This window comes from Roseomonas sp. KE2513, assembly GCF_016107305.1.
In the GTDB taxonomy this organism is placed as follows: Bacteria; Pseudomonadota; Alphaproteobacteria; order Acetobacterales; family Acetobacteraceae; genus Roseomonas.
Genome location: NZ_RCVR01000009.1, coordinates 113915 through 170829 on the forward strand (window position 1 = coordinate 113915; position 56915 = coordinate 170829).

Sequence of the window (56915 nt, forward strand, 5' to 3'; positions counted from 1 at the left end):
GACATCCTCGGGCGGCTCGTCTCGGCGCCGCTGCAGCAGGCCTTCGGGCAGCCGGTGATGGTGGACAACCGCGCGGGCGCCAGCGGCAACATCGGCACCCAGTTCGTCGCCCGCGCCGCGCCGGACGGGCGCACGCTGATGATGCAGCCGAACACCTTCATCATGAACCCGAGCCTGTTCCGCCAGGTGCCCTACGATCCCATCAACAGCTTCGTGCCGATCATCCAGCTCAGCACCGGCGACCTCGTGATGGTGGTGAACCCGGACGTGCCGGCGCGCAACGCGAAGGATCTGGCGGAACTCGCGCGCGCGAAGCCGGGGGAGCTCGATTACGGCTCCCCGGGCGTGGGCACGCCGCAGCACCTGGCCATGGCGCTCTTCGGCCTGACCGCGGGCGTGACGATGAACCACGTGCCCTATCGCGGCGCCGCGCCCTCGCTGCAGGACCTCATCGGCAAGCGGCTGACGGCGATGGTGCTGCCGGTCCACACGGCGCTGCCGCTCGCCCAGTCCGGACAGATCCGGCTGCTGGCGATCTGCGGCGATCGGCGCAGCGACGTGGCGCCGGACGTGCCGACCCTGGCCGAGAGCGGCTTTCCCGGATCCCAGGCCGACCTCTGGTTCGGCCTCTTCGGCCCCACCGGCCTGCCCGCGGATTTCGTGCGGCGAGTGAACGCAGACCTCAACGCCTGGCTGGCCGAGCCCCGCACGCGGGAGGCGCTGCTCGCCCAGGGCATGAAGCCCGCCGGCGGCACGCCCGAAGCCCTGGGGGAGCTGGCGAAGCGCGACCTCGCGCGCTGGGCGGACGTGATCAGGCGCGGCGGCATCTCGGCGGATTAGGCGGGATGGGCGAGCCCGTCATCGACGACGCCTCCCTCACCCTGCCGGCCCGCGGCGGGCCGGGCAACTGGCGCCGGCACAATGTCGGCCGCCTGTTGAACGAGGCGGTGCACCGCTTCGAGAGCCTCGTGCTGGCCCTGCTGGCAGAGACGGACTTCCGTGAGGTCCGGCTCGCCCATATCGGCGTGACGCGGAACCTCGACATCGGCGGTACGCGCGCGACCGAGCTCGCCCATCGCGCGAGCATGACGAAGCAGGCGATGGGCGAGCTGATCGAGCAGTGCGTCGCCCTCGGCCTCGTGCAGCGGGAGCCGGATCCGGCGGACCGCCGCGCCAAGATCGTGCGCTTCACCGAGAACGGCCTGCGCTTCCTCGATGAGTTCCGCGGGGCCGTCGCGACTGCCCAGCGGGAAATGGGGGAACGGCTCGGCGAGGAGCGGCTGCAGGCGCTGCTCGACACGCTCTGGGACTACACCCACCCGGAGGTGTAACCGAGGGTTCACCGCCCGTGGGCCGCGGGTCATAACCTTGTTATGTGCCCCTCGGCCCCGGGCGGCGCATACACCCCGCGCATGCCCCGGCGCCGCCGGCGGCGTAAACCACCCGCACGATGGGATGGAAGCGTGAGCCCACGATCAATGGCGTCAGTCTCATCCGCATCGGAGGAGGGGCTTGCCATGGCGCCCCGCGCCGCCGGGAGGGGGTGGTTGCTGACGGCCTGCGCCGTCTCGGCGCTCATGCTGCCAGCCCTGCCCGCCGCGGCGCAGTCCGTGCAGGAGTTGCGGGCCCAGCTGAACGCGCTGCAGCGGCGGATAGACCAGCTCGAGGCGGCCCAGCGCCGGTCCGAGCAGCGCACGGTAGAGGCGCCGCGCCCCAGTGCCGCCCCGCCCGGCCGCGGCATCGCCACGGCGCAGCCCGGCCGTTCCGGTCCCGGCCCCGCGCAGGCGGCGGGGATCGACACCTCCCCCGGCAACAGCCTCTCCCGCGAGACGCAGACGGGCGGGCCGCCGCAGGTCACCTCGGCGATTCCGGTGCAGGCGCAGCGCGAGGACCCGCTGAGCGGGCTGCGCGGTTCCTTCCCCGGCTCCTTCCGCGTGCCGGGAACGGACACCTCCGTCCGCCTCTACGGCTTCGCCAAGCTGAACATGTCCGGCGACTTCGGGCCGCGGAACCGCTCCGACGTCGTCACGGGCGCTTCCATCCCGCTGGAGCGCGGCGTGGCCGGGGCGCGGACGGGCGGCGACTTCCAGGCCAGCGCCCGGCGCTCGCGCCTGGGCATCGAGACGCGCACGCCCTTCGACGGCTTCGGCGAGGTTCGCACGCAGGTGGAGTTCGACTTCGCCGGCCAGAACACGGACCTGACGACCCAGGCCACCAACAACGCCTACACGCCGCGCCTGCGCCAGGCCTTCGCCGAGATCGGGCAGTTCGGGGCGGACGGCTGGGGCACCGTGCTCGTCGGCCAGACGAACTCGCTCTTCGCCGACCAGCCACTGCTGCCGCTGCAATGGCTGAACGACTGGACGGCGCCCGGCGCCAGCAACGTCCGGCAGGCGCAGGTCCGCTACTCCCGGCGCCTCGAGGGCGGCGTGACGATCAAGGCGGCGCTGGAGAACAGCTACAGCGACATCACCTCCACCGCCGGCACCAGCTACCCGGACGCGAATGGCGGGGCGGGCTTCGGCGTGAACCAGGTACCGGACCTGACCGCGCAGGCGATCGTGGAAGGCGACTGGGGCTTCGCCGCCCTGCGCGGCATGCTGCGCCAGGTGCGGATCGACAACCGTGGCGCCGCGAGCCCGGCCGCGCGCTACACCGATTCCGCCCTCGGCTTCGGCATCGGCGCGACGGCGGCAGTGAACCTACTCGAAAAGCGCCTCATCCTGGCCGGCAGCGTCCAGTACGGTGAAGGGCTGGGGCGCTATCTCGACTCCAGCTCGGCCGGTGTCGGCGCGGTGTCGAATTTCGGCCTGTCGGCCGCAGCTGGCGGGGGGCGCGAGATCGACACCGTGGGCGTGGTCGCGGGCATCGTCGGCGCGCAGTACCACTTCACCTCGAACCTCCGCAGCAACCTCTCCCTGCACGGGGTGCGGCTCAACTTTCCCGACTATGTCCGCTCCTTCGCGGGCTGCCTCGGCGCCGGCTCGGGCACGGTCTGCGACGGGGTGAACCAGGAGATCTGGGCGGGCGCCATCAATCTCATCTGGAGCCCGGTGAAGCCGGTGGACCTCGGCATCGAGTACGTGCACGCGGAACGCACGCTGGAGAACCGCAACGTGAACGGTGTGCGCGGCGGGCGGTCGGACCGGGTGCAGGCCTCCGCTATCGTGCGGTTCTGAGAGGACGGCGCGGGTGACTCCGGGGAGAGGAAGAAGGAATTCTTCCTCTCCCCGGCCCCCTCCCCATCATCTTCTTCTTCAAGTTGGGATTACTCTGCGGTCGGTGCGCCTCGGGTCCACGACCCGAGGCGATGGCACGTTCAGGAAGGCACCGCGACAGCCAGACGGGAATCCAAGGGCCTCAGGTCCTTGGCGGGTGAGGTCCGGAGAGGGCAGCGCCCTTTCCGGACCCGCCCAGGACGGATCTGAACCTCCGCAGCACCGCCCTATCCCTTCGTCACGCCCCAGAACACCGGCACCGTCGTCGGCCGGATGCCCGTGAGATTGCCTCGCCACGCCGCATTGGCGCGGAACTGCCCGGCATTGATGTAGGGCAGCACCTCGTAGGCGCGGGCGTGCACGGCATCGAGCAGGGTGCGGCGCTTCGCCGGGTCGCCTTCCTGTGCCCAGGCGAGGCGCAGGCGTTCCAGCTCCTCGTCGCAGGGCCAGCCGGCGGGGGCCGCGTCGCAGCTGCTGGCGAGATAGAGGTTGGAGAGCGGGTTCTCCGCGTCCAGCACGTTGGCAATGGTGACGAAGAGGTTCCAGCCGCCCTGCGCCTGCGGCTCGCGCCGGTTGCGGCGGGCGGTCAGCGTGCCCCAGTCCATCGCCTGCACGTCCATGTTCAGCCCGGCGCGTTTGAAAGCTTCGGTCATGACGAGGGTCGAGGCGTTGTTGAGGCCGTTGTCGGTGGCGTTGAGGAAGACGACGGGGCGGCCGTCATAGCCGGCCTCGCGCAGCAGCGCGCGGGCGCGTTCGACGTCGGGCTCGCGCAATCCGCGCGCGCCGGCGGCGGTCTCCAGCGGCGTGCCGCACATGAAATAGGAGGGGCAGTAGGGCACCTGCTCGGCCGCGCGGATGCCCATGCCCTCCAGCACGTCCTTCTGGTTCACCAGGTAGAGCAGCGCCTGGCGCGCGCGCGGGTCGTTGAAGGGCGGCTGGGTGTGGTTCAGGCGCAGCCAGGCCATGCTGCCCACGGGGTTCACCGGCGCCACGCGCACGGCGCGGTTGCGCTCCAGCGTCGGGATGAGGTCGGGCGGCGGCTGCTCCAGGAAGTCGATCTCGCCGTTGGCGAGCGCATTCACGGCAACCGCGGGGTCGGGCATGGCGAGCCATTCCACGCGCTCCACGCCGACCACCTTGCCGCCGGCCAGCCCGTCCGGCGCCTCGTCGCGCGGGCGATAGGCAGGGTTGCGGGCGTAGACGGCACGGTCGCCCGCACGCCACTCGGCGCCGCGGAAGATGAAGGGGCCGGAGCCGGTGGTGTCGGTGATGGCGGTGGCGGCGGGGGTGTTCGCCACGCGCTCGGGCATCACGAACAGCGCACTGCCGGTCGGGCGGGCGAGCGCTTCCAGCACGAGGCCGAAGGACCTGGAGAGGCGGATCTCGAAAGTTTTGTCGTCCACCACCTCCATCGCGCCGGTGGCGGCGGCCAGCGCGCGGCCGACGACGTCGCGCTGCGCCCAACGGCGGATGGAGGCGACCGCATCCGCCGCGCGCACCGGCGCGCCGTCATGAAAGGCAAGGCCGTCGCGCAGCGTGAAGCGCCAGGTCATGCGGTCGTCGGAGACGGTGTGGCTGCCCACCATCTGCGGCCGCGCCACGCCCTTGCTATCGAGCGCGAAGAGCTGGTCGTAGATGAAGAAGCCATGGTTGCGCACCGTGGCCGCGGTGGACTGCACGGGATCGAGGGTGGAGACCGGCAGGGAGAGGGCGATGCGCAGCGTCGTCTGCGCGCCCGCCGGCGCCGCCGCCAGTCCTAGAAAGGCGGAGAGAAGAAGGGGAAGGCGGCGCGCCATCATGTCGGTGTTCCTGCATCGGGGACGCAACAGCCTTGCACGGACCGTGCCCGCGGAAGCGAACAAAAAAGCCCCGGCGGATCGCTCCGCCGGGGCCGGTCCTACGCCGATCGCGCTGCGATCAGCCGAGGCGCTCGCCGTGCAGCGCGACGTCCAGGCCCTCGCGCTCCTCCTCCTCGGTGACGCGGAGGCCGACGATGACATCCACGATCTTGAGCAGGATCCAGGTGGCAACCGCCGTGTACACGAACACCGCGGCCACCGCGTAGGCCTGGATGATGAGCTGGTCGATGCTGCCCGAAGTACCCTCCGGAAGGGCGGCCGTGGCCGAGAGCGGGCCGTAGGCGAAGATGCCGGTCAGCAGCGCGCCGACGATGCCGCAGAGGCCGTGCACGCCGAAGGCATCCAGGCTGTCGTCGTAGCCGCACCAGTGCTTGAGGGCTGTCGCACCCCAGAAGCCCGTGAGGCCCGCGACCACGCCAATGATCAGCGCCGGGACCGGCAGCACGAAGCCCGCGGCCGGCGTGATGGCAACAAGGCCCGCGACGGCGCCCGAGATCGCGCCAAGGACGGAGGGCTTGCCCTTGACCGCCCACTCCGCAAACACCCAGGCGAGCGCCGCGATGGCGGCAGCAAGCTGCGTCACCAGCATGGCCATGCCCGCGCGGCCACCGGCGGCACCCGCCGAGCCCGCGTTGAAGCCGAACCAGCCCACCCAGAGCAGCGAGGCGCCGATGACCGCGAGCGCGAGGCTGAAGGGCGCCATGTTGTCGTGGCCGTAGCCCACGCGCTTGCCGAGCACGATGGCGGCGACGAGGCCCGCGACGCCCGCGTTGATGTGCACGACCGTGCCGCCCGCGAAGTCGAGCGCGCCGAGGGCGAAAATCCAGCCATTCGGATGCCAGACCCAGTGCGCGATGGGCGAGTAGATCACCAGCAGCCAGAGGATGGTGAACAGCACCATCGCCGAGAACTTCATCCGGTCCGCATAGGCGCCGGTGATCAGGGCGGGAGTGATGATCGCGAAGGTCATCTGGAACATCAGGAAGACCGTCTCGGGGATGGTGAAGGCCACCGCCGCGTCGCCCGAGCCGAGGGTGAAGGGCTTGTCCCAGTTCTCAGCCACGCCGCGCAGCAGCAGCTTGGAGAGGTCACCGACATAGGCGCCGCCCTCGCCGAAGGCGAGGCTGTAGCCGGCCACCATCCACACCACCGTCGCGATGGCGGTGATGGCGAAGGACTGCATCATCGTCGCCAGCACGGTCTTCTTGCGGACCATACCCGCGTAGAAGAGAGCGAGGCCCGGGATGGTCATCATCAGCACGAGGGCGGTGGAGGTGAGCATCCAGGCGGTGTCGCCGCTGTTCACCGTCGCCTCGGCGGCAGCGGAGGCCGCCGGCGTGTCCTGCGCGAAGGCGCCTCCCGCGAGAAGCGCAGTCATGCCGAGGGCCGCGGCAGCCATCATCCGGCCGCGCGAATGGGGTCGCATCGTCGTATCCTTGTGCATCATGGTCTTGAGCATCGTGATCTGAGGCATCGTGATCACAGGGCCCCCACATCGGTCTCGCCGGTGCGGATGCGCAGCGCGCGCTCGAGGTCGAGCACGAAGACCTTGCCGTCGCCGATCTTGCCGGTGCGCGCGGTGTTGGCGATCGCCTCCACCACGGCATCGGCCAGCTCGTCCGGCACGGCCACCTCGATCTTGAGCTTCGGAAGGAAGGAAACCTGGTACTCCGCGCCGCGGTAGATCTCGGTCTGCCCCTTCTGGCGCCCGAAACCCTTCACCTCGGTCACGGTCAGCCCCTGCACGCCGAGCGGGGTGAGCGCCTCGCGCACCTCGTCCAGCTTGAATGGCTTGATAACCGCCATCACCAACTTCATCGTCGTGCGGCCCCCTTCCTCCGCTAGAACAGGGGCCTTGATGCGAGTTGCGTGCCACCGCCGTTACGTTAATCGGGGGTGGTGCCGGGGCTGCCCGTGCCCAAATACTAGGCACAACACCGGCCCGTGATGCAGGAATCCCCGATGACGATGCGTGAACCCGAGGCCCCCGCCGACCTCAACGTCGATGTGCTGGTGATCGGCGCGGGCCCCGTGGGCGGCACCCTGGCCACGGCGCTGGCCACCGCCGGCGTCAGCGTCATGGTGGTGGATGCCCAGGCCCTGGCGCCGATGGAACTGCCGGCCTTTGACGGCCGGGCCTATGCCGTGGCCGCGAGCAGCCGCAACCTGCTGGCCGCCGCCGGCCTCTGGGACCTGCTGCCGGGCGAGCCCTGCCCCATCACCGGCATTCGGGTGAGCGACGGCCGCCTCGGCGAGCGCGCCTCGCCCCTCCACCTGCATTTCGACGCCGCGAGCATGGGGGAGGAGGCCTTCGGCTGGATGGTGGAGGCCCGCTCCCTCCGCGTCGCCCTCAACGCCCGTCTCGCCGCCCTGCCCGGCCTGCACCTGGCCGCGCCCATGACCGCCGAGGTGGAACGGCGCGCCGGGGGGGCCACGGCGCGCCTCTCGGACGGTCGGACGGTCCGCGCGCGGCTGGTCGTCTCCGCCGAGGGGCGGCGGAGCGCGCTGCGGGCCGCCGCCGGTATCGGCGCCGCGCGGCTGGACTACCGGACGGACGGGATCGTCTGCGCCATCGCCCATGAGCGGCCGCACCGCGGCACGGCGCTCGAGGCCTTCCTGCCGAACGGCCCCTTCGCCCAGCTGCCGCTGGCCGACGCCTCCCCCGAGGGCGACAGCGAGCGCGCCCTCGCCGCGCGGGAGGGTTTTCCCCACGCCTCCGCCATCGTCTGGTCAGAGCGCAGCAGCCTCGCACCCCACTTCATGGCCATGGAGCCCCCGGCCTTCGAGCGCGAGGTGATGCGGCGGATGGGCGACCACCTCGGCCGCGTGCGCCTCGTCGGCGGGCGGTGGTCCTATCCTCTCTCGGCCCTGCAGGCGATGCGCTTCACCGACACGCGCCTGGCCCTGGTGGGGGACGCCGCCCACGGCATCCACCCCATCGCTGGCCAGGGCCTCAATGTCGGCCTGCGCGACGTGGCCGCCCTTGCCGAACTGATCATCGAGGCCAAGACCGCCGGCGAGGATGTCGGCGCGCCCGCGCTGCTCTCCGCCTACCAGGCGCAGCGCCGGCCGGACGCCATCCTCATGCTCGGCGCCACCCACGCGCTGGAACGCCTCTTCGGCAACGACATGGCGCCGGTGCGCATCGCCCGCCGCCTGGGCATAGCGGCCGTGGACCGGATCCCCGCCCTGAAAGGCTTCTTCGCCCGGCGGGCCATGGGCTTCGCGGGGGGGACCGCCTCGGGGCTTCTCGGGGGGCGGGGGATCATGCCGGCTGGGTAGGTGCGGCGCTGGTGTTCCCAGGGAGAGGAAGAGGGAATTCTTCCTCTCCCCAGCCCAATCACCGCATCCGCGACAGCCATGGGGGGATCCAAGGGCCTCGGCGCTTGGCCAGTCTGAAGCACTGCCTCGAACGTCCGGAGAGGGCGGAGCCCTCTCCCGTTCCGCAGGATCAGAAAGGCGCCACCTGTCTCAGGAGAGGGCGGCGCGGATCCCTGCCGGAGGTGCGACGGTGGGGGCGACCAGGGCCGGGCTGTTCATCGGGGCGGTTTCGTCCCGCCTCTCGACGGTGACGCCGGCCGTTTCCAAGCCGCGCAGGGTGCCGAGGGCGGAGCGAGCACGGGAGAGGAGGACGCGGGGCGGGAAGTAGTCCCGGCCGGGCAGTGGCACGCGCATGAAGTGTCTCCGAGGCAGTGGACGGCGGCCTGTGCCCACCAGGGGTTGTATCGATTGGTCATCGATGCGCAAGACACGCCGCGGTGATTGTTGCTGGTTCAGCGCATACCGCCCGCGCGACGAGCCGCGGAAGGTTGACCCAGGGGTTGTCTGAACGGGGTGGGTCAAGCCGCGTTTCATCGCCCGGCGTGAACGCTTCGTTCAGCGGCGGCCGGTGAAGCTCGGGCGATGCAGGAGAAGCTGTTCCCCATAATTCCAGTCGTCGCCAAGCCGAGGTCCTGCGGCTTCCCTCACCTCGGGGTCGCCTTCCTGCGGCCGGCATGGGGGCTGGTGGAGCGCCTCTACACGGGCAAGGCCGGGCAGTTGATCACCCAGCGGGGGTGGGCGCCTCATCCTCGGCGTTGCCCGCCACCACCCGGCCGTCTTCCATCGTCACGATCCGGTCCGCCACGTCGAGGATGCGCGGGTCGTGCGTCACCAGCAGGATCGCGGTGCCGCGGGACCGCGCGAGGTCGCGCAGCAACCGCACCACCTCGCCGCCGCTCGCCTTATCCAGCGCGGCCGTTGGCTCGTCCGCCAGGATGAGGCCGGGGGCGTTGACGAGGGCGCGCGCCACCGCCACCCGCTGCCGCTGCCCGCCCGAGAGCTGGGACGGCATCTTCCCGGTCTGATCGGCCAGGCCCACCGCGCGCAGCATCTCCCCCGCGCGCTCCAGCCGCTCCGCCTCCACGGTGTCGCCGTCCAGCTCCAGCGCCATGGCGACGTTCTGCCGCGCCGTGAGAAAGCCGAGGAGGTTGTGGCTCTGGAAGATGAAGCCGATGCGGCGCCGAAGCGCGACCCGCGCCGCCTCCTTCGCGCCCGCCAACTCCTGCCCGAGCACGCGCAGTGATCCCTGCTGAGCGGCCCGCAACGCGCCGACGAGGGTGAGGAGGGTCGTCTTGCCGCTGCCGGAGGGGCCGGTGAGGATGACGATCTCCCCGGGTGCCACGCGGAGCGAGACGTCGCGCAGCACCTCGCGCCGCAGCGCGCCATCCCCATAGGCGTAGGTGACGCCCTCCAGCTCGACGGGGTCGCCGATCATCAGAACATGTCCGCGGGGTTGGCGTCGCGCAGCTTGCGGGTGGCGAGCAGCCCGGCACCGGCGCACATGCCGAAGATCATCAGCAGCACCCAGGCCGCGCGCTCGGCCGTCATGTTCAGCGGCAGGAAGGTCGCGTCCGCCACCACGCCGTACAGGATGGATGAGACGATCGTGCCCGGCACGAAGCCGAGCAGCGCGAGGATGCCGGCCGCCCCCAGCACGACGCGCGAGAGATGGCCGTTGGAATAGCCCATGGCCTTGAGGGTCGCGTACTCCTTCAGGTGGCCGGCGATGTCGCTGAACAGCACCTGGTAGACGATCACCATCCCGACCACGAGGCCCATGAGGCTGCCGAAGGAGAAGATGAACCCGATCGGCGTCGCCTCCTCCCAGTAGCGGCGCTCATGCGCGCGCAGCTCCGCCTGGGTCAGCACGCCGACATCGGGCGGCAGGATGGCGCGCAGCGCGGCCTGGGTGACCAGCAGATCCGCGCCAGGCGCCAGGCGGATGGCGCCGAGATCCACCAGCGCCGCCTTCCGCCCGCTGACGACCCGGCGGAAGTTCACCTCCGACACCACCGCATTGCCGTCCGCCCCGAAGGAAGAGCCGAGCTCCACCGTGCCGACCACCCGCAGGTCACGGTTGCCGATCTGCACGGGGAAGGGCCCACGTTCCGCCAGCATGGCGGTCACCGGACCGAATTCGGGGCGCGAGCGGGCGTCGAAGGCGAAGGTATCGGGCTGCTTCAGCGCCTCGCGCACGGGGGCGAGGCCCGGCAGGTCCAGCACCCCCGCCTCCACGTCGAAGCCGATGAGCTGGATGGTGCGGCGGGTGCCCGTCGCCGGGTTCCGGAAGCTCGACTGCGCGAGATAGACGGGCGCCGCCGCTGCCACCCCCTCCACCCCCAGCGCCTGGGAGACCCGCGCGCGCGGGATCGGCTCCGGCCGGAAGGAGGCGAGGGTCATCGGGCTCATGAGGAAGAGGTCCGCCTTCATGGCGCCGATGAGGGTCGTCGCGCTCTCGAACAGCGCGGCACGGAAGCCGAGCTGCATGAAGACGAGGAGGCAGGCGAACATCACCCCCGCCGTGGCCGAGGCCAGTCGCGCCTTCTCGGAACGCAGCTGGCGCCAGGCAAGGCGCACCGCGAGGCGGGTGGAGGCGGCAAGGCCCGGCGGGCGGGGCGCCGCGCGCGTGGCCGGCGTGACAGCAGGCCGCAGTTCGGTGAGCGCGTTCATGGGCGGATCGCCACCTGCACCTGCATGCCGGAGCGGCGTGAAAGCGCGGCGCGCGCGGCCTCGTCCAGCGTCAGGCGGACCTCGACCGTGCGTGCGTCCACCGCGGCCACGGGGTCGGTCCCGGCCTGGGTCGTGCGGCGCACCACCCAGCCGATCTCCCGCAGCACGGCGTTCAGGCGCCTCGACTCGCCGGGTACCACCACCTCGGCCTCGGCGCCGGGGCGAAGCCGGGGCAGGTCGGTCTCGTAGACATCCGCCACGACATCGAGATGCGAGAGGTCACCCATCTCCAGCACGCCCTCGCTCCCCACGGCCTCGCCGGCACGGGTGATGATGCGGAGCACGGTGCCATCGGAGGGCGCGCGCAGCCGGGCGAGCGCGGCATCGGCCCGCGCCCGGTCCAGCGCGCCCTGGGCGGCGGAGAGGTCGGCCTCGGCGCGGGCGATGTCCTCGGCGCGGGGGCGGCGGAGCGTTTCCAGCTCCGCCTCGGCCGCCGCGCGCTCGGCGGTGCGCTGGGCGGCGAGGTAGCGGTTGCGCTCGGCATTGGCCGCGGCACCGGCGCCGGAGGCGACGAGGGACTGCGCCCGCCCGGCATCGCGCCGCGCCGTTTCCTCGGCGGCGCGGAGCGCCTCGGCCCGGGCCTCGGCCGCGGCGATCTCGCTCGGGCTGCCGCCGGCCTGGGTGCGGTCCAGCGTAGCCGCGGCCTGCGAGACGCGGGCCAGCGCTTCCGTCACCGAGGCGTCGCGCTGGGCGGCGTCGGCGAATTCGGCCAGCACCTGCCCGGCCTTCACCGTGTCGCCCTCCGCCACCATCAGCCGGTCCAGCCGCGCGCCGGTCGCGGGGGCCGCCAGGCGGCGGATGCGGCCCGCGGGCTCCACCCGGCCGAGCGCGCCCACGCCCACCGGCCCCTCGGCGGCGGCGGGCGCCACCACGGGCGGCGGCGCGAAGGGGCCGATCCGCGCCGTCCAGACAGCGGCCCCGGCGGCGAGCAGCAGGATCGCGAGAAGGGCGAGGCGCTTCATCCGCCGCGCTCCAGCAGGCCGTGCAGGGTCGCGCGCAGCGCCGAGAGCTCGGCAGGCCCCGCCTCGTAGAGGCCGAAGAGGCGGGCCATGAAAAGCCCGTCCCCCGCCATCATGATGGCGGCCGCGATGCCCGGCGGCGTGCCGTCCGCCACCGCTGCCGCCCGGACGCGGGCGAAAAAGGCGCGGATCGGGTTCAGCAGGGCAGGGTCGTGGTGGAAGGCAGCGAGCATCACCGCCGCGGCCCGCGCATGGGCCTCCAGAATATCCGGCTCGTCGAAAGTGAACGCGAGGCAGGCACGCAGCGCGCGGCCCTGCCCCTCTGGCTGCGCAGCAAGCACCGTCTCGTAATCCGCGGTGATCCGGTCCGCCAGGCGCTGCATCATGGCCACCAGCAGCGCCTCCTTCGAGGCGAAATGGTAGAGCAGCCCGCCCTTGGAGATGCCGGCTCCGCGCGCCGCGCCCTCCAGCGTCAGGGCCGGCACGCCGCGGGCGCGGATAATCGTCTCGGCGGCGTCCAGGACGCGGGTCTGCGCGCCAGGCGGGGCGACGGGGTCGAGTGGCATGGCGCGGCTTCTATACCGTCCGGACGGTAAAGAACAGGGCTTCTTGCACGCCGCTGCTCTTTCGGCCCAGGGAGGAGAGGGCCGCCGGAAACGAAAAAGCCCCGGCGGAGGAGGGCGCCAGCCAAGGCTGCGGCACCTTCCCCACCGGGGCCCTATTCAGCGCTGGCCCGGGGGAGCGGGTCCCCCAGCCCCCATCACGCTGCCTCGCTCTCCGAGCGGCGGGCGTGCTTCTTGCGCTCATGCGGGTCGAGGTAGCGCTTGCGCAGACGGATAGCGGTCGGCGTCACCTCCACCAGCTCGTCCTCCTCGATATAGGCGATAGCCTGCTCGAGCGACATGCGGCGCGGCGGCACCAGGAGAAGCGCCTCGTCCTTGCCGGCGGCACGGATATTGGTGAGCTTCTTCTCCTTGATCGGGTTCACGTCGAGATCGTTCTCGCGCGAGTGCTCGCCGAGGATCATGCCCACGTAAACCTTCACGCCCGGGTCCACGAAGAGCGCGCCGCGCTCCTGCAGGGCGAAGAGGGAGTACTGCACCGCCTCGCCGTCCGAGTTGGAGATGAGGCTGCCCTTCACGCGCCCCTCGATCGGCCCGGCCCAGGGCTGATAGCCAAGGAACAGCCGGTTCATCATGCCGGTGCCGCGCGTGTCCGTCATGAACTCGCCATGGTAGCCGATGAGGCCGCGGGACGGGATGTGGAAGGTGAGCCGCACCTTGCCGCCGCCCGAAGGCCGCATGTCCTGCATCATGCCCTTGCGGAGGGACATCTTCTCGACGACGACGCCCGAATACTGCTCGTCGACGTCGATCAGCGCCTCCTCGAAGGGCTCCTCCTTCTCGCCCGTCTCCGGGTTTACCTGCGTCAGCACGCGCGGGCGGCCGATGGTCAGCTCGAAGCCCTCGCGGCGCATCGTCTCGATGAGCACCCCAAGCTGAAGCTCGCCGCGGCCGGCCACCTCGAAGGCGTCCACCTCCTCGGAGACCTTCACCTTGATGGCGACGTTGCCCTCCGTCTCCTTGAAGAGGCGGTCGCGGATCTGGCGGGAGGTAACCTTCTTGCCCTCGCGGCCGCCGAGCGGGCCGTCATTGATGCGGAAGGTCATGGTCAGCGTCGGCGGATCGACCGGGATCGCCGGCAGCGGCTCCGTCACCTCGGGGGAGGCGATGGTGTCGGGGATCGTCGCATCGCTCAGGCCGGCGATGGCGCAGATGTCGCCCGCCTGCACCTCATCGACCGGCACGCGATCCAGGCCGGAGAAGGTCATCAGCTTCGTCAGGCGGCCGGTCTCGACGATCGAGCCGTCCTGGCGCAGCACGCGCACGGGCATGTTGGTCTTCGCGACGCCCTGCTCGATGCGGCCCGTGAGGATGCGGCCGAGGAAGGGGTCGGCCTCGAGGATGGAGGCGTTCATCGCGAAGGGCGCGGTGACGTCCACCGTCGGCTCCGGCACGTGGCTCAGGATGAGGTCGAACATCGGCGACAGGTCCTTGCGGGGACCATCCATCGTCAGGTCGGCCCAACCCTGGCGGCCGGAGGCGAACATGGTGTGGAAGTCGAGCTGCTCGTCGCTGGCGCCGAGGGCGGCGAAGAGGTCGAACACCTCGTTCAGCACCTCGTCGGCCCGCGCGTCCTGGCGGTCGACCTTGTTGATGACCACGATCGGCTTCAGGCCGCGGGCGAGCGCCTTGGTGAGCACGAACTTCGTCTGCGGCAGCGGGCCCTCGGCCGCGTCGCAGAGGACGATCGCGCCATCGACCATCGAGAGGATGCGCTCCACCTCGCCGCCGAAGTCGGCGTGGCCCGGCGTGTCCACGATGTTGATCTTCACGCCCTTCCACTCCACCGCGGTGGACTTGGCGAGGATCGTGATGCCGCGCTCGCGCTCGAGGTCGTTGCGGTCCATGGCGCGCTCGGCCACCTGTTGGTTGGCGCGGAAGGCGCCGGCCTGCTTCAGCAGGTTGTCCACCAGCGTGGTCTTGCCATGGTCGACGTGGGCGATGATCGCCACGTTGCGGATGCTTTGCGTCATCGCGCGTTGTCCTTCGTCCTGCCGGGGCGGGGCGTTCCAGCCCTCCCCCGGTGCGCGCGATGCCGTTTGGCCCGGTGGCCCGGGAAACCGATCGCGCCCGTTTCGCGCCCCTGAAAGGGGGCGCGGCCCTCGCTCGAAGTTCCATCCATATGGAAGGCCCCGCGCGCATCGGGCGGCGGGGCCTTTCTTCGGCGGTTCGGCTTGTTGCGGCGCACAGATAGCGTGCCAGGGGCCGGATTGCGAGAGATTCCGCGATGCTCGCCGCCCGCCCCGCGCATGCGCCCCGCTCATGCGGTGCCGACGGGCTGCGGGCCCCCCTCTCCCTGGGAGGGCCGTTTCCCACCACCACGCCCCTCCGGGCGGCCGGCGAGTGGCTCCCGCCGGGCCTAGCGCGGCCGCAGCACCCGGGCGAGGGCGAGCCCCAGCGAGACCATCCCCGCCGCCACGACCATGAGCGCCGGAACCGACCCCAGCCAGGCGATCAGCAGGCCGAAGAGCAGCGGCGCGAGCGACTGACCGACAAAGAAGAAGAAGGCGAAGAGCGCCACCGCGGAGCCCCGCGCCTGCGGGGCGATCTCTGTCACCCGCGTCTGGAGGGAGCTATGCATGGTGAAGTAGCCGAGCCCGACCGCGAACATCCCGGCCGCCACGGGCAGCACCCCCACCCCGCCGCCGGCCTTCAGCCCGGCCCAGGCGATGGCCGAGAAGCCGAGGGCGACCAGCGCCCCCGCCGCCCGCTGCATCCCCGACAGGCCGAGGCGCGACAGCATGGGCCCGGCGAGAAGCGTGTTGGCCACCCCCGCCGCCCCGAAGGCGCCGATGGCGATGCCCGCCTGAAGGGGACCGCCGACGCCCCAGTCCGCGAGCATGGCCGCGAGATAGGGGAAGAGGCCGAAAACAAGCAGCCCCTCCGCCGTCGCGGCCGCATAGACCCGGCGGGCCATGGGCAGGGCAAGGATGCCGGAATAGCGGCGCGCCGCCGCGGTGGCGTCCAGCCGGCCGGGCGACGGGTCGGGCTCGGCCCGGATATCGCGCAGGAGGACGAGGCCCATGCCGAGCACCGCCACCGCGCCCCCTCCGAGAATGCCCCGCCAGTCCACCACCTCGTGCACCAGGCCCGAGATCACCCCGCCCGCGATCTGCCCCGTGGTGGAGAAGGCGAGGAGACGGCTGAGCGCCACCTGGCGCTGGTCCATCGGCACGCGGTCACCGAAGGTGGCGATGACCAGCGGGTAGATCCCCCCCGCCGCCGCGCCCGCGAGCGCCCGGAAGACGAAAAGAAGGCCGAGGGAGGGCGCCAGCGCGCAGGCCACCAGCGAGAGGCCGGTGAGCAGGGTGGCCAGGGCGATGATCCGCCGCTTGCCCAAAGCGTCCCCAACAGGCCCCAGGAAGGGCTGGATGAGGGCGTAAGGCATGGCGAAGGCGGTGGCGATGAGGGCCACGCTGTCGGTCGCGACGGCCAGGTCGCGGGCGATCTCCGGCAGGATCGGGTCCAGGCTGCGGGCGGAGAGCGAGGTGCAGAAGGCGGTCAGGCCGTAAAGGGTGATCAGCCGGCGGGTTCGCGCGGACTCGTCGGCGGGCGGACGGGGCATCGCGCAGAGGTTGGAACGGACGCGCCCGGCGCGCCAGCCCGGCCACTGCCACGGGCGGCTCAGGCCCTCTGGCGACGCGGCTCCCCCGCCAGGCTCTCGCGAAGCCTCTCCTCCGGGATAGGCCGGCCAAGGAGGAAGCCCTGGACCTCGTCGCAGTCGAGCTCCCGAAGAAGGGCGAGTTGCTGCTCGGTCTCCACACCCTCGGCGGTCACGCGAAGGTTCAGGCTCCGCCCGAGGGCGATGATCGCATTCACGATCGGGCGCGCGCTGCCGTCCAGCTCGGTCGCCTGGATGAAGGATCGGGCGATCTTGAGCCGGTCGAAGGGGAAGCGGCGGAGATAGACAAGGCTCGAATAGCCGGTGCCGAAATCGTCGAGGGCGAGCCGGACGCCGAGCGCCTTCAGCGCGCGCATCGCCGCCAGCGCGCCCTCCGCATCCTCGATCAGCAGACCCTCGGTGATCTCCAGCTCCAGCCGGCCGGCGGGCAGGCCGGTCCGCGCCAGGATCCCGGCCACCTCGCTCGGCAGGTCGCCATGCTGGAACTGGACCGGGGAGAGGTTCACCGCGACGACATAGGGCTGCATCCAGGCGGCCGCGGCCTTGCAGGCCTGTTCCAGGACCCAGCGGCCGAGCACGAGCATCAGCCCGCATTCCTCCGCCACCGGGATGAAATCGGCCGGCGAGACCTGGCCTCGCACCGGGTGCTCCCAGCGCAGCAGGACCTCGTAGGAGACGACCTCGCGGGTGTGGCAGGCGTAGACGGGCTGGAAGCTGACGGCGAACTCGCCGTTGCCGAGAGCATGGCGCAGGTCGTGCTCCAGCAGGCCTCGCTCGCGCAGGCGCACCTCCATTTCCGCCTCGAAGAAGCGGGTGACGCCCCGGCCCGCCGCCTTGGCCCGGTAAAGGGCGGTGTCGGCGTTCTTCAGCAGCGCCTCCACGGTCCGGCCGTCGTCCGGGAAGATCGCGATACCGATGCTCGTATCGATGTTCACGGCATAGCCGCTCACGTCGAAAGGCCGGGCGATCCTGACGACGATCCGCTCCGCCAGCGCCGCCGCATCGGCCGCGCGGGAGACGGCGGTCTGCACGAAGACGAACTCGTCGCCCCCCACCCGCGCCACGATGTCCGAGGTACGGGAAAGGCCCCGCAGGCGCTCGGCCGTCTGCCGCAGCACCTCGTCCCCGGCGGCATGGCCGAGGGTGTCGTTCACCGGCTTGAAGCGGTTCAGGTCGAGGCAGAGCACGGCCAGGCGCCCGCCGCCGCGCTCGGCCAGGGCCATGGCCTGCATCAGGCGCTCCTTGAGCAGGATGCGGTTCGCCAGGTCCGTCAGGCCGTCGTGATGGGCGAGGTGCTGGATTCTCTCCTGCGCGCGCAGGCGGTCGGTGATGTCGGTATAGGTGCTGACCAGCCCGCCATCGGCGAGCATCCTCGTCCGGATCTCGATCACCGTGCCGTCCGGCCGCAGCAGCTCGCCGAAACGCAGGCCCGCCTCCCTCTCGGGCCCGGCCGGCCCGGCCTGGCCACACGGCTCCGCACCGAGCGGGCACAGCTCTCCCCGCGCCGCCTGCCACTCGGCCACCGGCGCGTGGTCCTCCCCGGTCTCGGCCATCCCCTGCGGCAGCCCCAGCAGCGTGACGTAGCGGGTGTTGCGGAGGGAGATGCGGCCGTGCCGGTCCACCATCAGCAGGCCCTGGTCGAGGTTCTCGATCGCGTGGCGCAGCACCTCGTGCGAGGCGAGGACGCGGTGCTTGTGCCGGATCAGGAGAAAGCCAACGACCAGCACCAGCAGGGTGATGCCCGAGCCGAGCGCGACGGTGAGGCTGAACAGGGCGTCGAAGTTCGCCATGAGGGGCGCCATGTCCATCCCGACCGCCACCGTGACCGGGTAGTTGCGCAGCCGCCGGAAGCTGACGGCCTGCCCCTGGCTCCCGTCGGTTGGGGTGATGCGGAGGCTGCCGTGGTCCGTCGCCGCGGCGGCCCGGCCGAGCGGGGTTTCAGACAGGTCGTGACCGAGCATCGTGCCGTCGGGCGCGGCCGCGCGCACGATGCCGTCCTGCCCAAGCAGGATCATGTTGCCGCTGAAGTCGAGCAGCTCGTGGAACTGCGTCATCCAGTAAGGATCGAACGAGCAGACCACCACGCCCGCGAAGCTGCCGTCCGGCGCGAAGACCTTGCGCGTGAACTGCACGGTCCAGCGGTTCGAGACCCGGCCCAGCACCGGCCGGCTGATGAAGAGCGTGTCGGCCGGCTCCTCGAGGTGGACGCGGAAATGCGCGCGGTCCGAGAGGTCGAGCGTGCCGTTCGTCGGGCCGAGATTTGTCTGGCGCAGCCGTCCTCTCGCGTCGATCAGCGCGAGCTGCGCCATCATGCCGTCGTTGTAGCCATTGTCAGTGGCGACGAAGTCGAGGGAGAAGCCCTGCGGGTCGCGCCGGTAGGCATCGCGCGCGAAGCGCAAGCGCTGGTCGATCGCCTCGATGGTGCGGGCGACGCCCTGCTCGGCCGCGCCCGCGATGTTGAGGGCCGCGGACCGGACATTCTCCTCGATCTCGCGCCGCTCCACGACCAGGTGCGCGCCGACCGCGCCCCAGACGACCACCAGGATCGTCAGGATGAGCGCGATCTCGAAGCGGAAGCTGGTCCAGCTACGGAAGAGCACCGACCGAGCGGCAGCGAGTGGCGTCGCCCGCGGCGAGACCACGGCTGGCGGGGGGTAGGACACGCGCGCTTCTCCGTCCGGCAAGGGTCCGGCTCGCCCCAGGGTAAGGACGAAGAAGTGAACGAAAGCCTAAGCGGGGGGGAACCTCGGGGCGTCAGTCCGCGGCGGCGAGCGCCGTCAGCGCGGCCGTGGTCGTCACCCAGCCGAAGAAGGTGCGCACGTTGAACACCGTCGCGTCGTGCACGAATCGCGGGCCGCCCTGCCAGCAGGCATCCTCCACCAGCACGGGCCAGAACTCGCGGTGGAAGGCCTCGCGCAGCGTGCTCTCGACGCAGACATTCGTCGCGACTCCGCAGAACAGGATGTCCCGGATGCCGCGGGCGCGCAGCATCATCTCAAGCGCCGTGCCGCTGAAGCCGCCGTAGCGGGGCTTTTGGACGAGGATGTCGCCGGGCGCGCGCTGCATCTCCGGCACCAGCGCGTAGTCCCAGGTGCCCTTGGCCAGCAGCGTGCCCTCAAGCTCCGGCCGCTCGCGCATGAGGCGCAGGGCGTTGGACTTCCAGTGGTTGGGAGAGCCGGGACCGCCGGCCTCGACCCCCTCGGCGTCCCAGCCGTTCTGGAACCAGACGATCTGGACGCCGAGCATCCGCGCCGCCGCCACCACCTGCACCACGTTGCCGATGACTGAGCGGGTGCCAGAGAGGTCGAAGCCTGCCTTGTCGAGATAGCCCTCCGCCGAGGCATAGGCGTTCTGCATGTCCACCACGATCAGCGCGGTGCGGGCGGGCAGGATCGGGAAGGCCTCGGGCTCGGCGGGCAGCAGGCGGTCGCCGGGGACGCGGGGGAGTTCCTGGGGGATGCGGTCGATCGACATGCGGCCATGCTGCGCCGCGGGATGACCGCCGTCCAGGCGGCCACTTCTCTGATCAGCGCGGGAGGGCCGCGTCCCCGAGGCGCGCGGAGAGGCTCGGGCGCGCGTTCAGCAGCACGGGGTCGAAGCCCGCCTTGCGCTTGTAGCCGAGCGCGATCTCCTCCAGCTCCGCCAGTGGCAGCACCGCCTCCCGCCCGCCGACGGCCGCGAAGCCCGCCGGCGCCCGGCTCTCCGCGAGATCCAGCACGAGGTCCGGCCCCTGGCCGCGCGCGGCCTGCACGAGGGCGGCCGTGGCCGGGCGGCGCTCTTCCTCATAGGCCCGGAGGCCCGCCACCGCATTGCCCGTGCTCGCGAGGTGGAAGGCCAGGGTGCGGGCGTCGAGGATTCCCTGAGAGGCGCCGTTGGAGCCGATCGGGTACATCGGGTGGGCGGCGTCGCCGAGCAGGGTCACGCGGCCGCGCGTCCATTCCGGCAAGGGGTCGCGGTCCACCATCGGGAACTCCCAGACATCCGGCGCGGCGCGGATCAGGGAGGGGACGGAGAGCCAGGGCCATTGCCAGTCCGCGAAATCGGGCAGGAAGTCCTCGATCCGGCCGGGGCGGTTCCAGTCCTCCCGCGCCCAGTGTGTGTTCGGGTCCATCCGCCTCTCGGCAATGAAGTTGACCAGCGCGGGGCGGTCCGCCGTCGCCTCGCGAATGGGGTAGCAGACGAACTTAAGATCGCTCGTCCCTGCCTGCACCATGGTCCGGCCGGTGAGATAGCCGGGATGCTCGGCCACCGCGCGCCACATCAGGCTGCCGTTCCAGCGGGGCGCGCCCTCATGCGGGTGCCAGGCGGCGCGGATGGCGCTGTGGATGCCGTCCGCGGCCACCACCACGTCGCCGCGCGCCGCGCCGCCGCCCTCCAGGTGCAGCACGGCGCTGTCAGCACCCGATTCGGCTGATATCCCGCGAGAGCCGAGATGGATGGCATCCCCCAGCCGCTCCCGCGCCGCCTCGAGCAGCAGCATGAAGAGGGTGCCGCGGTGGATGCTCACCTGCGGCCAGCGGTAGCCGGCGGTCAGGCCGCGGTCCTCGCGCCAGACCTCCTCGCCGCGCCTCGTGGCATAGAGCAGCTCCCGCGTCGGGACGCCGGCCGCGAGGACGCGCTCGCCGAGGCCGAGTTCCGTGAGTTCCCGCACGGCATGGGGCAGAAGGTTGATGCCGACGCCGAGCGGCTTGGGCATGGCGACGGCCTCGTGGACCTCTGCCTCAATCCCCGCCTGGTGCAGCGCCATGGCCAGGGTGAGGCCGCCGATCCCACCGCCCGAGATGATCACGCGCATGGCCGTCTCCTCCATTTTGCCGGATGTTGGCACCGCGCGAGGGAAGGTTCAACAGTTGAACGATGTGGGTGGGCCGGGCGGCCACGGGCTTCTGGCCGGCACGGTGTCATACGGGTTAAAGCGGGCCTATCGCCGAGTCATCCGCGACCTCGAAGAGGCACTGCGCCCGCACGGCTTTACCCCGCCGCTGCTGGCAGCCCTTTCGCTCGTCGGGGCCAATCCCGGGATCGCCCCGGCGCATCTGGCGGAGGCCATGGGCCACGGCCGTTCCCGCGCGGCGCCCCTGCTCGACCGGCTGGAGGAGCGGGGATTGCTGGAGCGGCGGACCGGCGCCGACCGCCGCAGCCTGGAACTTCATGCCACCCCGGCGGGGCTGGACGCGCTCGGCCGGCTCCGCCCGCTGCTCGACGCGCATGAGGGGCGGATCACCGGTGGGCTGAGCGCGGCCGAGACCCAGGCGCTCGCCCGCCTTCTCGATCGGCTCGCGCCCGGCCAGTAAGCCGGGCGCGGCTCGGGCGGGGTTACCCCACGCGGTTGCCGATGAGGTCCTGCACCACGGTGGGGTCGGCGAGGGTGGAGGTGTCGCCGAGACTGTCCGTCTCGTTCGCGGCGATCTTGCGCAGGATGCGGCGCATGATCTTGCCCGAACGGGTCTTGGGCAGGCCCGGCGCCCACTGGATGGCGTCCGGGCTGGCGATCGGCCCGATCTCGCGCCGCACCCAGGCGACGAGCTCCTTCCTCAGCGCCTCGGTCGGCTCCTCATCGGCGTTGAGGGTGACATAGGCGTAGATGCCCTGGCCCTTGATCTCGTGCGGCATGCCGACGACGGCGGCCTCGGCGACCTTCGGGTGGGCCACCAGCGCGCTCTCGATCTCCGCCGTGCCCATGCGGTGGCCGGAAACGTTGAGCACGTCGTCCACACGCCCTGTGATCCACCAGTAGCCGTCCTCGTCGCGCCGCGCGCCGTCGCCGGTGAAGTACTTGCCGGGGAAGGTGGAGAAATAGGTCTGGACGAAGCGCTCGTGGTCGCGGAACACGGTGCGCATCTGGCCCGGCCAGCTGTCGGTGATCACGAGGTTGCCCTCGGTCGCCCCCTCCAGCGGCGCCCCCTCGTTGTCCACCAGCGCCGGAAACACGCCGGGCAGCGGCAGGGTGGCCGAGCCCGGCTTCTGCGCGACGGCGCCCGGCAACGGCGAGATGAGGATGCCGCCCGTCTCGGTCTGCCACCAAGTATCGACGACCGGGCAGCGCTCGTCGCCGACCACGCGGTAGTACCAGAGCCAGGCCTCGGGATTGATCGGCTCGCCGACGCTGCCGAGGATGCGGAGCGACTGGCGGGAGGTCCCCTTCACCGGCCCCTCGCCCTCCCGCATCAGGGCACGGATGGCGGTGGGGGCGGTGTAGAAGATGTTCACCCCGTGCTTGTCGATCACCCGCCAGAAGCGGCTGCTGTCAGGCCAGTTCGGCACGCCCTCGAACATGAGCGTCGTCGCGCCGTTCGCGAGCGGGCCGTAAACGATGTAGGTGTGGCCGGTCACCCAGCCCACATCGGCCGTGCACCAGTAGACCTCACCCGGGCGATAGTCGAAGACCAGCTCATGCGTGAAGGAGGCCCAGACGGCGTAGCCGCCGGTCGTGTGCAGCACGCCCTTGGGCTTCCCGGTGGAGCCGGAGGTGTAGAGGATGAAGAGCGGGTCCTCCGCCCCCATCGGCTCGGGCGCGCACTCGGCGGATTGCGCGTTGCAGAGCGTCTCCCAGTCGTGGTCGCGCCCCTCCTGCATCTCCACCTTGCCCCCCGTGTTGCGGGCGACGATGACGGACTTCACCGTCGGGCAGGACTTCAGCGCCTCGTCGGCATTCGCCTTCAGCGGCACGGTGCGGCCGCCGCGCCGGCCCTCGTCGGCCGTGATCAGCAGCGTGCTCTCGCAGTCCTGGATGCGGCTGGCGAGGCTGTCTGGGGAGAAGCCGCCGAAGATGATCGAGTGGATGGCCCCCACCCGCGCGCAGGCGAGCATGGCGACGGCCGATTCGACGATCATCGGCAGGTAGATCGAGACGCGGTCGCCCCGGCGCACGCCGAGGGACTTCAGCGCATTGGCCAGCCGGCAGACACGGGCCAGCAGGTCACGATAGGTGACCTTCGTGTCCGAGTTCGGGTCGTCCCCTTCCCAGATGATCGCCACCTGGTCGCCGCGCCCGCCCTCCACGTGGCGGTCAAGGCAGGACTCGCTGATGTTCAGCACCCCGTCCTCGAACCACTTGATGGAGACGTCGCCCTCGAAGCTCGTGTTCTTGATGCGGCTGGGCGCCTTCATCCAGGCAATGCGGCCCATCTCGCGGCGCCAGAAGCCCTCCGGGTCGCGCGCGGCCTCGGCCACCATCGCCTCGCGCCGGGCGGCATCGACGTGGCTGCCAGCGGCAATCTCGGGCTTCACGGGGATCAGGGTCTGGTCGGTCATGGCGCTCCTCCGGGGCTTTGCCCTTCGAGTGCCATCGTCGCGCTCACGCGCGGGGCGTCAAGCGCCGGAAGCGGTGGGGCGGGGGGCCTTCCCTGCTCCGGCCGGCGGCTCACAACGGCACAGGGAGGGCCGCGCCCCTCCCTGGCCGGCCACCCTTAACGGTAGCGGTAGGCGTAGGGGCGCGGCGGACCGGCGAAGCGACGCGGCGGACCGTAGTAGCGGCGGGCCTCCGGCCGGCGATAGTAGCCGGGCGGCGGGCGGCGCCAGTGGCCCCGGCCGCGGTAATAGCCGCGCGGCGGTCCGTAATACTGCACGGGGATGGCCTGAACCGGTGCTGCCGGACCCAGGACGGCGACGGCGGGCGCGACCTGGGCCTGCGCCGCAGGGGCGGCCGCCAGGAGCGGCGCGCCGAACAGCGCGCCCAGCACCAGGAACCGGCGTCCCCAGGAACCGAGACGAGCGAGACTGCCCTGCATTGTGCATTCCTCTCTTCGGGCGGGCCGAAAGGGCCCTCCACCTGAGCATTCAACGCGGGGAAACGGGCAGGGTGGCGACGGGAATGCGGCGCCAAGGGGGCTTTTCGTTACGCCTCGCGCGGTAATGACCCCGGCTGGCGCACGGGAGGGCTCCCCCGCGCGCCACCCCTGGCCCCCGCGGCCCGGGAAAAATAGAAGGGAGCCCGCGGGGGCCACTTCCCGCCGCGCCTCGGTTTCAGGGATGGTCGCACGCATGAAGGTTCTTCTGGTCGGCGGCGGCGGCCGCGAGCACGCCCTGGCGTGGAAGATCGCCCGCAGCCCGACCCTCACGAAGCTCTGGTGCGCCCCGGGCAACCCCGGCATCGCCGCCCTGGCGGAGTGCGTGCCGATCGGGGCCGAGAGCATCGAGGCCCTCGTCGCCTTCGCGCGGGAGCGGGCGGTGGACCTCGTCGTCGTCGGCCCCGAGGCGCCGCTGACCCTGGGCCTGGCCGATACCCTCGCCGTCGCCGGCATCCCCTGCTTCGGCCCCAGCGCCGCCGCAGCCCGGCTGGAGGGGTCCAAGACCTTCACCAAGGAGGTGCTGGACGCCGCCCGCGCGCCCACCGCCGCCTGGGCCCGCTTCGAGGACCCCGCCGCCGCCCGCGACCATGTCCGCGCCCAGGGCGCCCCCGTCGTGGTGAAGGCCGACGGCCTGGCCGCGGGCAAGGGCGTGGTGGTGGCGGCCACGGTCGAGGAGGCGGAGGCCGCCATCGCCGACATCATGGAAAGCCGCGTCCACGGCGAGGCCGGGGCCAGCGTCGTGATCGAGGAGTGCATGATGGGGGAGGAGGCCTCCTTCTTCGCCCTCTGCGACGGCACCCGCGCCATCCCGCTCGCCGCCGCCCAGGACCACAAGCGCGTGGGCGAGGGCGACACCGGCCCGAACACGGGCGGCATGGGCGCCTACTCCCCCTCCCCCGCTTTCACGGATGCCATGCGCGACGAGGTGATGGCCCGCGTCGTGGAGCCCGTGCTGGCGGAGATGGCCCGGCGCGGCGCGCCCTTCCGCGGCGTGCTCTTCGTCGGCCTGATGCTGACCGCGACCGGCCCGCGCGTGATCGAGTTCAACGTCCGCTTCGGCGACCCGGAGTGCCAGGCGCTGATGCTGCGCCTCGAGAGCGACCTCCTCCCCGCCCTCGCCGCCTCGGCGGCGGGGGACCTTTCCGGCATCTCGCTGCGCTGGTCGGCGAACCCGTCGCTCGTCGTGGTGGTCGCGGCCCGCGGCTATCCGGGCCTCGTCGCCAAGGGCGAGCCGATCGGCGGGCTGGAGGCCGCGGCCAGCATCCCCGGCGTTCGCGTCTTCCACGCCGGCACCGCCCGCGGGCCGGACGGCTCGGTGGTAGCCTCGGGCGGGAGGGTGCTGGGCATCGGCGCCACCGCCCGCGACCTCCGCGCGGCGCGCGAGGCCGCCTATGCCGCCGTGGACGCGCTCGACTGGCCCGGCGGCTTCTGCCGGCGCGATATCGCGCACCGGGCCCTCGGCGCCGCATCCCTGGGGGCGGCCTTATGATCGCCGCGCCGACGGGGCGCGCGCCGTGACGGGCTCCACCGCCTCCATCCGCTGCGGGGACGACCTGCGGGGCCGGGTGCCCGGCACCTACTTCACCATCGCCGACCCGGTCTGCCAAGGCCCGGTGCACGGCGAGTTCCTGGAGGGCTACGTTTCCCGCCGCGCGGGCTTCGTCGCCGGCCACTACGCCCATGGCGCGGCCGCCGTCCGCGCGCGGCTGGGGGCGGAATACGCGGCGCTGCGCGAGCTGCCCCAGTACGACCGCGTGCTGCTCTGGTTCGAGCACGACCTCTGGGATCAGGCCGTGCTGATCCGCGTGCTCTCGGTGCTCGCGGGCTGGCCCGCACTGGCGGGGCGCCTCTGGCTGGTGCCCTCCGACGGCGAGCGCCCTTTCGCCGAGATGCCGCAGGACGAGCTGGAGTCCCTGGCCCCGCAGCCCCTCCCCTGGTCCACCGTCGAGGCCGGCGCCGAGGCCTGGGATGCCTTCGCGGCGGAGGATCCCAGCGCGCTCGACCGCCTCTCCCGCCGCGCCCTGCCCCTGCCGCACCTCGCCCGCGCCATGCGGCGCCACCTGCAGGACCTGCCCTGGGTGACTGACGGGTTGGGCATGACCGAGCGCCTCGTGATGCGCGCCGCGGCCGAAGGCGTCACCGGCGAGGGGCCGCTGATGCGCCACCTGCGCGCTGCCGATCCGGTGTTCCACCTGACCGACCTCATCCTCCGCGACGTGGTGACGCGCCTCTCCACCGGCACGCGCCGGCTCCTCACGCGGGAGGCGCCGCACCTGCCCACAGCGCACGGCGCCGCCATCCTCGCGGGCGCAGCCCGCTATTCCCCGGGGCCGCGACACCAGGCGGGGGTGGTGGTCGGGCCGCGCGGCCGCTGGTGGTGGAACCCCCGCTCAGCCGGGGTGACGGACCGGCTTCCCGGACGTCCGGGCCTCTTCGGGTAAGCGGCCCCTTCAGCAGCCGTGGAAGCCGCCGCCCGGCAGCGGCGCCAGTTCCAGGATGCCCAGCACGCGCGCGGGGCTGCCGGGCGAGACCACCGCCAGCGCCCCTTCCGGCAGCGCCTGGCCGCCGACCACCTCGCCGAGCGCCATGATCAGCGGCGTGCGATGCCCGACCAGCACCCGGTTCGCCCCCGCCGCCACGGGGGAGGAGAGCAGGCGGCGGTGCCCCTCGATCACCTCCGCCAGCCGCCCGCCGGCATAGTCGTCGGCCAGCAACTCGTCGGTGACGCGCACCTGGGCGGCGCCGAAAGCGGCCTCGGCCGTGTCGCGGGCGCGGAAGACCGGGCCCGCCAGCACCGGGGTTTCGACGGGGATCCCGAGTTCCTCCAGCCGCTGGCCGATCGACGCCGCCTGCCCGCGCCCTGCGCGGGAGATGTTGCGCTGGCCCTCGCGATCATCCACCCGGAAGGAGCGGTCGCAGGGCTCGCCGCGCGTGTCGGCGTGGCGGAGGAAGAGCACCAGCCCGCCCGCGCGCAGCCGGGCCACCAGCGCGTCACCCTCCCGCATGCCCGGCCGCAGAGGGGTGAGCTCGGCCGCCACGGCGGGCAGCGGGGCGAGGAGGAGGAGCAGCGCGCGCCGGATCATCCGCGCATCCTGCCACGCCGCGCCGGCGAACGGGGCACCCATGCGCCCTTCCGCCATTCCGGCCGCCCCGGCTTTCCGCTAAGCCCCCGCCCATGCGCTACGTCTCCACCCGCGGCGAGGCCGCCCCCCGCTCCTTCGAGGCCGTGCTCCTCGCCGGCCTGGCCGAGGATGGCGGCCTCTTCCTGCCGGAAACCTGGCCCACCCTTACCCCCGCCGAGTGGGAGGGACTGCGAGGCCTGCCCTATCCGGAGCTGGCCGCAGACATCATCTCCCGCTTCACCGGCAATACCTTCGAAGAGGGCGTCCTGCTGGCCATGTGCCGCGACGCCTATGCCGGCTTCAACACCCCGGCCGTGGCTCCTCTGGTGCAGCTCGACGAGCGCCGCTTCGCCCTCGAGCTGTTCCACGGCCCCACCCTCGCCTTCAAGGACTTCGCCCTCCAGCTCCTCGGCCGCATGTTCGACCACGTGCTGGCCCGGCGCGGGGAGCGCATCACGATCGTCGGCGCCACCTCTGGCGACACGGGCTCCGCGGCGATCGAGGCGTGCCGCGACCGCCGGAACCTCGACATCGTCATCCTCCACCCCGAGGGCCGGACGAGCGCGGTGCAGCGCCGGCAGATGACCACGGTGCTCTCGCCCAACGTGAAGAACCTCGCGGTTCACGGCGACTTCGACACCTGCCAGGACCTGGTGAAGGCCATGTTCAACGACGCGCCCTTCCGCGCGGAGATGAACCTCTCGGCCGTCAACTCCATCAACTGGGCGCGCATCGCGGCGCAGATCCCCTACTACGTTGCCAGCGCCCTCGCGCTCGGCGCGCCGGGCCGCGAAGTTGCCTTCAGCGTGCCCACCGGCAATTTCGGCAACGTCTTCGCCGCCTGGGCCGCGCGCGCCATGGGCCTGCCGATCTCCACCCTGATCATCGGCGCCAACCGCAACGACATCCTCGCCCGCTTCATCGGCGCGAACGACATGACGGCCCGGCCCGTGGCGCCCAGCCTCTCGCCGAGCATGGATATCCAGGTCTCCTCCAACTTCGAGCGCCTGCTCTTCGAGCTTCTCCACCGCGACGGCGCGCGCACGGCCGCCACCATGCGCGCTTTCCGCGAGACCGGCGCCATGCCGGTGCCCGACGCCGCCTGGCGCGAGGCGACCGCCCTCTTCCGCGCCCACGCGGTCTCGGACGAGGAAACGGTCGAGGAGATGCGCCGCCTGCACGCCCAGGGCTACGCCGCCGACCCCCATACGGCCGCCGGCACCGCGGCCAGCCACGCCAACCCGCCCGACAACCGCGCCACGCCGATCATCGTCGCCGCCACCGCCCACCCCGCGAAGTTCCCGGACGCGGTGGAAAAGGCGACGGGCACCCGCCCGGCCCTGCCGCCCCATATGGCGGACCTCTACGAGCGCGAGGAACGCTTCACGGTGCTGCCGAACGACCTTGCCTCGATCGAGGCCGCGGTCCGGGCCCATGCGCGGCGGAACGCGGCCTGAGCAGCGGGGGCGCCGGTGACGCCTCTCAGGCCACCGGCAGGCGCACCACGAAGCGTGCCCCGGCCACGCTCCCGTCCGGGTTGCGCCGGTTCTCCGCCATGATCCGCCCGCCGAGCGCTTCGACGATCTGACGGGAGATCGACAGGCCGAGGCCGGAGTGCTGCCCGAAGCGCTCGCCCTGCGGCCGCTCGGAGTAGAAGCGGTCGAAGATCCCTTCGAGCTTTGCCTCGGGGATGCCGGGCCCCTCGTCCTCGATGGCGATCTCGGCCACCGCGCCGGTCGCCCTCGCCCGCACCCGCACCTTACCGCCGGGCGGCGAGAAGGAGAGCGCGTTGCCGAGGAGGTTCCGCAGCACCTGCACCAGCCGCCCCTCCACGCCCCTGACCACGAGGGTGGCGGGCGCGTCCAGTTCCACGGAGGGATCGTTCTCCCCCCGCGTCGCCACCTGCAGTTCCGCGAGCGTCGAGAGGATGGGTGCGATGTCCACCGGCTCCGATACCGTGCGCGATAGCTCGGCATCGACCCGGGAGCTGTCGGCGATGTCGCCGATCAGCCGGTCCATCCGCACCGCGTCCTCCGCGATGATCGCCAGCAGGCGCTTCTGCTGCTCGGGATCCCCGACGCGCCGCAGCGTCTCGATCGCCGAGCGCACGGAGGTCAGCGGGTTGCGCAGCTCGTGCGCGACATCCGCCGCGAAGCGCTCGTTCGCGTCCACGCGCGCCCAGAGGGCGTTCGTGCCGCTCTGCAGGGCCCGCGCCAGGATGCCGATCTCGTCCTGCCGCGCCATGAGCGGCGCCGGCACCGACCCGCCCCGCCCCTTGCCCTGCCGCATCGAGGCCGCGGAGCCCGCCAGCTCCAACATCGGCGAGGCGAGGGTGCGCGTGAGATAGAGCGAGAGCGCGACGGTGATCGCCAGCGCCATGGCGAAGAGCGCGAGGACCGAGCCCCGGATCTCCATTACCCGCTGGTCCACTTCCCGCGCCTCGCGGGTCAGCAGCACGATGCCGACGGGCTGGTTCGCGCGCCGCGCCGGCTCGGCGACCGAGACGAGCAGCCGCCCGTCCGCCGTGCGCCGCACATAGGGATTCACGCCGCCTTCCAGCGCCAGGCGCAGCTCCTCCCGCCGGTCGGGGCCGAGATCGGGCTGCCAGTCGAAGGAGGGGGCGTCGGGCGTCTCGTCCACCACCACGGCGGGGCCGCGCACCCGCGGGCGCGGCAGCCAGTCGAGAAGCCGCTCGTAGACGCGCCCGATGGTTCCCGCGACCGGGCCGGGCTGGCTCGGCGGCGGCAGCGGCTCGGTCACGATGGCGCCGCCCGGTCCTTCCCGCACGCGGCTGTCGGCCACCAGCAGGCCGTTGTTGTCGAAGAGCTTCGCCTGGGTGCCCGTGCTCGGCTCCGTCAGCCGCCGCAGCAGGGGGCGGGCAGTCTCGGGCACGAGGGTCGCGCGGTCGTCCTGGATTCGAACCCCGGCCTCCGCGATGCCGTTCGCGTAGATGCGCGCCTGGGTGCGCAGCCCCTGCACCTCCGCGGCCAGCAGCCCGTCCTGGTACTGGTCGAGGTAGAGGAGCGTCGCCACCAGCAGGAAGGGCGGCAGCATGTTGACGAGGAGGATGCGCCGCAGCAGCGGCGAGAAGCGCCGCCCCTCGGCCCGCCGCTCCATAGGAACGGGCGGGGGCAGGTCTGTCGTGACGGGTCCGCTGGCATCCGGCATGGGCCCAGCATAGAGCGGAATCGGTGGCGGGGTGAGGCCAGGATGAGGGCAGGCTCGTGGCGCGCCCCGCCGCCGCTCAGGGCACCGGCGGCAGGGAGCGGAGATAGGCGACGAGGTCGCGCAGGTCCGCCTCGCTCGCGCCCGCGTAGTAGGCATAGCCCATCGGCGGGAAGAGCTGGCGCCCATCGGCCGAGACGCCCTTTGTCACGGCCCGGATGATCTCGGCGTCGCTCCAGCGGCCGATGCCCGCCTCCGGGTGCGGCGTGATGTTGCGCGCGACCGACACGCCCCAGGGCCCTTCGAAGGTCTGCCCGCCGCCACCCACCTTCGACCAGTCCCGGCGGCCGCCCTCGCCCATCGGCGTGTGGCACTCCACGCAGTGCCCGAGGGGACCGGCGATGTAGCGCCCGCGCGCCACGGGGTCGTCCGCCGGCGCGGCCACGCTCCCGACGGGCGGTCCATAGGCGGGCGGCAGCGGGATGCGGTACTCGCTCCGCGCCACCGCGTTCCGAACGGGCGGCACGGTGCGGAGATAGGCGACCATCGCCGCAACATCCGCGTCCGACAGTCCTCGATAGAGCTCGAACGGCATGGGCGGGCCGATCGTCGTCCCATCCGGCCGCTTGCCCTCGCGGATGGCGCGGATGAGCTGCGCGTCCGTCCAGCGACCGATGCCCGTCTCCGGATCCGGCGTGATGTTGGGCGAGACGGCTCGGAACGGCGGCTCGTCGAAGACGAAGCCGCCCGCGAGTGTCATGCCCGGCAGGTTGCCCCCCGGCCCCTGCGGTGTGTGGCAGTTGCCGCAGGCGGCGACGGTTTCGACGAGGTAGCGGCCGCGCGCCACCGGATCCGGCAAGGGTTGCGCGACCGCCGTGCCGCCGACGGCCAGAAGGGCCGCGATGAACCAGCGAATGCGCGAGCAGGCGGACATGCTGCTTTCTCCCGTGCTGCCAGAGAGCCGTTGCGTTTCCCGGACACGAGCGTGCCACGGCAATCGCCGGGAGCAAAAAATTGCATAACCGCTCAAAAAATATTTTGAAGGGTGTTGCGCAGCAACATCAGCCGGCGTCTCGCGCCGGGGTGGAGCCCGCCGCTTTCAGGCCTCCTTGTAGCGGTATCCAATCCCGTAGAGCGTCTCGATCTGCCCGAAGCTGTCGTCCACCGCCCGGAACTTCTTCCGCACGCGCTTGACGTGGCTGTCGATCGTGCGGTCGTCCACGTAGATATTCTCGCCATAGGCGGCGTCGATCAGCTGGTCGCGGTTCTTCACCATGCCCGGCCGCGTTGCCAGCGCCTTCACGAGCAGGAACTCGGTCACCGTCAGCTGCACCTGCTGGCCCTTCCAGGTGCAGGTATGCTTCGTCTCGTCCAGCACGAGGTCGCCCCGCGCGATCACGCCGCCCTGGGGGGTGCCCGATCCCTCCGCCCGGCTCGCCTCGTTCCGCCGCAGCAGCGTGCGGATCCGCTCCAGCAGCAGGCGCTGGGAGAAGGGCTTGGTGATGTAGTCGTCCGCGCCCAGGCGCAGCCCCATCAGCTCGTCCAACTCGTCGTCCTTGGAGGTGAGGAAAATCACGGGCATGCCGCTGCGCTGGCGCAGGCGCTGCAGCAGCTCCATCCCGTCCATCCGCGGCATCTTGATGTCGAGCACCGCGAGGTCCACCGGCCGCGCCAGCAGGCCCTGCAGTGCGCTCTCCCCGTCGGTATAGGTGCGGACCGTGAACCCCTCCTGCTCCAGCGTCATGGAGACCGAGGTGAGGATGTTGCGGTCGTCATCCACCAGGGCGATGGTGTGCGGCATCGGTCGTCCTTACAGGCCTGTCGGGGACGGCGGCCCCATCGGGGCCGCCCATATGAAGCTCGAATGTGGCGGGAGGATGCCATGGCAAGCCGTGAATCGGGAGACAGCATGCCGGAGGAGCCGCCGTCCTCCGCCGCACCGGCCGAGGAGCGCGGCCCCGCTGCCCGCGCCCTGATGCGCGGCGCGTCCTCCGCCACCCTCGCGACCGTGGCCGAGGGCGGGCAGCCCTACGCCTCCCTCGTCACCCCCGCCGTCGCGGAGGACGGCGCGGTGCTGCTCTGGCTCTCCACCCTCTCGGAGCACACGCGCCAGCTCATGCACGATCCCCGCTGCTCCCTTCTTTTCCTCGGGGAACCCGAGGGGCCCAACCCACAGACCACTCCCCGCGTCACCGTCACCGGCCTTGCGGAGCGGATCGAGGACCCTGGCCTGAAGGCGGTCTGGCTCGCCCGCCATCCCTATGCCGAGCTCTACGCCGACTTCGCCGATTTCGGCCTCTGGCGGATCATGCCCATGGGCGGGCAGATGGTGCTCGGCTTCGCCCGGGCGCATCGCCTCCGCGCGGCCGACCTCCGCTCCGCGCCGGGCGAGGGAGCGCCCGCCGCAACAGGGCCGGAACCGGACCCGGAGGGCGTGCCGTGACCGGCCGCCCCGAGGATTTCGTCGGGCAGGTCGACTGCACCGTCGCCGCCCCCATCGTCATCGGCGCCGTGCCCGGCGGCGAGCGCCGGGTCGTCCCTATCCTCGGCGGCCGCGTCACTGGGCCGCGGCTCGAGGGCGAGCTGCTTCCGGGCGGCACCGACACCCAGCTCATCCGCCCCGACGGCGTCACCGAGATCGAGGCCCGCTACACGGTCCGCCTCGCGGACGGCGCCCTCGTGCATGTCGTCAACCGCGGCCTCCGCCGCGCCGCGCCCGAGGACATGGCCCGCCTTCTCCGCGGGGAGGCGGTGCCGCCCGAGCGCGTCTACTTCCGCACCGCGCCAGTCTTCGAAACCCCCTCCCCCGCCTATGCCTGGCTGCACGGCAGCCTCTTCCTCGGCTTCGGGGAGCGGCAGCCGGAGAGCGTGCGGATCCGGATCTTCGCCGTCTGAGGGTGCCGGCGGGCCGCCCCGCCCTCACTCGATCGCGCGGAACCCCGTGGCCTTCACCACCCCGGCCCAGCGCGCGGTCTCCTCCCGCATGAGCGTCCCGAAGGCCTCCTGGCCCTTCGCCGCCACGCGGAACCCGGCTTCCTGCATCCGCGCCCGGAGCGCCGGCTCGGCCAGGGCGCGCAGCACGGCCGCCTCCAGCTCGCCGCGGAGGGGCACAGGGGTCGCTGCGGGCGCGACCAGCCCGAACCAGGCGTCGAAGGCCAGGTCCGGCTGGCCCAGCTCCAGCACGCTCGGCACGTCGGGCAGCAGCACGGAACGCTCGGGCCCCGTTACCGCCAGCGCCTTCAGCCGCCCGTCCCGCACCTGCGGCGCGACCAGCGCCACCGTGCCGAACATCCCCTGGACCGACCCGCCCAGCACCGCCGTCATGGCATCGCCGGTGGAGCGGAAATGTACGGCCTCCGCCTTCAGCCCGGCGCCAGCGGCCAGGATGGCGGCCCCGAAATGCCCGGGCGTCCCCGCCCCGAAGGTTCCCATGAAGACCGAGGGCTGCGCCTTCGCCCAGGCAAGATAGGCCGCGAAGTTGCCCGCGGGCACGCTGGCGGGCACGACGAAGGCAAAGTCGACCGCCGCGACCTCGGCCACCGGCGCGAAGTCCCGCGCGGGGTCATAGCTCAGCCGGGCATAGGTGCTGGGCGCCATGGCGAGCTGCCCAACCTCGCCCAGCAGCAGCGTCGTGCCGTCAGGCGTCGCTGTCCGTGCCACCTCCTGCGCCGCGATCGCGCCGGCCGCCCCAGGCCTGTTGTCCACCACCACCCCGGCCGGGAGGGCCCCCTTCAGCCCATCGGCCAGAAGCCGCGCCACCACGTCCGGCCCGCTGCCCGGCGGAAAGCCGAGCACGATTCGCAGCGGCCGGTCGGGCAGCGCCGCGCGGGCCGCGAAGGGCAGCAGGGAGGCGCCGGCAAGGACGGCACGGCGGGGGAGCACGGGCATGGAACGATCCTCCTGTCTTGTTGTCGGTGTTGTTACCACATCGTGCGACAACACGGCTCCCGCAGCGCCCCCCGATTACGTCCCCGAAAGCGTCGGCGCCCCACGCGGAGACGGGGCGGCCGGGCCTCGAAGCAGCAGGCGCCGGAACGCAGTGCCGCCCGTCAGCCACAACAAGGAACCAGACGGGAAAGGGGTTCAGAACCTGGTCCGACGCACCGGATGGGAGCGCCGCCAGACTTATCCGCCATCCGGAACAAGATGCCGCAGTGCACAAAATTAACATTGGCTTATCGCTCGAAGTAACTGTGCGGTTATTTTGCTCCAGTGGCGAATCCGCCGTATTTTGGCCCATGGTTTCGGGGACACCCCGGCCAGACCCGATCTCGTCCGTGACCCCCAGCGGACCTGCCAGCCGGAGGCAAACGCCTACTATGACCGATCCCCGCAACGCCCGAGCCCTGTCCGGCACCGGCGTGTCCGCGCCCGCCACCCTCCACGCCAACCTCACCGCCCCCGGCCTGACCACTCACGCCCTGCGCCGGAACGAGGGCCGCCTCTCCGCTGACGGCGCCTTCATGGCGATCACCGGCCAGCACACCGGCCGCTCCGTCCAGGACAAGTTCGTCGCCGACGACCCCGAGGTCACGAAGGAGATCTGGTGGGGCAAGGTGAACCAGAAGCTCGACCCCGCGAAGTTCGAGGCCTTCACCACCGATGTCCGCGGCTACCTCGCCGCCCAGCCCGAGCTCTTCACCCAGGACCTCTATGCCGGCGCCGACCCGGAGCACCGCATCAAGGTCCGCCTCGTTACGCCGAACGCCTGGCACGCCCTGTTCGCGCGCAACATGTTCATCCGCCCGCCGGTGGAGGAGCTGGAGGGCTTCGAGCCCGACTACGTCATCCTCCACGCGCCCGAGATGGAGGCCAAGCCCGAGCACGGCGGCCGCCCCAACTCCACCACGCTGATCGCCCTCTCCTTCGCCAAGAAGATCATCGCGGTCGCCGGCAGCTCCTATGCCGGTGAGATCAAGAAGAGCATCTTCACGGTGATGAACTGGATCCTGCCGGCCAAGGGCGTGCTGCCGATGCACTGCTCGGCCAATGTCGGCAAGGACGGCGACACCGCCCTGTTCTTCGGCCTGTCGGGCACCGGCAAGACCACCCTCTCCTCCGACCCCGAGCGCGCCCTCATCGGCGACGACGAGCACGGCTGGACGAAGACGGGCGTCTTCAACTTCGAGGGCGGCTGCTACGCCAAGGTCATCAAGCTCTCGCGCGAGGCCGAGCCGCAGATCTGGGACGCCTCCCACCGCTTCGGCGCGGTGCTCGAGAACGTCGTCGGCGACGAGCGCGGCAACCTCGACCTCGAGAACGGCTCGCTCACCGAGAACACCCGCTCCTGCTACCCGATCGAGTTCATCCCGAACACGGTCCAGGGCGGCATGGCCGGCCTGCCGAAGAACGTGGTGATGCTGACCGCCGACGCCTTCGGCGTGCTGCCGCCCATCTCCAAGCTCACCCCCGCCCAGGCGATGTACCACTTCATGTCCGGCTACACCGCGAAGGTGGCGGGCACGGAGAAGGGCCTCGGCAAGGAGCCGCAGGCCACCTTCTCCACCTGCTTCGGCGCCCCCTTCCTGCCGCGCCACCCCGAGGTCTACGGCAAGATGCTCGCCGAGCTGATCGAGCGCGACGGCGCCCAGGTCTGGCTGGTGAACACCGGCTGGACCGGCGGCGCCTACGGCACCGGAAGCCGCATGTCCATCAAGCACACCCGCGCCCTTCTCCGCGCGGCGCTCGACGGCAGCCTCGCCAAGGTGGAGTTCGTGCAGGAGCCCTTCTTCGGCCTGTCGATCCCCAAGGCCCTGCCGGGCGTTCCCGCCGAGGTGCTGAACCCGCGCGAGAGCTGGTCCGACAAGGCCGCCTACGACAAGACGGCGAAGGACCTGCAGTCCCGCTTCGAGGCGAATTTCGAGACCTTCGCCGGCGCCGTCAGTGAGGACGTGAAGAAGGCCGCGATCAAGGCCGCGGCCTGAGCCACTGCACTGGGGAAGGCTGCGCCTTCCCCAGTGTCCTCCCATGACCTGCTTCCGCGGCAGCCGGATGAAGGTCCAGGCCCACACCCCGGACGGAGTTCACGGCACCGTCTCGGATGGTCGCGACGGCCGCATCGCACGGATGCCGCACGCCCCCGCCACGACCCAATTGCGTCCGGAAGTCGAGCAACTGGTGCTATGCCACTTCCGTGAGGGTGACACTGTAGTCTAGAAGATCGCCCAGAGCTTCACGGCAGAAATGACATTCGGTTGGGCTTCCATCGTCCATGGCTGACATTCCCAACCGGCGGGAGGGGTCAGTCGACCAAGCCCCGGTCGCGGCGTCATCGTGGGAGCCTGGGCCGCAGGCCATGCACCCCGCCAGTGTGGAATCCTAACTCGGGGCCGAAGTCTCGCCAACCTGGCCACTCTGCCCCCCTGCTGTGCCGTGCCAGATCAAGGATGCCGATTTATGCCGTCCGTTGACATCGTCATTCCCGTCCTGAACGAAGAGAAGACCCTGTCACAAAACGTCGGCATGACGCAGGAATTCCTTCGCACGCTACCCGCTCCTTGGAACGAGGCCCGCCTGGTCATTGCGGACAACGGCTCCACGGACCGGACACAGGAGATCGCCCGCCAGCTCGTCGCGACCTCACCGGGCATCGGATACATCCGCCTGGAGGAGCGCGGCGTGGGCCGCGCACTGAAGAGGGCGTGGACGGAATCCACGGCCGACTTCGTTGGCTACATCGACCTCGACTTGGCCACGGACCTGAAGCACCTTCCGGAAGCGTTCACAGAACTGTCGAATGGTGCCGACATCGTCTATGGCAGCCGACTCGCACGCGGCGCCAAGGTTGTAGGCCGGACGTTGAAGCGCGAGGTCATCTCCCGGGTCTTCAACGCCATTCTCAAAATCTACGTCGGTGCTCGGTTCTCGGACGGCATGTGCGGCTTCAAGTTCCTTCGACGCGCTCATCTTCCGGCGCTGCTGGCCAACGGGGCCGAGAGCGACGGCTGGTTCTTTGCGACGGAGCTTCTGCTGGTGGGCCAGCGCCTGGGCCTGAAGCTGCACGAACTTCCGGTCCACTGGACCGATGACCCGGACTCGCGCGTCCGTGTCGGCAAGCTGACCGCCGAGTATCTCAAGGCAATGAAGAAGCTGCGAGGCCGGCATATCGAACCGATTGCCAGATGATGCATGGAATGACGCCCGTTCTCGGCACGGCGATGTGGGGATGGACGGTTGGGCGGGACCAAGCCTTCGCCTTGGCCGACACGTTCCACGCGATAGGCGGCCGCTGGTTCGACACGGCGTCCAATTACCCGATCGACGGGAATCCCGACCATTTCGGCTTGGCAGAGCACTGGCTCGCGGATTGGTTCACGAGCCGTGGTGCCGACGGCCAGGTCATCGTCAAGGTTGGGGCACTTCTGAACGACGGGTCCAATGCCTGTGATCTCAGTCCAGCAGGATTGAGGGCGCGGCTGGATGCAGCGCGCGATCGTTTCGGCACGTCCCTCGGGGTGTTCTCTATCCATTGGGATGAACGAGATAATCTCGCGGAAATCGAGGGCAGCGTGGAGGTGCTGCGGCAGGCAGCAGCTGCGGGATATGGAATCGGTCTTTCGGGCATCCGGCACCCCCATCTTTACGCCGAGGCGCTTGGCGAACTTGGCTGGGGATGCTGGGTGCAGGTCAAGCACAACGTCCTGTCGAGCCATGCGCTGGCGCATTACGAAGCCCTCCATGACCGAGGGCGCTTTCTCGCCTATGGGCTGAACGCCGGGGGCCTCAAGCTCGGTACGGTGTATCAGGAGAACAACTCGGCCTATGTCCGCGACACCGCAGCCGGAAGCGACCTCTCGCGGTTTGAGGCCATGCTGCAATCCTGGAAAGGCATCCAACTCCTTCCCACAACCTTCAATGAGCTCGCCCTTGCCTATGCAGGCCTGAACCCACGGATCTCCGGCGTCCTGCTCGGCCCGAGCCGGACGGAACAGCTAACCGAGAGCATGAACTTCCTGGGACGGCTCGACCGGATCAGGGAAGATGCGTCCGTCAGGGAGCGCCTTGAGCGAGCCTTTGCCGCGTAATTTCGGCAGCCACCCGGGCGGCGCAGGCTGCTGAACATCGCCGGCACCTAAGAATGCCGGTGCCCAAAGGATCCGGGCCCTCCATGGCAGATCACCCAAACACCGCTCCTTCCCGGATTCCGGCTGCCAAGGCAGTCCTGCCGTCTTCGGACAAGACGCCGAGCCGCATGCGGCAAGCGATGTATCCGCTGGCGGCAATGCTCCTGCCCCTGCTCGCCTCCTTCTATTTCCTGCAGCTCTGGCGGCTCGATCTCTCCGTGCCGCTCGTTTACTGGATGGCGGACGAAATCTGGCAGTACGTGCTGACCAAGGCACTGAAGGACAACGGCTGGATTCTACAGAACGTCTTTCTCGGTGCGCCGGGAACGGCGAACTGGTCCTACCACATGGCCGCGCAGACCAGCGCCCTGCACTCCGTTCTTATGCTCGGGCTCATGCGGTTCATCGACGATGCCGTTCGTGTGCAGCAGGTCTACTACCTCATTAACTTCAGTCTTATCGGATTGTCCGGCTATCTTGCCAGCCGGGCCTTCGGCGTCGCGCGCATACTGGCCGTCCTCGTCGGACTGCTGTTCGCCTTCGTGAACATCCGCATCAATCTCCTGTTCTATGCCTTCCTGGCGAACTACTTCATGATTCCGCTCTCGGTCATCCCGGTGATGTGGCTGATGCTCGGCCGCTTCGATCGCGCGCCGGCCGCCCAGGGCACCAAGCGGATATGGCCGGCACTGCTCTCCCGCCGGTTCCTGACTGCCGTGCTGATTATTGCGCTAACGGCCGTTTCCGATGGTTATTACGCCTTCTTCACACTGCTGCTGCTCGGCTACGCCATCGCCGTTAACATGATCGGCGGGACTGGATCCCGCCTCGTCACCATCGTCACCGGCGTCGTTCTGTGCGCCACCATCCTGGTGGCGGCCACGACATTGATGGCCCCGCTACAGCGTTATCAGGATGCCAACCACGAGGAGTTCTACCCCAACGGGGTGATCGATCCCTCCCTGGTCAAGCGGCCTTTCGAGGCGGAGGTCTACAGCCCCAGCCTCAAACTGCTCGTCGCGCCCAATCCCAACCATCGCATTCCGGCCCTGGGGCGGCTTGGTAAAACCCTGATCGACAGCAGCGATGACGCGCGGAAATACCGCATCGGCACCCCCGCCGTGTCGCTGGGCCTGTTGGCCTCGCTCCTGCTGTTCGGCAGCCTGCTCTGGCTGCTGGTGCCACGGCGGCGCATGCCGGTATCCATGGCACCGGAAACCGTGCTTGTTATCGGCGCCTTCGCCTCGGCCGCCGCTTTTGTTCTCCTGACCTGCACGTCAGGCGGACTCGGCACCCTTGTAGCGATGCTTTACCCCGCCATTCGCGCCTACGACCGTTTCCCGCTCTACCTGATCATCATCCTCCTGATCGGAGGTGCCTATGCCGCTACCCGCCTGCGCCGCCATCTGTCGCCGCGGTGGCGGGCCGTGTTCACCGCCGCCATCGTCGTGATCGCCCTTCTCGGCCTCTTCGATGAAGTACCTGGCGATTCCCTGAAATACAGCCCTGAAACGCGGGCCAGATTCCTGGCCGAGCGCGAGGTCGTCGGGCAGATCGAGCAGCAGGCCGGCCCCGGCGCCATGATCTACCAGTACCCGTTCTCTCAATACCTGACGGACAATCGTTATTATGGCTGGGGCTCCTTCGCTCAGCTTCGCCTCTACCTCCACTCGCACGCGCTTCGCTGGAGCAACGGCGCGTCGAAGAACAGCGCGGTGGATCTCTGGCACATGCGGCTTGCCGAGAGGCCTCTCTCCGCAATCGTTGAGGAGGCCCGGCGCGTCGGCTTCGCCGGGTTCGTCGTGGACCGTCTGGTCATCAAGGACCCCGAATACGCGATACTTCGCCATGACCTGGTCGCCATGCTCGGCGAGCCGGAAATCGAGAACGACACCGCGCGCTTGGCCTATTGGCGGCTGCCGTCGCCCGGATACCGGATCATCATGGACGAGCGCTTCCGCCGCGCCGACGCACTGGTGGTGCTGGACAAGAACCTGTCCAACTGGGTCGCGCCACCAGCCTCCATCGATATGCCGGCGCTGGCTGCAACCCTTCAGGGCCATACGGCAGCGTTGCCCCTGACGCTGACGCGCAGCGCTCATCCCGCGGTTTTCACCGATGAGGCTGTCCTGACCCGCGGTAACGGATGGGCAAATGTAACCCCTTCGGCCGATCTGAAGGGAAGCGTCAGCTGTGCGGTCGCACCTGTTGCCATGGCCGACATCCCCGCTACTTCGGTGACGCTCACGGTCACCAACGCCTCCTCCTTCATCTGGTTCATAGGCGCGGGCCCTGCCCCGATCACCGTCGGCGCTCACCTTCTGGACGGCTCGGGAAATATCGTACCGACCGGCCAATCCTTCCGCCTTGGCGTGAGTGCCGAGTTGCGCCCAGGTTCAAGCGCACAGTTCACCGTCCCGCTTGCAGCGCTCGACCTCGCTGCCGTGCAATCGCGCGGCGAGGAGATGACCGTCGCCTTCAGACTCCTGCAGGAAGGCAACGTCTGGTTCGGCGATGATGCCGCCGGGACATGCCGCCTAGCGGTGCGCCCGTGAACACAGCCGGACCGGCGCGCCGCCGGAGGAGATCCTCGGCGCGCCATCGCGCCGGGCCGAAGAACGCGCCCAACCGGGGCTGACGCGCCGTTCTTCGTCCACCGGGTCTGCCGCTAAACCTCCATTCCAGCCGTCTGCAGCAGCGTCGCGAAGGCAAGCTGCATGTCGTGCAGCGTCTGCGCCGGCTCCACGTCCACCCACTCATCCAGCGTATGCGCCCCGGCGCCCGCGCCCGCGCTCACGGCGATCCCAGGGATGCCGAGCGAGATCGGGATGCTCGCATCCGTGGAACTCGCGACCACCTTCGGCGAGAAGCCCAGCGCCTTCGCCGCCGCCGTCGCATTCGCCACCAGCTCGCTGCTCCGGTCGATGGCCCCCGCCGGCCGGTCGCCGATCTTCTTCAGCTCCACCGTCACGGCGCCCTTGGCGGTGCTCCGCGCGGCGTTCTCCGCCTCTACCGAGCGCTGCACCACCTCCTTGAAGGCCCGGTCGATCCGCGTCAGCTCCTCCGCGGAATCCGAGCGCAGGTCCACCTCCACCCACACCTCATTGGGAATGGAGTTCACGGAGGTCCCGCCCCCGATCACGCTCGCGCTGAAGGTCGTCCGCGGCTCCGCCGGCACCTCGATGCGCGACAGCCCCGCCATCGTTTCCGCAAGCGCGAAGGAGGGGCTGACGACACCGAAATCCATGAAGCTGTGCCCACCAGGGCCGCGGAAGGTCACGCGATACCTCAGCGAGCCCGTCGCGCCCGAGACGATCGTTCCCATCCCCATCGGCCCCTCGACCGAGATGAAGGCTGCGATCCGCCCCGCATAACGCCCCTTGGTGAACAGGAACCGCACGCCGCGCAGGTCGCCCAGCCCCTCCTCGCCAACATTTCCGACGAACAGGATGTCATGCTTCGTCCGCACCCCCGCCGCATCCATCGCGCGCAGGAAGGCGAGGTTCATCGCGAGGCTGCGCGTGTCGTCACCCACGCCCGGCGCGTAGAGCCGCGTGCCCTCCCGCCGCACCCTAAGATCCGTGCCGGCGGGAAATACCGTGTCCAGATGCGCGGCCACGACGATGAGCGACCCGTTTCCGAGCCCCCGCCGCAAGCCCATCACATTTCCCTCGGCGTCCATCTCGCAGTCCTCGAGACTCGCCTCGCGCAGCATCTCGAGATAGGCCCGCCCGCGCTCCTCCTCGCCGAAGAAAGGGGCCGGAATCTCTGTCAGCCGGATGATCTCCTCAACGAACCGCTCGTGCCCGGCCGAGAGATGCCGCAGCGCCTCCCGATACACGGCACTTCCCATCACCTGCTCGACCATCAGACCCTCCGGCATATCATCCCCGCCCATGCGACGCGCGATCCGGGTTGTCCAGCCTGGGGGCGGCGCTGGTGACGCTGGGGAGAGGAAGAAGGAATTCTTCCTCTCCCCGGCCCCCTCACCATCATCTTTTTCTTCAGGTTTGAAATGCCCTGCGGCCGGTGCGCCTCGGGTCATGGGTCCGAGGCGACTGCACACACAGGAAGGGCACAGGGAAAGAACCAACCCCCGATCACCGCATCCGCGAAGCCAGATGGGGATCCAAGGGCCTCAGGCCCTTGGCGGGAGAGGTCCGGAGAGGGCAGCGCCCTCTCCGGGGCCACCAGCACCGTCGCGATCATGCGCGAGGCGCCCGGCGACGTAGGTCGCCCGCACAGCCCGTTCGTCACCGAGAGCGGTGAGGGCGAAGAGCGTATCCGCCAGGTCCGGGGAGCGCCCGGTGCGCAGCGCGAGTTCCGGCGTCGCGCGCGGGTCGAGCACAACCAAGTCCGCTTCCAGGCCGGGGGCCAGGTTGCCGATCCGGTCCTCCAGCCGAAGGGCCGCGGCACCGCCCTGGGTGGCCAACCAAAAGGCTTGTGCGGGGTGCAGTCGGGCGCCACGAAGCCGCGCGACCTTGTAGGCGTCGCCGAGGGTGCGGAGGGTGGACAGGCCCGTGCCCGCGCCGACATCGCTGCCCAACCCAACGCGCACCCCGGCCGCCGCCGCGTCGTGCAGCCGGAACAGCCCGCTGCCGAGGAAGAGGTTGGAGCTGGGGCAATGGGCAACGCCGCAGCCGGTGCCGCGCAGGGCGGAGAGGTCGCCCTCGGTGACGTGCACGGCGTGGCCCATCACGGCGCGGGGCCCGGCAAGGCCGGCGCGGGCGTAGACGTCGAGATAGGACGAGGCGGCAGGGAAGAGTTCCCGCACCCAGGCGATCTCGTCCTCGGTTTCGCAGAGATGGGTCTGCACGTAGGTGCCGGGATTCTCGTGCCAGAGCCTGCCCGCCGCCTCCAGCGCGGCATCGGTGCAGGCCGGAGCGAAGCGGGGCGTGATGGCATAGAGCAGCCGCCCACGGCCGTGCCAGCGCCCGATCAGGCGGCGCGTGGCGGGAATGCCGTGGTCCTCGCCGTCACGGAGCTCGGGCGGCGCGTTGCGGTCCATTAGCACCTTGCCCGCGACGAGGCGCAGGCCCAGGCGGTCGGCCGCGGCGAAGAGGGCGTCGGCCGAGTGCTCGTGCACCGTGCAGTAGACGGCGGCGGTGGTGGTGCCGGCGCGCAGCAGCGCTTGTAGGAAAAGGGCGGCGATGCGCGCGCAATGGGCGGGATCGGCGAAGCCGGCCTCGGTCGGGTAGGTGTAACGGGCGAGCCAGTCGAGCAGCGTCTCCCCATAGGCGCCGGTCATCTCGAGCTGGGGGTAGTGGACATGCGTGTCCACGAAGCCGGGGCCGATGATGCCGTCGGGGTAGTGATGCACGGGCATGTCGCCGGGGTGGCGCGGGCGCTCGGCGGCGTGGTCGCCGATGGCGGCGATCCGGCCGTCCCGCATCACCACCAGCGCGTCCGGCCAGTGGATCAGGGCGCCGTCCGGGTCGCCCTCGAAGGGGTTGTGGCGAAAGGCGAAGGCGGGGCCGCGAAGAGCGAGGGCGGGGCCGTTCATGCGGCGCGCCGGCGGATGGCGCGGCTCGGTTGCACGATCGGGTGAGAGACGGTTGCGGCGGCACCGCGCCCGTGGCCCTTTGAGGGCAGACCAGGACGGAAACCGCCATGCAACGCCGCCATATCCTGCCACTCCTCGCCGCGCCCGCGCTGATCGGCCGGGCCGCCGCCCAGGGGAGGACCATCACCCTCGTCGTGCCCTATGCGGCGGGCGGCGGCACGGACATCGTGGCGCGCGAGCTGCTGCCGATGCTCATCGAGCAGACGGGGCAGAACGTGGTCATCGACAACCGCGGCGGCGCGGCCGGGCATGTCGGCGCCGTTTCCGTCACGCGCGCGAGGCCGGACGGGCTGACGCTTCTCTTCGCGGTCTCGACCAACATCGTGGTGAACCCGCACCTGCAGCGCAACGACCGGACGGACCTCTCCACCGCCCTCGTGCCGGTGGCGAAGGTGAGTTCCTACCAGTACCTGCTGGTGATCGACCCGCGCGTGCCCGCGAACAACCTGCAGGAGCTGATCGCGGCGGGGAAGAAGCCCAACGCGGGCTTCACCTATTCCTCGGCCGGGGTGGGATCGAACAACCATCTCGCCGGGCTGCTCTTCTCCGAGGCGGCGGGGGTGCCGATGGAGCACATCTCCTATCGCGGCACGGCGCCGGCGCTGCAGGACGTGGTGGCGGGGCGGGTGACGATGAACTTCTCCTCCCCCTCCCCCGCCATTCCGCTGGCGCGGGACGGGCGGCTGCGGCCGATCGCGGTGACGGGCGAGCGGCGGCTGCCCTCCATGCCGGAGATCCCGACCCTGGCCGAGGCAGGCCTGCCCGGCATCGTCATCCTCGGCTGGCACGGCATCTTCGCGCCCGCCGGCACCCCGGACGCCGAGTTGGACCGGCTGGAGGCGGCGGTGGACCGCGCCATCCGCGATCCCCGCTTCGCCCGCAGCCTGGAGCGCGACGGGCTGGAGCTCTCGCCCCAGCCGCGCAAGGAGTTCGCCCAGGCCGTAAAGGAGGAATACGCCTTCTGGGGCCGCAAGGCGCGGGAGCTGGACCTGAAGGCGGAGTAGGCGCCTCCGCACTACTTCCCCGTCCAGACGGGCTTGCGGCGCTCGAGGAAGGCGGCGACGCCTTCCTTGAAGTCGGCGCTGGTGAAGGTCAGCGCCACCATGTCGTCCGCGTTGGCGCCGCGCACCGCGTTCTCGCGCAGGCGCTTGAGCGTCGTCTTGGCGGCTTGGAGCGTGAGCGGGGCGTGGCCGGCGATGGTGCGGGCGAGCGCCTCCGCACGCTCGAGCAGCGCGGCCTGGTCCGGCAGGACCTCGGTGACAAGGCCGAGCGTCCTCGCCTCCTCCGCCTCCACCAGCCGGGCGGTGAAGATGAGTTCCAGCAGCCGTCCCGGGCCGAGGAGCGCCGAGAAGCGCGCGTAGTTGCCGAGCGAGAGCGTGTTGCCCAGCGTGCGCGCGATCGGCACCCCGAAGCGCATGTTGGCGGAGGCGATACGGAGGTCGCAGACCCCCGCCACCCCCGCGCCGCCGCCCGTGCAGGCGCCGTTGATGGCGGCGATGGTGGGCTTGGGGCAGTCCTCGATGGCCGAGAGGACGCCGCCGATCCGCTCCTCGTAGTCCAGCGCGTGCTGGGCCGTGGTGAAGCTGGTGAACTGGGAGATGTCGGTGCCGGCGGCAAAGGCCTTCGGGCCCGCGCCGGTGATGATCCAGGCCTTGACCACCGGGTCATGGCCGATCTCGGCAGCCTTGGCGGCCAAGCCCTCGTACATCTCGAAGGTGAAGGCATTCATCGCCTGGGGGCGGTTGAGGGTGGTGACGAGGATGCCGCCCTCGCGCAGTTCGTGAATGAGTTCGTTCTCGGCCATGGGGTCCTCCGCGCGTGTCGCAGAGGAGGGTGCCCGCAGGAGGCCGGCGGGGAAAGGGTGGGGGCGCGTTGTCGCGCCATCCCGGCACGGGTGTCGTTGCCGCCCGCGCCCGCGCCCGGCAATCTCCGGCCCATGCAGGACGGCGCTGATCATCCCCCACCGGACAGCCGGCTGATCGAGGCGGTCTCGGCCCGCTATGCCGGGGCCTCCCGCTTCACCCGGGGCTATGTGGGTTCGAAGCTCCGGCGCGATCCCTCGACCGCGGCGATCCTTGCCTTGGCGCGGCGCGCGGGTGGGCTCGGGCATGTAGCGGATCTCGGCTGCGGGCGGGGGCAGCTCGCGCTGGCCCTGCTTCTTTCCGGCGCCGCCTCCCGCGTGACAGGCCTCGATTACGAGGAAGCAAAGGTGGCGGAGGCGCGGGCCGCCTCGGCCCGGCTCGCGGCGGCCTTCGAACGGGCGGACCTAACCGTGGCGGCGGTGCCGGATTGCGACACGGCGCTGATGGTGGACGTGCTCTACCAGCTGCCGGAGGCCGCCCAGGGACCGCTGCTGGACCGGATGGCGGCCGCGCGACGGCGTGTCGTGCTGCGCCTCTTCGATCCCGACCGCGGCTGGCGCAGCGCGCTGGGAATGGCGATGGAGCGTGCCGGGCGGGCCATCCGGCAGGACGGCGCGGCCGTGCGGCCGATGCCGGTGGCCGAGGTCGCCGCACGGCTGGAAGGGGCGGGATTCCGCAGCACGGTTTCGCCCTGCTGGGCCGGCACGCCGCTGCCCAACGTGCTGCTGGTGGCGGAGCGCTTTGATTGAGGGGACGGGGCTGGTGACCCCGGGGAGAGGAAGAAGGAATTCTTCCTCTCCCCGGACCCCTTACCATCGTCTTTTTCTTCCAGTTGGGAATGCCTTGCGGCCGGTGCGCCTCGGGTCGCTGTCCCGAGGCGACTGCACGCGCAGGAAGGGCACCAAGAGGGAACCGGCTCTCGATCACCGCATCCGCGAAGCCAGAGGGGATCCAAGGGCCTCAGGCCCTTGGCGGGTGAGGTGCCGGAGAGGGCAGAGCCCTCTCTGGCGTCACCAGAGCCAGACAAATCGGACAGCCCGATAATCAATCGGCGCGGCCAGACCCATCAGCACCCTGTCTGGCGCGGCACCCGCTCCACTTCCATCCCGAAGAGCGGCCGCAGCCCCGTCCCGAGCACGTTGCCCACGAAGGCTGCCGCCATCCAGGCCCAGCCGTGCAGGCTGCCCGAGGCGATGCCGGAGAAATAGGCGCCGATGTTGCAGCCATAGGCCAGGCGCGAGCCGTAGCCGAGCATGATCCCGCCCACCACCGCGGCGAGTGCGGAGCGGAGGGGAATGCGGAACTTCGGTGCGTAGCGCCCGGCCAGGGCAGCCGCCAGCAGCGCCCCTACGATAATGCCGAAATCCATCACCGAGGTGACGTCGGCCAGCACGCTGCCGTGCAGCGCCGCCGCCTGGGCCGGGCTCGACCAGAAGGGCCAGCTCGCCGCGTCGATGCCCAGGGCCATCGCGGCCTTGGAGCCCCAGAGCGCGAAGGCCGAGGTGATACCCCAGGGGCGCCCGGCGAGGGCGAGAGTCGCGAAGTTGAGCACCGCCAGCGCCACGGCGCCCGCCACCATCGGCCAGGGCCCGCGCAGCAGCCGCGGCAGGCCTGAACGAACCGCGGGCGTGCCCGGCACCAGCCGCCCGTGCCGCCGCCGCTCCACCACAACCGTAACGCCGGCAATGAGCGCGAAGAGCACGAGGTTCACGAGGATCGCCGGCCCGACGCCCCAGACGGTGATGACGGAGATCGGCGCCAGATGCGGCAGCGAGGCCCACCAGTGCAGATGCGCCGCCCCGAAGGTGGAGCCGACGACGAAGGCGAGCAGCGTCAGTACCATCCGCACCGAGCCGCCGCCGGCCGTATAGAGCGTTCCCGAGGCGCAGCCGCCGCCGAGCTGCATACCGATGCCAAAGATGAAGGCGCCGAAGACGACGGAAACGCCGACAGGCGCCACCAGCCCCTGCACCGGCTGCCCAAGGAGGGTGCCCGAGGCAAGCACGGGGAAAAACAGCAGCACCGCGATCGCCAGCATCAGCATCTGCGCCCGCAGCCCCGCGCCGCGCCCATCCGCAATGAAGACCCGCCAGGCGGAGGTGAAGCCGAAGGAGGCGTGGTAGAGCACGAGCCCGAGCATCGCGCCCAGCAGGTAGAGCGCTGCCTGCCGGGGGCCGATCCCCTGCGCCAACAGCGCCGCACCGGCCAGTAGCAGCGCGCCCGCCCCCATGGCGGCGGTGGCCTGGACGCCCGGCGGGCGCGGCAGCGGCGGTGCCTCGACGAAGGTGGAAGCGGACATGGCGAAATCTCCCGGCGCGGCAACGGGAAGGGTGGCGCGCCCTGTTGAGGTAGATTTGGGAGAGAGCCTTCGTCATTTCACGGCACAAAAGGATGCATTCCCCGCATTCCACGGTTGCTCCTCGCCGAAGGTCGCCCTGAAGAACTGGCAGGGCTGCCCCGACCCCTCGTGCAGAGCATGGCCGTTGGTGTCGCGACAGTGCCGCGAACGGCTCCCGGCTCCGCGTTCCGCAAAACGAAACTGCGGCCACGGACCGGGCGTTCGGAACGGACCCGATCACGGAGGCCTCCGATGCGCGCTACCCCCCGCCTTCTCGCAACTGCCCTGGCGCTCGGCCTCGTCCCCTTCGCCGCGACGGAAGCCCGGGCCCAGGCCGGCACCGCCGGCACGCCGCCCGCTGCGGTCACCCCCTCGGCGCGCGACGCGAATCCGGTGACGCCCACGCCGCAGGCCCCGGACATGCAGACCTATCTCAGCATGCTCGACCGCGGCATCGGGGACCTCCGCCAGGAGATCTCGCGCGCCGAGAGCGGCGGCGGCCGCTCCACCCAGCCCGGCGCCACCTCGCCCGAAATGATCCACCTCATGCAGAAGGTGCGGGAGAGCTGGCAGATCGCCCAGCGCGCGCCCCGCGGCTTCAACGGCAACGCCGAATATGACCAGACCATGCGCGACATGCGCTCCCGCTTCTCCGAACTCGGACCGCAGCACGTCGAGGCGCCGCAGGCCGTGGAGTCCGCACGCGGCGCGCTGCAATCGCTCGAGAAGCTGCGCCAGGCGGCGGCGGCCTCCGCGCCCTCCTAAAGCCCCAGGCGGGTCGCCAGGTCGCCGAAGTTCTCCGCCACCAAGTCCCAGTCCTGTGCGGGCGCGAGGTCCTTTGCCTGCCTCGGCCCATGCTCGGTCGGGCGCGGCACGAAGGCGGTGCGCAGCCCGCAACGCCGCGCTGCCGCCAGATCGTCGTTATGCGCGGCGACGAGACACACCTCCTCCGGCTGCATCGCCAGCACCTTCGCCGTGCGCAGATAGGCCTCCGGCGCCGGCTTGTAGGCCCGCACCACCTCTGCCCCGAGGATCGCGTCCCAGGGCAGGCCGGCGCGCTTGGCCATGTCGATCATGAGAACGATGTTGCCGTTGGAGAGCGGCGCGATGATGTAGCGGTCCCGCAGCCGGGCCAGCCCGGCCACCGAATCCGGCCAGGGGTCCAGCCGGTGCCAGGCAAGGTTCAGCGCGTCCAGCTCGGCCGGCTCCACCCGCGCGGGGTCGATGCCGAATTCGGGCAGCACCGCCTCAAGGTTCTCCCGGTGCAGGGTGTCGAGCCGCGTGAAGGGCCGGACGCCGCTCCGCACCGCCTCCATGGCCGGCTGGTAGCGTCGTCGCCAAGCGTCGGCAAAGGCGGCCGGATCAGCCGCGGCGCCGTGGCGCGCGAGGAAAGGCGCCGCCTCCCGCGCAACGCCGCTCCGCCAGTCCACCACCGTGCCGAACACGTCGAAAACAAGGGCGCGCACGCCGTCCAGGGCCATGGGGTTCTCCAGGAGTTCAGGGTCAGATTAGGCCCAGGGCCCGCGCCGGCCGCGCTGCCAGGGCCGCCCCGCGGGGCCCCGCGGCGGCGGACCACCCCAGGGACCGGACGTGGGACCGGTCCAGGCGCCTGGGCCCGCCGTACCGGGCGCCCGCAACGGCATCCCGCCCGCCATCTCCATCAGCGCCCGCACCCGGTTCTCCGTGCTCGGATGCGTGGAGAACAGGCTGTCCACCCCCGCGCCCGAGAGCGGGTTCACGATGAACAGCGACGCCGTCGCCGGATTCGCCTCGGCGGATAGGTTGGGAATGGCGTGCCGCCCGGCCTCCAGCCGCTGAAGCGCATTCGCCAGTCCCCTCGGATGCCCGGCGATCTCCGCCCCCAGCCGGTCCGCCTCGTACTCGCGCGCGCGGCTGACAGCCATCTGCACGATCATCGCGACCAGCGGCGCGACGATGATGGCCAGCAGCACCCCGATCCCGCCAAGCGGGTTGTTCCGGTCCCGCCGCCCGAAAAGCCCGCCGAACTGCGCGACTATCCCGATCGCGCCCGCCAGGCTCGCCGCCACCGTCATGATCAGCGTGTCGCGGTTGCGGATATGCGCCAGCTCGTGCGCGATCACCCCCGCCACCTCCTCCTCCGGCATCATCGAGAGCAGGCCCGCCGTCACCGCCACCGCCGCGCGCTCGGGTGAACGGCCGGTGGCAAAGGCGTTCGGCTGGTCCTCGTGGATGAGGTAGAGCGCCGGCATCGGCAACCCCGCCCGCGCCGCCAGCCCCGCGACGAGCTGATAGAGGCGAGGGTTGTCTCCTGGCCCGATCGGCTGCGCATCGTGCATGCGCAGCACCATGCGGTCCGAGTTCCACCAGGAAAAAACATTCATCCCTGCCCCCATCAGGAAGGCGATCACCATCCCCTGCTGGCCGCCCAGCAGGTACCCGACCCCCGCGAAAAGGGCGGTGAGGCCCGCCATCAGCAAGGCGGTGCGCGCGAAACCGGACACGGGACCCTGTTCCTCCTCCCTCATTCCCACCCTATCTGGGAAGCATGACCGAGACAGACGATACCAAGACCCCCGCTGCCCCGCCGGCGCCCCCCAAGCCCGCGACGCCTCCGCTGCCGCCCGAGATCGGCGGCCCCAAGGGACCGGAGCCGACGCGCTTCGGCGACTGGGAGCAGAAGGGCCGCGCCACGGATTTCTAGAGGCCCACGCACCAAACCATCGGCTCCCCCGGTGGTTCCTTCCCCCGGCCAGATAGGGCGGGGGAACGATGCTGCGCTACCTTCCGCTCCTGCTGGTGCCGCTTTCACTCGGCATGCAAGCCCTGGGCGCCGGTCCCGTCTGGGTCTTCCTCACCGGGGCGGCGGCGGTCGCGGTGCTGGCGGACTGGGTCCGGCGCGGCACGGAGGGGCTGGCGGCCCATGCCGGCCCGGCCATCGGCGGGCTGCTGAACGTCAGCTTCGGCAGCGTGGCGGAACTCATCCTTGCCCTTTTCGTGCTCACCAGCGGTCAGGCGGCCGTGGTGCAGGCGCAGCTGACGGGCTCGATCCTCGCGACCACCCTGCTCGGCCTCGGCCTCGCCATGCTCGTCGGCGGCCTTGGCCGGGACCGCCAGTGCTTCAACCGCGCCAATGCCGGCCTGCTCTCCACCCTGCTGACCCTGCTGATGATCGCGCTGCTCCTGCCCGCGGTCTTCGACCTGACGGAGCGTACGACGGTATCGCCCAGCGCCGCGCGCATCACGGACGAGGAGGTGAGCCTCGGCCTTGCGGCCGTGCTGCTCGCTCTCTACGCCGCCAATCTCGTCTACACCCTCGTTACCCACCGCGACGTCTTCTCCCGCGAGGAGGAGGCAGGTGAGGGCGGCGCACAGTGGAGCGTGGCGCGCTCCCTCGCCGTCATGGTCGCGGGCACGGCCATCATCGCTTGGGAAGCGGAACTGGTCTCGGGCGCGCTGGAGGCCACGGCGCAAACCCTCGGCCTCTCCACCGTCTTTCTCGGCGTGATCCTGCTCGCCGTCGTTGGCACGGCGGCGGACCTCTTCGCGGCGGTGGTCTTCGCCCGCCAGGACCGGATGAGCCTCGCTTTCAGCATCTGCATCGGCTCGGCCATCCAGGTCGCGCTCGTGCTCGCGCCGCTGCTCGTCATCATCTCCTGGTTTCTCGGCACGCCGATGACCCTTGTCTTCACCAGCCCGCTCGGCCTCTTCGCCATCGCTGGCGCCGCCTTCGTGGTGCGGGCCGTGGCTGCGGACGGGGAGTCGACCTGGTTCGAGGGGCTGGTCCTCGTCGGTGTCTACATCATGCTCGCGATCGGCTTCTTCTTCGTCGGGCCGGCCTGACCGGGCCGCCTTCCCGCAGCGCGCGACCCACATCGTTCCCGGTTGTGATCACGCGGAAGGCGAAGCGCATCGCTGGGTAAAACCAGACATCGGCGCACCGCTCCTCGAGGAAAGCTCAGCGTCCGAGGCAGTCATCTGGCGCCGACACCTGCTTAACCGAGAGCAGCCGTAAACCAGCTCCGCTCATGCTGGCCTGACAAGCGCGAGCGGATCAGTACAGTGCTTTGAAACAAAGAAATCCGATTAGCCGCCAAACTTGCCCGCACAGCTGGGCGGGCATGACGGCACGACTGGACGCATAATCCACCTCCATAGCGGGATGAGGCAGCGGGTCAGGCTCTCTTTCAGATTGCGGGCGAGCTGGAGCACTTCGCCCAGAACTTCAGGTTACAAACAATCCATAAACCTCTACCGCCTAACCGCTTTGTTACAAGCACCATGGAAAAGACTACTCCCATTGCCGTCTCATAACATGGATCCTCTTCTATAATTGGAGACGTTAAAGGCTTGATGGCCGCTGTATTGCGCGTCGTTGAACGGGATACAAATCTTGAGACAAATCAGGCTGGACCGTTGGCTTCGGCCACTCTTGGAACCCCATCCCAAACTGCTGGTGGCGGCGAAGCGCGTCGGTGCGGAAGGGGCTCGGATCAGGCACTCGATTGCCGAGCGCGCTCCGTCCACGATCCGTCCACGGCCGCGTCAGCTTACGATCGCCATTACGGCGCATTGTAACCTGCGTTGCCGGGGCTGCCGCTACGGCCGGGATTTCATGCAGGACCAGCAACTGTCCCTTGAGACGGTGCAGCAGGTGCTCGATGACGCGGCCGAGGGCGGGGTCGAGCGGGTTCGCTTCTACGGTGGCGAGCCACTCCTCCATCGCGACCTGCCGAGCATGGTTCGACATGCCTGCGACCGAGGAATGCGCCCCTACATCACGACCAACGGCACGCATCTCGGCCGGAAGATCAAGCCGCTCTACGAGGCTGGCCTGCGGCTCGCCACGGTTGGTTTCTACGGGATCGGCGACCGCTACGATGACTACACGGGGCGACGGGAGCACTTCCGGCGCCTCGATGAAAGTCTCGCAGCAGTTCGCGCTGCGTATGGAACAAGCTTTGAACTCCAGCTCAACTACGTTCTCATCCGGGAGACGTGCAACGTCGCCGACCTGGAATCAGCCTGGGCTTTCGCAACGAAGCACGACATGCACTTTCATGTCGACCTGGCTAACTACTCGGCACCATTCTTCGTTCAGGCCGCAGAAGCAGACCTTCAACTCAAGCCCGACGACCTCCCGCGCGTGCAGGAGGTCACGCGCGCGATGCTGGCGCTCAAGCGGGCCGAACCGGCGCGCTTCCTCCACTCCGTCGAGTTCCTCCGCTCCGTGCCGGACTGGCTCCTGAAGGGGCCAGGCATGAGGGTTCCCTGCGATGCTTACGAACTTCTCTGGATCGGAGCGGACGGAACACTGCAGCTCTGCGACGTGGCGCTCCCGCTTGGAAACGTAAACCGGCAGCGCCTGCGGGATATCCTCTTCTCCCGGGAGCACAGGCAAGCTGCCCAGGACGGGTTCCAGCTGAATTGCCCAAACTGCACCTGCAAGGTCGAAACCCGCATCCAGAAGCACGCAGCCTCCGTGCGTCGCTACTCGAAGCCGCTTGAGGGAGAGTGTGCGTAAATGCCGAGCGATTCGGGTGCAATCCCCCTGCCCAGCCACAACCTGCGGCGTGCGACTGACGGTGTGCGCGAGGTGCTGCGGTCTGCCGCCTCCTCTAAGCCAGGCCTGAAACGAGTGCTGCGCCAAGCCGAGCAGAACATCGAACTGGTCGAGCACACCATCGCACAGGTAATCCCCTCGGTTATCCAGCCTCGTCCTCGTCGGATCACGGTGGCCGTCACGGCTCATTGCAATCTTCGTTGCACAGGCTGCCGCTATGGTCGGGACTTCATGACCGGCGAGCAGCTCAGCCTCGCCGAGGTTCGCGGCGTACTTGACGACGCCAAGTGGGCAGGGGTCGAACTGGTCCGCCTTTACGGCGGGGAGCCGCTCCTGCATCGGGATCTGCCGGAGATGGTGCGGCACTCCGTCGGGCTCGGGCTGGCCACCTACGTGACGACGAACGGAACGCTCCTGCGCCAGAAGATCGATGCCCTCTTCGAGGCAGGGCTCCGGAACATCACCATCGGCTTCTATGGCACAGGCGAGGCTTACGACACCTACGTGAACCGCCGCGAGCGGTTCGCCAAGCTGGAGGAAGGCTTGGCCTATGCGCGGGCGAGGTATGGATCCGCGCTGTCGCTGCAGCTGAACTACCTTGTCATGCGCCCCACCTGCTCGGTCGAGGCGCTTGCGGATGCCTGGAAGTTCGCCGAGCGCTTCGACATGAGCTTCCATACGGACCTGATTCACTACTCGCTCCCGTACTTCACCGATCCCGAAGAAGGAGAGCTGCATTTCGATTCGGGTGATGAACCGAGGATCCGGGAAGTCGTCGATGCGCTGAGCCGGCTGAAGGAGAACCATCCGCACCGCGTCCGCGAGAGCCTCGCGAGCATCCGCTCCATTCCGGACTGGCTGCTGAAAGGCCCGGACATGCGCGTGCCCTGCGACGTGAAGAACCTCCTCTGGGTCGGAGCGGACGGGTCGGTTCAGCTCTGCTACGTCACGTTCAAGCTCGGTAACATCCGGCAGGGAGGGCTGCGGAGCATGCTCTTCGGAAGGGAACACCGGCAGGCTGCGCGGGACGCCTTTCAGCTCAACTGCCCGAATTGTCACTGCGAACGCGACGGGCGGATCCAGAAGCACCTTCAGAGCCGGATACGCTACGGCGGCCTCACGCCGCATCCCCCGTCGTAGCGGGGCGGGCACCAGCGTAGAGCGCTGAGTAGGCCGACCACTCCGCCTCGAAGGAGAAGCGCGCCGCCTGAGCGCACGCCGCAGCCCCGATGCCGGCCCGCATCTGAGGATCGCGAGCCAGGCGCTCAATCGCCCCGGCGATGGCGTCTGGCCGCAGCGGAGGCACCACCAGGCCGGCTGCTCCGTAACCTACGATGTGCGGCATCCCGCCGACATCCGTGATGATCGGCGGGATACCGCAGGCCATGGCCTCGAGCAGTGCCAGGGGGGCGGCCTCGTGCGAGGAGCAGAGGACGAAAAGATCCAGGCTGCGCAGCAGGGCCGGAATGTCAGGGGTCTCCCGAACAAATCGCACATTGGGCAGATCTCGGGCCTGGCGCCGGATTTCTTCCTTGAGTGCGCCCTGTCCCACCAGCACGAAGGCGACCTCCGGGACCCGGTCACGAAGCAGCGACGCCGCCCGGATCAGGTCGGCATGCCTCTTGATAGGATCAAAGCGCGCCACGTGGCCCACGAGAACGCTCGCGTCACCCAGCCCTAAACTTCGACGCCAGTTTCCAGCGGGCCCATGCGGGGAATAGCGGTCAAGTTCGACACCGTTCCAGATTGTCCGGCAAGTGCTGAGCCAGCCAGTGCCGATGAGGCGCTGCGATAACTCCTCCGAGACGGCAACTGTCGTTGCAGCGTGGGCCGCCAGTCGCGTCAGAGCACGTGCGCCTCGTGAATTATGGGTCGGCCAGGTATGGAACGTCGCGACGACTCGTGGCCTCCTCGGGATGCGGAGCGTGGAGGCGAGAACCGCATAGAAGAGGGCCGTGTCGTTGTGCGCGTGCACGACGTCGGCCGACATATCGCGTAGAAGGTGAGCGAGCCGGCCTGCAAACCGGAAGTCCAGCCCGTTTCCCCGCTTGAGGAAGCGTGCCGGTACATCGCCGGGCTCGAAGTCGACCTCGGATGACCGGAACGGGGTGTCGAACAGGACGAGTGCGTGACGCTGGCCTACGCGGTTTCCTTGTCTCGCCAGCCGCAGGGCCGCACGTTCCTTGCCGCCGATTTCCAGGCCACTCAGGAGGTGCACGACGTGGAGCATTGGACCGGATCTGTGAGGATCCGTCACGTTCGCAGATCCGGCCACAGGGCGGAAGCGGGCGGGCGAACTGGTCCGTAGAATGTCGCCCGGTGGTCGAGTAAACCATCGGCGGCCCTGTTTGGGGCGGCTCTAGAGCAACGGGGGTGGCCCCCCGGCATGGGGTCGAAGCCACGCAGATGGGCTGCGGATTATGTCGGCTTCGGCAGTTCAGGTCCGTGAAACTCTCTACTCCTCCCCAACCGAGGGCGATCCGGCGAGCACGCCGCCGTCGATCACGATGGTCTGCCCCGTCATGAACCGTCCCGCCGCCGAGGCAAGGAACACCGCCGCCCCCGCGATCTCGTCGGGCTCGCCAATGCGCTGGAGCGGCGTGTCCCGCGTGCGCTTGCGCAGGATTGCCGGATCCTCCCACAGCGCCCGCGCGAAATCGGTCCGCACCAGCCCGGGCGCGATGCAATTGGCGCGGATGTTCCGTGGCCCCCACTCCACCGCGAGGTTCCGCACGAGCTGCATGTCCGCCGCCTTCGAGATCCCGTAGGCGCCGAGCACCGGTGAGCCGCGCAGCCCCGCGATGGAGGAGACGACGATGATGCTTCCGCCACCGCGCTCCGCCATCCCCGGCGCCACCATGTTCGCGAGCCAGAAGTTGGAGCGCACGTTCGATCCCATGATCTTGTCGAAGGCCTCGTCCGGCAGCGTGGCGGAGGGGCCGAAATGCGGGTTCACCGCCGCGTTGCACACGGCCGCGTCGATCCGCCCCCAGCGCGACAGCGCCGCCTCCACCAGCGCGCCCAGATCCTCCTTGCGGCCGATGTTGCAGGCCTGGGCGACGGCTTCCCCGCCGGCCGCCAGGATCTCCTCCACCACCGTCTGGCAGGCCTCGACCTTGCGCGAGGAGACGACCACGC

49 protein-coding genes (2 of these 49 running past the window's edge) are annotated in these 56915 nt (G+C 70.4%); 21 read left to right on the forward strand and 28 right to left on the reverse strand.

Going from position 1 to position 56915, the window contains the following annotated elements; translation table 11 throughout:
• The 3 genes from D9599_RS11500 to D9599_RS11510 form a co-directional block, all read left to right on the forward strand.
• Positions 1–840 carry the 3' portion of a tripartite tricarboxylate transporter substrate binding protein gene (locus tag D9599_RS11500; RefSeq protein WP_198381374.1) on the forward strand. Its footprint begins 165 nt before the window's first position, so 840 of the gene's 1005 nt are visible here — the last part of the coding sequence; its start codon lies off the left edge, out of view; the stop codon is at positions 838–840.
• A gap of 5 nt (positions 841–845) precedes the next feature.
• A complete protein-coding gene (locus tag D9599_RS11505) occupies positions 846–1331 on the forward strand; it encodes a MarR family winged helix-turn-helix transcriptional regulator (protein ID WP_198381375.1) in 486 nt (161 codons plus the stop codon).
• Between the two features lie 186 nt (positions 1332–1517).
• On the forward strand, positions 1518–3179 hold the full coding sequence (locus tag D9599_RS11510) for a porin (protein WP_198381376.1): 1662 nt from the start codon (positions 1518–1520) through the stop codon (positions 3177–3179).
• A 266-nt stretch (positions 3180–3445) separates the two neighbouring features.
• On the opposite strand, the gene D9599_RS11515 is transcribed toward D9599_RS11510, so the two are convergent.
• The 3 genes from D9599_RS11515 to D9599_RS11525 all read right to left on the reverse strand — a co-directional run bounded on the left by D9599_RS11515 (position 3446) and on the right by D9599_RS11525 (position 6895).
• Positions 3446–5017, reverse strand: a complete 1572-nt coding sequence (locus D9599_RS11515) for an ABC transporter substrate-binding protein (RefSeq protein WP_198381377.1) — start codon at positions 5015–5017, stop codon at positions 3446–3448.
• A gap of 118 nt (positions 5018–5135) precedes the next feature.
• A complete protein-coding gene (locus D9599_RS11520; RefSeq protein WP_198381378.1) occupies positions 5136–6503 on the reverse strand; it encodes an ammonium transporter in 1368 nt (455 codons plus the stop codon).
• Between the two features lie 53 nt (positions 6504–6556).
• The gene (locus tag D9599_RS11525) at positions 6557–6895 is read right to left on the reverse strand and encodes a P-II family nitrogen regulator (RefSeq protein WP_198381379.1); all 339 of its coding nucleotides are present in this window, start codon (positions 6893–6895) and stop codon (positions 6557–6559) included.
• A 144-nt stretch (positions 6896–7039) separates the two neighbouring features.
• Between D9599_RS11525 and D9599_RS11530 the strand changes: the two genes are divergently transcribed.
• Positions 7040–8359 (forward strand): UbiH/UbiF/VisC/COQ6 family ubiquinone biosynthesis hydroxylase, encoded by a 1320-nt coding sequence (locus tag D9599_RS11530; RefSeq protein WP_198381380.1) that lies wholly within the window; start codon positions 7040–7042, stop codon positions 8357–8359.
• Positions 8360–8548: 189 nt separating this feature from the next.
• Here D9599_RS11530 and D9599_RS11535 read toward each other — a convergent pair whose 3' ends face one another.
• The 10 genes from D9599_RS11535 to D9599_RS11580 all read right to left on the reverse strand — a co-directional run bounded on the left by D9599_RS11535 (position 8549) and on the right by D9599_RS11580 (position 21127).
• Positions 8549–8752 (reverse strand): hypothetical protein, encoded by a 204-nt coding sequence (locus D9599_RS11535; protein ID WP_198381381.1) that lies wholly within the window; start codon positions 8750–8752, stop codon positions 8549–8551.
• A 367-nt stretch (positions 8753–9119) separates the two neighbouring features.
• Positions 9120–9833 carry an ATP-binding cassette domain-containing protein gene (locus D9599_RS11540; protein ID WP_198381382.1) on the reverse strand — a complete coding sequence of 238 codons (714 nt, stop codon included), beginning with the start codon at positions 9831–9833 and terminating at the stop codon, positions 9120–9122.
• Positions 9833–11068, reverse strand: coding sequence for an ABC transporter permease DevC (gene devC / locus D9599_RS11545; RefSeq protein WP_198381383.1), 1236 nt, complete (start codon positions 11066–11068; stop codon positions 9833–9835). The genes D9599_RS11540 and devC overlap by 1 nt, the downstream gene beginning before the upstream one ends.
• Positions 11065–12090 (reverse strand): HlyD family efflux transporter periplasmic adaptor subunit, encoded by a 1026-nt coding sequence (locus D9599_RS11550; protein ID WP_198381384.1) that lies wholly within the window; start codon positions 12088–12090, stop codon positions 11065–11067. The genes devC and D9599_RS11550 overlap by 4 nt, the downstream gene beginning before the upstream one ends.
• Complete coding sequence (locus D9599_RS11555; RefSeq protein WP_198381385.1) at positions 12087–12653, reverse strand: TetR/AcrR family transcriptional regulator; 567 nt, start codon at positions 12651–12653, stop codon at positions 12087–12089. The genes D9599_RS11550 and D9599_RS11555 overlap by 4 nt, the downstream gene beginning before the upstream one ends.
• Before the next feature lie 194 nt (positions 12654–12847).
• Positions 12848–14683 (reverse strand): translational GTPase TypA, encoded by a 1836-nt coding sequence (typA, locus tag D9599_RS11560; RefSeq protein WP_198381386.1) that lies wholly within the window; start codon positions 14681–14683, stop codon positions 12848–12850.
• Between the two features lie 386 nt (positions 14684–15069).
• Positions 15070–16275: an MFS transporter gene (locus D9599_RS11565; RefSeq protein WP_198381387.1), complete on the reverse strand. Its 1206-nt coding sequence runs from the start codon at positions 16273–16275 to the stop codon at positions 15070–15072.
• Positions 16276–16334: 59 nt separating this feature from the next.
• Positions 16335–18995: an EAL domain-containing protein gene (locus D9599_RS31320; protein WP_198381388.1), complete on the reverse strand. Its 2661-nt coding sequence runs from the start codon at positions 18993–18995 to the stop codon at positions 16335–16337.
• Positions 18996–19086: 91 nt separating this feature from the next.
• Positions 19087–19806, reverse strand: coding sequence for an isochorismatase family protein (locus D9599_RS11575; protein ID WP_198381389.1), 720 nt, complete (start codon positions 19804–19806; stop codon positions 19087–19089).
• Between the two features lie 52 nt (positions 19807–19858).
• A complete protein-coding gene (locus tag D9599_RS11580; RefSeq protein ID WP_198381390.1) occupies positions 19859–21127 on the reverse strand; it encodes a flavin-dependent oxidoreductase in 1269 nt (422 codons plus the stop codon).
• A gap of 64 nt (positions 21128–21191) precedes the next feature.
• Between D9599_RS11580 and D9599_RS11585 the strand changes: the two genes are divergently transcribed.
• Positions 21192–21626: a MarR family transcriptional regulator gene (locus D9599_RS11585; RefSeq protein WP_309228614.1), complete on the forward strand. Its 435-nt coding sequence runs from the start codon at positions 21192–21194 to the stop codon at positions 21624–21626.
• A gap of 22 nt (positions 21627–21648) precedes the next feature.
• Here D9599_RS11585 and acs read toward each other — a convergent pair whose 3' ends face one another.
• Complete coding sequence (gene acs / locus D9599_RS11590) at positions 21649–23586, reverse strand: acetate--CoA ligase (protein WP_198381392.1); 1938 nt, start codon at positions 23584–23586, stop codon at positions 21649–21651.
• Positions 23587–23741: 155 nt separating this feature from the next.
• Entirely contained in the window at positions 23742–24062 is a 321-nt protein-coding gene (locus D9599_RS11595; protein WP_198381393.1) for a hypothetical protein, read from the reverse strand.
• 253 nt (positions 24063–24315) lie between these two features.
• Between D9599_RS11595 and purD the strand changes: the two genes are divergently transcribed.
• Positions 24316–25611 (forward strand): phosphoribosylamine--glycine ligase, encoded by a 1296-nt coding sequence (gene purD / locus D9599_RS11600; protein ID WP_198381394.1) that lies wholly within the window; start codon positions 24316–24318, stop codon positions 25609–25611.
• Positions 25612–25636: 25 nt separating this feature from the next.
• Entirely contained in the window at positions 25637–26563 is a 927-nt protein-coding gene (locus D9599_RS11605) for a hypothetical protein (protein ID WP_198381395.1), read from the forward strand.
• A 9-nt stretch (positions 26564–26572) separates the two neighbouring features.
• Here D9599_RS11605 and D9599_RS11610 read toward each other — a convergent pair whose 3' ends face one another.
• Positions 26573–27247, reverse strand: coding sequence for a histidine phosphatase family protein (locus D9599_RS11610; protein ID WP_198381396.1), 675 nt, complete (start codon positions 27245–27247; stop codon positions 26573–26575).
• Between the two features lie 50 nt (positions 27248–27297).
• Between D9599_RS11610 and thrC the strand changes: the two genes are divergently transcribed.
• Positions 27298–28701 carry a threonine synthase gene (gene thrC, locus D9599_RS11615; RefSeq protein WP_198381397.1) on the forward strand — a complete coding sequence of 468 codons (1404 nt, stop codon included), beginning with the start codon at positions 27298–27300 and terminating at the stop codon, positions 28699–28701.
• Positions 28702–28726: 25 nt separating this feature from the next.
• Here the strand turns inward: thrC and D9599_RS11620 are convergent, their stop codons facing one another.
• The 3 genes from D9599_RS11620 to D9599_RS11630 form a co-directional block, all read right to left on the reverse strand.
• Positions 28727–30412: a stimulus-sensing domain-containing protein gene (locus tag D9599_RS11620; RefSeq protein ID WP_198381398.1), complete on the reverse strand. Its 1686-nt coding sequence runs from the start codon at positions 30410–30412 to the stop codon at positions 28727–28729.
• A 76-nt stretch (positions 30413–30488) separates the two neighbouring features.
• Entirely contained in the window at positions 30489–31343 is an 855-nt protein-coding gene (locus tag D9599_RS11625) for a c-type cytochrome (protein WP_198381399.1), read from the reverse strand.
• Positions 31344–31508: 165 nt separating this feature from the next.
• Entirely contained in the window at positions 31509–32210 is a 702-nt protein-coding gene (locus D9599_RS11630; protein WP_043835264.1) for a response regulator transcription factor, read from the reverse strand.
• Between the two features lie 81 nt (positions 32211–32291).
• Here D9599_RS11630 and D9599_RS11635 point away from each other — a divergent pair, with 81 nt between their 5' ends.
• Both D9599_RS11635 and D9599_RS11640 read left to right on the forward strand, forming a co-directional pair.
• A complete protein-coding gene (locus D9599_RS11635; RefSeq protein WP_232480391.1) occupies positions 32292–32852 on the forward strand; it encodes a HugZ family protein in 561 nt (186 codons plus the stop codon).
• Positions 32849–33304: a DUF3237 domain-containing protein gene (locus tag D9599_RS11640; RefSeq protein WP_198381400.1), complete on the forward strand. Its 456-nt coding sequence runs from the start codon at positions 32849–32851 to the stop codon at positions 33302–33304. The genes D9599_RS11635 and D9599_RS11640 overlap by 4 nt, the downstream gene beginning before the upstream one ends.
• Before the next feature lie 24 nt (positions 33305–33328).
• Here the strand turns inward: D9599_RS11640 and D9599_RS11645 are convergent, their stop codons facing one another.
• Positions 33329–34297 carry a tripartite tricarboxylate transporter substrate binding protein gene (locus D9599_RS11645; protein WP_198381401.1) on the reverse strand — a complete coding sequence of 323 codons (969 nt, stop codon included), beginning with the start codon at positions 34295–34297 and terminating at the stop codon, positions 33329–33331.
• A 431-nt stretch (positions 34298–34728) separates the two neighbouring features.
• Between D9599_RS11645 and pckA the strand changes: the two genes are divergently transcribed.
• The 4 genes from pckA (at position 34729) to D9599_RS11665 (ending at position 41027) form a co-directional block, all read left to right on the forward strand.
• On the forward strand, positions 34729–36333 hold the full coding sequence (gene pckA, locus D9599_RS11650; protein WP_198381402.1) for a phosphoenolpyruvate carboxykinase (ATP): 1605 nt from the start codon (positions 34729–34731) through the stop codon (positions 36331–36333).
• 472 nt (positions 36334–36805) lie between these two features.
• Complete coding sequence (locus D9599_RS11655; protein WP_198381403.1) at positions 36806–37534, forward strand: glycosyltransferase; 729 nt, start codon at positions 36806–36808, stop codon at positions 37532–37534.
• Positions 37535–37542: 8 nt separating this feature from the next.
• The gene (locus D9599_RS11660) at positions 37543–38433 is read left to right on the forward strand and encodes an aldo/keto reductase (protein WP_198381404.1); all 891 of its coding nucleotides are present in this window, start codon (positions 37543–37545) and stop codon (positions 38431–38433) included.
• A gap of 83 nt (positions 38434–38516) precedes the next feature.
• Positions 38517–41027, forward strand: coding sequence for a hypothetical protein (locus tag D9599_RS11665; RefSeq protein WP_198381405.1), 2511 nt, complete (start codon positions 38517–38519; stop codon positions 41025–41027).
• Between the two features lie 113 nt (positions 41028–41140).
• On the opposite strand, the gene D9599_RS11670 is transcribed toward D9599_RS11665, so the two are convergent.
• Together D9599_RS11670 and guaD are read right to left on the reverse strand one after the other, a co-directional pair.
• Positions 41141–42370 carry a M20/M25/M40 family metallo-hydrolase gene (locus tag D9599_RS11670; RefSeq protein WP_198381406.1) on the reverse strand — a complete coding sequence of 410 codons (1230 nt, stop codon included), beginning with the start codon at positions 42368–42370 and terminating at the stop codon, positions 41141–41143.
• Positions 42371–42610: 240 nt separating this feature from the next.
• Entirely contained in the window at positions 42611–43975 is a 1365-nt protein-coding gene (gene guaD / locus D9599_RS11675; protein WP_198381407.1) for a guanine deaminase, read from the reverse strand.
• 107 nt (positions 43976–44082) lie between these two features.
• On the opposite strand from guaD, the gene D9599_RS11680 reads away from it, so the two are divergent.
• Positions 44083–45039: a tripartite tricarboxylate transporter substrate binding protein gene (locus tag D9599_RS11680; RefSeq protein ID WP_198381408.1), complete on the forward strand. Its 957-nt coding sequence runs from the start codon at positions 44083–44085 to the stop codon at positions 45037–45039.
• 11 nt (positions 45040–45050) lie between these two features.
• Here the strand turns inward: D9599_RS11680 and D9599_RS11685 are convergent, their stop codons facing one another.
• Complete coding sequence (locus D9599_RS11685) at positions 45051–45839, reverse strand: enoyl-CoA hydratase (RefSeq protein WP_198381409.1); 789 nt, start codon at positions 45837–45839, stop codon at positions 45051–45053.
• Between the two features lie 96 nt (positions 45840–45935).
• Here D9599_RS11685 and D9599_RS11690 point away from each other — a divergent pair, with 96 nt between their 5' ends.
• Positions 45936–46646 carry a methyltransferase domain-containing protein gene (locus D9599_RS11690; protein WP_198381410.1) on the forward strand — a complete coding sequence of 237 codons (711 nt, stop codon included), beginning with the start codon at positions 45936–45938 and terminating at the stop codon, positions 46644–46646.
• Positions 46647–46963: 317 nt separating this feature from the next.
• Here D9599_RS11690 and D9599_RS11695 read toward each other — a convergent pair whose 3' ends face one another.
• Positions 46964–48196 carry a YeeE/YedE family protein gene (locus tag D9599_RS11695; protein WP_198381411.1) on the reverse strand — a complete coding sequence of 411 codons (1233 nt, stop codon included), beginning with the start codon at positions 48194–48196 and terminating at the stop codon, positions 46964–46966.
• Between the two features lie 291 nt (positions 48197–48487).
• On the opposite strand from D9599_RS11695, the gene D9599_RS11700 reads away from it, so the two are divergent.
• Complete coding sequence (locus D9599_RS11700) at positions 48488–49000, forward strand: hypothetical protein (RefSeq protein ID WP_198381412.1); 513 nt, start codon at positions 48488–48490, stop codon at positions 48998–49000.
• On the opposite strand, the gene D9599_RS11705 is transcribed toward D9599_RS11700, so the two are convergent.
• Both D9599_RS11705 and htpX read right to left on the reverse strand, forming a co-directional pair.
• Positions 48997–49716 carry a haloacid dehalogenase type II gene (locus D9599_RS11705; RefSeq protein WP_198381413.1) on the reverse strand — a complete coding sequence of 240 codons (720 nt, stop codon included), beginning with the start codon at positions 49714–49716 and terminating at the stop codon, positions 48997–48999. The two genes, D9599_RS11700 and D9599_RS11705, sit on opposite strands and share 4 nt — an antisense overlap.
• Before the next feature lie 27 nt (positions 49717–49743).
• Positions 49744–50718 carry a zinc metalloprotease HtpX gene (gene htpX / locus D9599_RS11710; protein ID WP_198381414.1) on the reverse strand — a complete coding sequence of 325 codons (975 nt, stop codon included), beginning with the start codon at positions 50716–50718 and terminating at the stop codon, positions 49744–49746.
• 44 nt (positions 50719–50762) lie between these two features.
• Between htpX and D9599_RS11715 the strand changes: the two genes are divergently transcribed.
• The 4 genes from D9599_RS11715 (at position 50763) to D9599_RS11730 (ending at position 54917) form a co-directional block, all read left to right on the forward strand.
• Entirely contained in the window at positions 50763–50918 is a 156-nt protein-coding gene (locus D9599_RS11715) for a DUF1674 domain-containing protein (RefSeq protein ID WP_198381415.1), read from the forward strand.
• Between the two features lie 68 nt (positions 50919–50986).
• Complete coding sequence (gene cax, locus D9599_RS11720; protein ID WP_198381416.1) at positions 50987–52057, forward strand: calcium/proton exchanger; 1071 nt, start codon at positions 50987–50989, stop codon at positions 52055–52057.
• Between the two features lie 613 nt (positions 52058–52670).
• Complete coding sequence (locus tag D9599_RS11725) at positions 52671–53738, forward strand: radical SAM protein (RefSeq protein ID WP_309228609.1); 1068 nt, start codon at positions 52671–52673, stop codon at positions 53736–53738.
• A 63-nt stretch (positions 53739–53801) separates the two neighbouring features.
• The gene (locus D9599_RS11730) at positions 53802–54917 is read left to right on the forward strand and encodes a radical SAM protein (protein WP_198381418.1); all 1116 of its coding nucleotides are present in this window, start codon (positions 53802–53804) and stop codon (positions 54915–54917) included.
• Here D9599_RS11730 and D9599_RS11735 read toward each other — a convergent pair.
• Positions 54895–56007, reverse strand: a complete 1113-nt coding sequence (locus D9599_RS11735; RefSeq protein ID WP_198381419.1) for a glycosyltransferase — start codon at positions 56005–56007, stop codon at positions 54895–54897. The genes D9599_RS11730 and D9599_RS11735 overlap by 23 nt on opposite strands.
• Before the next feature lie 225 nt (positions 56008–56232).
• A protein-coding gene (locus D9599_RS11740) for an SDR family NAD(P)-dependent oxidoreductase (RefSeq protein WP_198381420.1) crosses the window boundary here: on the reverse strand, positions 56233–56915 show its 3' portion. 124 nt of this gene lie beyond the right edge of the window; 683 of the gene's 807 nt are visible here — the last part of the coding sequence; its start codon lies off the right edge, out of view; the stop codon is at positions 56233–56235.

Coding starts and splice junctions, on each gene's coding strand:
- D9599_RS11505 (WP_198381375.1), top strand. CDS start 846: ATGGGCGAGCCCGTCATCGACGACGCCTCCCTCACCCTGCCGGCCCGC.
- D9599_RS11510 (WP_198381376.1), top strand. CDS start 1,518: ATGGCGCCCCGCGCCGCCGGGAGGGGGTGGTTGCTGACGGCCTGCGCC.
- D9599_RS11515 (WP_198381377.1), bottom strand. CDS start 5,017: ATGATGGCGCGCCGCCTTCCCCTTCTTCTCTCCGCCTTTCTAGGACTG.
- D9599_RS11520 (WP_198381378.1), bottom strand. CDS start 6,503: ATGCGACCCCATTCGCGCGGCCGGATGATGGCTGCCGCGGCCCTCGGC.
- D9599_RS11525 (WP_198381379.1), bottom strand. CDS start 6,895: ATGAAGTTGGTGATGGCGGTTATCAAGCCATTCAAGCTGGACGAGGTG.
- D9599_RS11530 (WP_198381380.1), top strand. CDS start 7,040: ATGACGATGCGTGAACCCGAGGCCCCCGCCGACCTCAACGTCGATGTG.
- D9599_RS11535 (WP_198381381.1), bottom strand. CDS start 8,752: ATGCGCGTGCCACTGCCCGGCCGGGACTACTTCCCGCCCCGCGTCCTC.
- D9599_RS11540 (WP_198381382.1), bottom strand. CDS start 9,833: ATGATCGGCGACCCCGTCGAGCTGGAGGGCGTCACCTACGCCTATGGG.
- devC (WP_198381383.1), bottom strand. CDS start 11,068: ATGAACGCGCTCACCGAACTGCGGCCTGCTGTCACGCCGGCCACGCGC.
- D9599_RS11550 (WP_198381384.1), bottom strand. CDS start 12,090: ATGAAGCGCCTCGCCCTTCTCGCGATCCTGCTGCTCGCCGCCGGGGCC.
- D9599_RS11555 (WP_198381385.1), bottom strand. CDS start 12,653: ATGCCACTCGACCCCGTCGCCCCGCCTGGCGCGCAGACCCGCGTCCTG.
- typA (WP_198381386.1), bottom strand. CDS start 14,683: ATGACGCAAAGCATCCGCAACGTGGCGATCATCGCCCACGTCGACCAT.
- D9599_RS11565 (WP_198381387.1), bottom strand. CDS start 16,275: ATGCCCCGTCCGCCCGCCGACGAGTCCGCGCGAACCCGCCGGCTGATC.
- D9599_RS11575 (WP_198381389.1), bottom strand. CDS start 19,806: ATGTCGATCGACCGCATCCCCCAGGAACTCCCCCGCGTCCCCGGCGAC.
- D9599_RS11580 (WP_198381390.1), bottom strand. CDS start 21,127: ATGCGCGTGATCATCTCGGGCGGTGGGATCGGCGGCCTCACCCTGGCC.
- acs (WP_198381392.1), bottom strand. CDS start 23,586: ATGACCGACCAGACCCTGATCCCCGTGAAGCCCGAGATTGCCGCTGGC.
- D9599_RS11595 (WP_198381393.1), bottom strand. CDS start 24,062: ATGCAGGGCAGTCTCGCTCGTCTCGGTTCCTGGGGACGCCGGTTCCTG.
- purD (WP_198381394.1), top strand. CDS start 24,316: ATGAAGGTTCTTCTGGTCGGCGGCGGCGGCCGCGAGCACGCCCTGGCG.
- D9599_RS11610 (WP_198381396.1), bottom strand. CDS start 27,247: ATGGGTGCCCCGTTCGCCGGCGCGGCGTGGCAGGATGCGCGGATGATC.
- thrC (WP_198381397.1), top strand. CDS start 27,298: ATGCGCTACGTCTCCACCCGCGGCGAGGCCGCCCCCCGCTCCTTCGAG.
- D9599_RS11620 (WP_198381398.1), bottom strand. CDS start 30,412: ATGCCGGATGCCAGCGGACCCGTCACGACAGACCTGCCCCCGCCCGTT.
- D9599_RS11625 (WP_198381399.1), bottom strand. CDS start 31,343: ATGTCCGCCTGCTCGCGCATTCGCTGGTTCATCGCGGCCCTTCTGGCC.
- D9599_RS11630 (WP_043835264.1), bottom strand. CDS start 32,210: ATGCCGCACACCATCGCCCTGGTGGATGACGACCGCAACATCCTCACC.
- D9599_RS11635 (WP_232480391.1), top strand. CDS start 32,292: ATGGCAAGCCGTGAATCGGGAGACAGCATGCCGGAGGAGCCGCCGTCC.
- D9599_RS11645 (WP_198381401.1), bottom strand. CDS start 34,297: ATGCCCGTGCTCCCCCGCCGTGCCGTCCTTGCCGGCGCCTCCCTGCTG.
- pckA (WP_198381402.1), top strand. CDS start 34,729: ATGACCGATCCCCGCAACGCCCGAGCCCTGTCCGGCACCGGCGTGTCC.
- D9599_RS11655 (WP_198381403.1), top strand. CDS start 36,806: ATGCCGTCCGTTGACATCGTCATTCCCGTCCTGAACGAAGAGAAGACC.
- D9599_RS11660 (WP_198381404.1), top strand. CDS start 37,543: ATGACGCCCGTTCTCGGCACGGCGATGTGGGGATGGACGGTTGGGCGG.
- D9599_RS11665 (WP_198381405.1), top strand. CDS start 38,517: ATGGCAGATCACCCAAACACCGCTCCTTCCCGGATTCCGGCTGCCAAG.
- D9599_RS11670 (WP_198381406.1), bottom strand. CDS start 42,370: ATGGGCGGGGATGATATGCCGGAGGGTCTGATGGTCGAGCAGGTGATG.
- guaD (WP_198381407.1), bottom strand. CDS start 43,975: ATGAACGGCCCCGCCCTCGCTCTTCGCGGCCCCGCCTTCGCCTTTCGC.
- D9599_RS11680 (WP_198381408.1), top strand. CDS start 44,083: ATGCAACGCCGCCATATCCTGCCACTCCTCGCCGCGCCCGCGCTGATC.
- D9599_RS11685 (WP_198381409.1), bottom strand. CDS start 45,839: ATGGCCGAGAACGAACTCATTCACGAACTGCGCGAGGGCGGCATCCTC.
- D9599_RS11695 (WP_198381411.1), bottom strand. CDS start 48,196: ATGTCCGCTTCCACCTTCGTCGAGGCACCGCCGCTGCCGCGCCCGCCG.
- D9599_RS11700 (WP_198381412.1), top strand. CDS start 48,488: ATGCGCGCTACCCCCCGCCTTCTCGCAACTGCCCTGGCGCTCGGCCTC.
- D9599_RS11705 (WP_198381413.1), bottom strand. CDS start 49,716: ATGGCCCTGGACGGCGTGCGCGCCCTTGTTTTCGACGTGTTCGGCACG.
- D9599_RS11715 (WP_198381415.1), top strand. CDS start 50,763: ATGACCGAGACAGACGATACCAAGACCCCCGCTGCCCCGCCGGCGCCC.
- cax (WP_198381416.1), top strand. CDS start 50,987: ATGCTGCGCTACCTTCCGCTCCTGCTGGTGCCGCTTTCACTCGGCATG.
- D9599_RS11735 (WP_198381419.1), bottom strand. CDS start 56,007: ATGCTCCACGTCGTGCACCTCCTGAGTGGCCTGGAAATCGGCGGCAAG.